The 56,382-nt window shown below is 62.5% G+C and carries 58 protein-coding genes (1 of these 58 only partly in view); 45 read left to right on the forward strand and 13 right to left on the reverse strand.

Annotated features, from left to right (window positions below; all coding sequences use genetic code 11):
* Nucleotides 1-180: 180 nt before the first annotated feature.
* Nucleotides 181-534 carry a phasin gene (locus tag QX135_RS24840; RefSeq protein ID WP_315739142.1) on the forward strand — a complete coding sequence of 118 codons (354 nt, stop codon included), beginning with the start codon at nt 181-183 and terminating at the stop codon, nt 532-534.
* Nucleotides 535-642: 108 nt separating this feature from the next.
* Here the strand turns inward: QX135_RS24840 and QX135_RS24845 are convergent, their stop codons facing one another.
* The 3 genes from QX135_RS24845 to QX135_RS24855 all read right to left on the reverse strand — a co-directional run bounded on the left by QX135_RS24845 (nt 643) and on the right by QX135_RS24855 (nt 1,785).
* A complete protein-coding gene (locus QX135_RS24845) occupies nt 643-957 on the reverse strand; it encodes a c-type cytochrome (protein WP_315739101.1) in 315 nt (104 codons plus the stop codon).
* A gap of 151 nt (nt 958-1,108) precedes the next feature.
* A complete protein-coding gene (locus QX135_RS24850) occupies nt 1,109-1,261 on the reverse strand; it encodes a hypothetical protein (protein WP_315796526.1) in 153 nt (50 codons plus the stop codon).
* Nucleotides 1,262-1,536: 275 nt separating this feature from the next.
* Entirely contained in the window at nt 1,537-1,785 is a 249-nt protein-coding gene (locus tag QX135_RS24855) for a hypothetical protein (RefSeq protein ID WP_315739099.1), read from the reverse strand.
* 426 nt (nt 1,786-2,211) lie between these two features.
* On the opposite strand from QX135_RS24855, the gene QX135_RS24860 reads away from it, so the two are divergent.
* On the forward strand, nt 2,212-3,330 hold the full coding sequence (locus QX135_RS24860) for an OpgC domain-containing protein (protein ID WP_315796527.1): 1,119 nt from the start codon (nt 2,212-2,214) through the stop codon (nt 3,328-3,330).
* 10 nt (nt 3,331-3,340) lie between these two features.
* On the opposite strand, the gene QX135_RS24865 is transcribed toward QX135_RS24860, so the two are convergent.
* Nucleotides 3,341-3,601: a hypothetical protein gene (locus QX135_RS24865; RefSeq protein WP_316180393.1), complete on the reverse strand. Its 261-nt coding sequence runs from the start codon at nt 3,599-3,601 to the stop codon at nt 3,341-3,343.
* Between the two features lie 198 nt (nt 3,602-3,799).
* Between QX135_RS24865 and rocF the strand changes: the two genes are divergently transcribed.
* Complete coding sequence (gene rocF / locus QX135_RS24870) at nt 3,800-4,774, forward strand: arginase (RefSeq protein ID WP_315796528.1); 975 nt, start codon at nt 3,800-3,802, stop codon at nt 4,772-4,774.
* Between the two features lie 55 nt (nt 4,775-4,829).
* Here the strand turns inward: rocF and QX135_RS24875 are convergent, their stop codons facing one another.
* Nucleotides 4,830-6,461: an NAD-dependent malic enzyme gene (locus QX135_RS24875; protein ID WP_316234368.1), complete on the reverse strand. Its 1,632-nt coding sequence runs from the start codon at nt 6,459-6,461 to the stop codon at nt 4,830-4,832.
* A 195-nt stretch (nt 6,462-6,656) separates the two neighbouring features.
* A complete protein-coding gene (locus tag QX135_RS24880) occupies nt 6,657-7,961 on the reverse strand; it encodes a divalent metal cation transporter (protein WP_315739096.1) in 1,305 nt (434 codons plus the stop codon).
* A gap of 165 nt (nt 7,962-8,126) precedes the next feature.
* On the opposite strand from QX135_RS24880, the gene QX135_RS24885 reads away from it, so the two are divergent.
* Both QX135_RS24885 and QX135_RS24890 read left to right on the forward strand, forming a co-directional pair.
* Entirely contained in the window at nt 8,127-11,981 is a 3,855-nt protein-coding gene (locus tag QX135_RS24885) for an ATP-binding protein (protein ID WP_315771502.1), read from the forward strand.
* A 103-nt stretch (nt 11,982-12,084) separates the two neighbouring features.
* Entirely contained in the window at nt 12,085-13,023 is a 939-nt protein-coding gene (locus tag QX135_RS24890) for a hypothetical protein (protein WP_315739093.1), read from the forward strand.
* A gap of 31 nt (nt 13,024-13,054) precedes the next feature.
* Here the strand turns inward: QX135_RS24890 and QX135_RS24895 are convergent, their stop codons facing one another.
* Nucleotides 13,055-13,240: a hypothetical protein gene (locus tag QX135_RS24895; protein ID WP_315739092.1), complete on the reverse strand. Its 186-nt coding sequence runs from the start codon at nt 13,238-13,240 to the stop codon at nt 13,055-13,057.
* A gap of 685 nt (nt 13,241-13,925) precedes the next feature.
* On the opposite strand from QX135_RS24895, the gene QX135_RS24900 reads away from it, so the two are divergent.
* The 8 genes from QX135_RS24900 to QX135_RS24935 all read left to right on the forward strand — a co-directional run bounded on the left by QX135_RS24900 (nt 13,926) and on the right by QX135_RS24935 (nt 20,247).
* Nucleotides 13,926-14,189, forward strand: a complete 264-nt coding sequence (locus QX135_RS24900) for a hypothetical protein (protein WP_315796627.1) — start codon at nt 13,926-13,928, stop codon at nt 14,187-14,189.
* 319 nt (nt 14,190-14,508) lie between these two features.
* Nucleotides 14,509-14,934: a hypothetical protein gene (locus QX135_RS24905; RefSeq protein ID WP_315739090.1), complete on the forward strand. Its 426-nt coding sequence runs from the start codon at nt 14,509-14,511 to the stop codon at nt 14,932-14,934.
* Between the two features lie 31 nt (nt 14,935-14,965).
* Nucleotides 14,966-15,514: a hypothetical protein gene (locus QX135_RS24910; RefSeq protein ID WP_315739088.1), complete on the forward strand. Its 549-nt coding sequence runs from the start codon at nt 14,966-14,968 to the stop codon at nt 15,512-15,514.
* A gap of 763 nt (nt 15,515-16,277) precedes the next feature.
* The gene (locus QX135_RS24915) at nt 16,278-16,619 is read left to right on the forward strand and encodes a hypothetical protein (protein ID WP_315771499.1); all 342 of its coding nucleotides are present in this window, start codon (nt 16,278-16,280) and stop codon (nt 16,617-16,619) included.
* Nucleotides 16,620-16,887: 268 nt separating this feature from the next.
* Nucleotides 16,888-17,691, forward strand: a complete 804-nt coding sequence (locus tag QX135_RS24920) for a hypothetical protein (RefSeq protein WP_315771496.1) — start codon at nt 16,888-16,890, stop codon at nt 17,689-17,691.
* A 59-nt stretch (nt 17,692-17,750) separates the two neighbouring features.
* Complete coding sequence (locus QX135_RS24925; RefSeq protein ID WP_316234347.1) at nt 17,751-19,037, forward strand: PBSX family phage terminase large subunit; 1,287 nt, start codon at nt 17,751-17,753, stop codon at nt 19,035-19,037.
* Between the two features lie 212 nt (nt 19,038-19,249).
* Nucleotides 19,250-19,606: a hypothetical protein gene (locus QX135_RS24930; protein ID WP_316234348.1), complete on the forward strand. Its 357-nt coding sequence runs from the start codon at nt 19,250-19,252 to the stop codon at nt 19,604-19,606.
* A 338-nt stretch (nt 19,607-19,944) separates the two neighbouring features.
* Nucleotides 19,945-20,247, forward strand: coding sequence for a hypothetical protein (locus QX135_RS24935; protein WP_316180215.1), 303 nt, complete (start codon nt 19,945-19,947; stop codon nt 20,245-20,247).
* Nucleotides 20,248-20,833: 586 nt separating this feature from the next.
* Here the strand turns inward: QX135_RS24935 and QX135_RS24940 are convergent.
* A complete protein-coding gene (locus tag QX135_RS24940; RefSeq protein WP_316180217.1) occupies nt 20,834-21,088 on the reverse strand; it encodes a hypothetical protein in 255 nt (84 codons plus the stop codon).
* A 48-nt stretch (nt 21,089-21,136) separates the two neighbouring features.
* On the opposite strand from QX135_RS24940, the gene QX135_RS24945 reads away from it, so the two are divergent.
* Nucleotides 21,137-21,799 carry a hypothetical protein gene (locus QX135_RS24945; protein WP_316180218.1) on the forward strand — a complete coding sequence of 221 codons (663 nt, stop codon included), beginning with the start codon at nt 21,137-21,139 and terminating at the stop codon, nt 21,797-21,799.
* A gap of 64 nt (nt 21,800-21,863) precedes the next feature.
* A complete protein-coding gene (locus QX135_RS24950) occupies nt 21,864-22,427 on the forward strand; it encodes a hypothetical protein (protein WP_315756145.1) in 564 nt (187 codons plus the stop codon).
* Between the two features lie 209 nt (nt 22,428-22,636).
* Here the strand turns inward: QX135_RS24950 and QX135_RS24955 are convergent, their stop codons facing one another.
* The gene (locus QX135_RS24955) at nt 22,637-22,978 is read right to left on the reverse strand and encodes a hypothetical protein (RefSeq protein ID WP_315739077.1); all 342 of its coding nucleotides are present in this window, start codon (nt 22,976-22,978) and stop codon (nt 22,637-22,639) included.
* A gap of 886 nt (nt 22,979-23,864) precedes the next feature.
* On the opposite strand from QX135_RS24955, the gene QX135_RS24960 reads away from it, so the two are divergent.
* From QX135_RS24960 to QX135_RS25055, 21 genes are all read left to right on the forward strand, one after another.
* Complete coding sequence (locus QX135_RS24960; protein WP_316180220.1) at nt 23,865-25,529, forward strand: hypothetical protein; 1,665 nt, start codon at nt 23,865-23,867, stop codon at nt 25,527-25,529.
* A complete protein-coding gene (locus QX135_RS24965) occupies nt 25,522-25,821 on the forward strand; it encodes a hypothetical protein (RefSeq protein WP_316180221.1) in 300 nt (99 codons plus the stop codon). The genes QX135_RS24960 and QX135_RS24965 overlap by 8 nt, the downstream gene beginning before the upstream one ends.
* 299 nt (nt 25,822-26,120) lie before the next feature.
* Nucleotides 26,121-27,170, forward strand: a complete 1,050-nt coding sequence (locus QX135_RS24970) for a hypothetical protein (protein WP_316186514.1) — start codon at nt 26,121-26,123, stop codon at nt 27,168-27,170.
* 9 nt (nt 27,171-27,179) lie between these two features.
* Nucleotides 27,180-28,202: a M23 family metallopeptidase gene (locus tag QX135_RS32465; protein ID WP_410052078.1), complete on the forward strand. Its 1,023-nt coding sequence runs from the start codon at nt 27,180-27,182 to the stop codon at nt 28,200-28,202.
* 258 nt (nt 28,203-28,460) lie between these two features.
* The gene (locus QX135_RS24975; protein WP_316180223.1) at nt 28,461-28,802 is read left to right on the forward strand and encodes a hypothetical protein; all 342 of its coding nucleotides are present in this window, start codon (nt 28,461-28,463) and stop codon (nt 28,800-28,802) included.
* A gap of 1,173 nt (nt 28,803-29,975) precedes the next feature.
* Nucleotides 29,976-30,938 carry a DUF5309 domain-containing protein gene (locus QX135_RS24980; RefSeq protein ID WP_316180225.1) on the forward strand — a complete coding sequence of 321 codons (963 nt, stop codon included), beginning with the start codon at nt 29,976-29,978 and terminating at the stop codon, nt 30,936-30,938.
* 67 nt (nt 30,939-31,005) lie between these two features.
* Complete coding sequence (locus tag QX135_RS24985; protein ID WP_315739069.1) at nt 31,006-31,368, forward strand: hypothetical protein; 363 nt, start codon at nt 31,006-31,008, stop codon at nt 31,366-31,368.
* Between the two features lies 1 nt (nt 31,369).
* Nucleotides 31,370-31,681, forward strand: coding sequence for a hypothetical protein (locus tag QX135_RS24990; protein ID WP_316180227.1), 312 nt, complete (start codon nt 31,370-31,372; stop codon nt 31,679-31,681).
* The gene (locus QX135_RS24995) at nt 31,681-32,013 is read left to right on the forward strand and encodes a hypothetical protein (protein WP_315796544.1); all 333 of its coding nucleotides are present in this window, start codon (nt 31,681-31,683) and stop codon (nt 32,011-32,013) included. Before QX135_RS24990 ends, QX135_RS24995 begins: the two co-directional genes overlap by 1 nt.
* The gene (locus QX135_RS25000; RefSeq protein ID WP_315796545.1) at nt 32,010-32,663 is read left to right on the forward strand and encodes a hypothetical protein; all 654 of its coding nucleotides are present in this window, start codon (nt 32,010-32,012) and stop codon (nt 32,661-32,663) included. The genes QX135_RS24995 and QX135_RS25000 overlap by 4 nt, the downstream gene beginning before the upstream one ends.
* Nucleotides 32,664-32,688: 25 nt before the next feature.
* Entirely contained in the window at nt 32,689-33,120 is a 432-nt protein-coding gene (locus QX135_RS25005) for a hypothetical protein (RefSeq protein ID WP_315777033.1), read from the forward strand.
* Nucleotide 33,121: 1 nt separating this feature from the next.
* On the forward strand, nt 33,122-34,138 hold the full coding sequence (locus QX135_RS25010) for a hypothetical protein (RefSeq protein WP_316180230.1): 1,017 nt from the start codon (nt 33,122-33,124) through the stop codon (nt 34,136-34,138).
* Nucleotides 34,138-34,749 (forward strand): hypothetical protein, encoded by a 612-nt coding sequence (locus QX135_RS25015; protein WP_316180232.1) that lies wholly within the window; start codon nt 34,138-34,140, stop codon nt 34,747-34,749. Before QX135_RS25010 ends, QX135_RS25015 begins: the two co-directional genes overlap by 1 nt.
* 143 nt (nt 34,750-34,892) lie before the next feature.
* Complete coding sequence (locus QX135_RS25020; RefSeq protein ID WP_316180234.1) at nt 34,893-36,365, forward strand: hypothetical protein; 1,473 nt, start codon at nt 34,893-34,895, stop codon at nt 36,363-36,365.
* On the forward strand, nt 36,362-36,673 hold the full coding sequence (locus QX135_RS25025) for a hypothetical protein (RefSeq protein ID WP_316180235.1): 312 nt from the start codon (nt 36,362-36,364) through the stop codon (nt 36,671-36,673). The genes QX135_RS25020 and QX135_RS25025 overlap by 4 nt, the downstream gene beginning before the upstream one ends.
* Complete coding sequence (locus QX135_RS25030; protein ID WP_315739059.1) at nt 36,657-37,082, forward strand: hypothetical protein; 426 nt, start codon at nt 36,657-36,659, stop codon at nt 37,080-37,082. Before QX135_RS25025 ends, QX135_RS25030 begins: the two co-directional genes overlap by 17 nt.
* A gap of 195 nt (nt 37,083-37,277) precedes the next feature.
* Nucleotides 37,278-38,132, forward strand: a complete 855-nt coding sequence (locus QX135_RS25035; RefSeq protein ID WP_315739058.1) for a hypothetical protein — start codon at nt 37,278-37,280, stop codon at nt 38,130-38,132.
* A gap of 881 nt (nt 38,133-39,013) precedes the next feature.
* Nucleotides 39,014-39,811 carry a tail fiber domain-containing protein gene (locus QX135_RS25040; protein ID WP_316180238.1) on the forward strand — a complete coding sequence of 266 codons (798 nt, stop codon included), beginning with the start codon at nt 39,014-39,016 and terminating at the stop codon, nt 39,809-39,811.
* Between the two features lie 101 nt (nt 39,812-39,912).
* The gene (locus QX135_RS25045) at nt 39,913-40,998 is read left to right on the forward strand and encodes a hypothetical protein (RefSeq protein WP_316180240.1); all 1,086 of its coding nucleotides are present in this window, start codon (nt 39,913-39,915) and stop codon (nt 40,996-40,998) included.
* 153 nt (nt 40,999-41,151) lie between these two features.
* Entirely contained in the window at nt 41,152-41,529 is a 378-nt protein-coding gene (locus QX135_RS25050) for a hypothetical protein (protein ID WP_316180242.1), read from the forward strand.
* A 255-nt stretch (nt 41,530-41,784) separates the two neighbouring features.
* Entirely contained in the window at nt 41,785-42,819 is a 1,035-nt protein-coding gene (locus tag QX135_RS25055) for a phage tail protein (RefSeq protein ID WP_315796556.1), read from the forward strand.
* Nucleotides 42,820-42,853: 34 nt separating this feature from the next.
* Here the strand turns inward: QX135_RS25055 and QX135_RS25060 are convergent, their stop codons facing one another.
* The gene (locus QX135_RS25060) at nt 42,854-43,939 is read right to left on the reverse strand and encodes an acyltransferase (RefSeq protein ID WP_315796557.1); all 1,086 of its coding nucleotides are present in this window, start codon (nt 43,937-43,939) and stop codon (nt 42,854-42,856) included.
* Nucleotides 43,940-44,077: 138 nt separating this feature from the next.
* Here QX135_RS25060 and QX135_RS25065 point away from each other — a divergent pair, with 138 nt between their 5' ends.
* From QX135_RS25065 to QX135_RS25090, 6 genes are all read left to right on the forward strand, one after another.
* A complete protein-coding gene (locus QX135_RS25065; RefSeq protein ID WP_316180244.1) occupies nt 44,078-44,767 on the forward strand; it encodes a hypothetical protein in 690 nt (229 codons plus the stop codon).
* Between the two features lie 137 nt (nt 44,768-44,904).
* A complete protein-coding gene (locus QX135_RS25070; RefSeq protein ID WP_315812963.1) occupies nt 44,905-45,147 on the forward strand; it encodes a hypothetical protein in 243 nt (80 codons plus the stop codon).
* Nucleotide 45,148: 1 nt separating this feature from the next.
* Complete coding sequence (locus QX135_RS25075) at nt 45,149-45,532, forward strand: hypothetical protein (RefSeq protein ID WP_315739049.1); 384 nt, start codon at nt 45,149-45,151, stop codon at nt 45,530-45,532.
* A complete protein-coding gene (locus tag QX135_RS25080) occupies nt 45,529-45,828 on the forward strand; it encodes a hypothetical protein (RefSeq protein ID WP_315739047.1) in 300 nt (99 codons plus the stop codon). The genes QX135_RS25075 and QX135_RS25080 overlap by 4 nt, the downstream gene beginning before the upstream one ends.
* A gap of 4 nt (nt 45,829-45,832) precedes the next feature.
* On the forward strand, nt 45,833-46,294 hold the full coding sequence (locus QX135_RS25085; RefSeq protein WP_315756135.1) for a GNAT family N-acetyltransferase: 462 nt from the start codon (nt 45,833-45,835) through the stop codon (nt 46,292-46,294).
* A gap of 194 nt (nt 46,295-46,488) precedes the next feature.
* Entirely contained in the window at nt 46,489-47,751 is a 1,263-nt protein-coding gene (locus QX135_RS25090; RefSeq protein WP_316180248.1) for a CoA transferase, read from the forward strand.
* Between the two features lie 58 nt (nt 47,752-47,809).
* Here QX135_RS25090 and QX135_RS25095 read toward each other — a convergent pair whose 3' ends face one another.
* Nucleotides 47,810-48,538: a CBS domain-containing protein gene (locus tag QX135_RS25095; RefSeq protein ID WP_316180250.1), complete on the reverse strand. Its 729-nt coding sequence runs from the start codon at nt 48,536-48,538 to the stop codon at nt 47,810-47,812.
* Nucleotides 48,539-48,700: 162 nt separating this feature from the next.
* On the opposite strand from QX135_RS25095, the gene QX135_RS25100 reads away from it, so the two are divergent.
* Together QX135_RS25100 and QX135_RS25105 are read left to right on the forward strand one after the other, a co-directional pair.
* Nucleotides 48,701-49,063 (forward strand): hypothetical protein, encoded by a 363-nt coding sequence (locus QX135_RS25100; protein ID WP_315739043.1) that lies wholly within the window; start codon nt 48,701-48,703, stop codon nt 49,061-49,063.
* Nucleotides 49,064-49,272: 209 nt separating this feature from the next.
* Nucleotides 49,273-50,946, forward strand: coding sequence for a PHA/PHB synthase family protein (locus tag QX135_RS25105; RefSeq protein WP_410052079.1), 1,674 nt, complete (start codon nt 49,273-49,275; stop codon nt 50,944-50,946).
* Between the two features lie 38 nt (nt 50,947-50,984).
* Here the strand turns inward: QX135_RS25105 and QX135_RS25110 are convergent, their stop codons facing one another.
* Nucleotides 50,985-52,529, reverse strand: coding sequence for an AAA family ATPase (locus QX135_RS25110; protein WP_316180252.1), 1,545 nt, complete (start codon nt 52,527-52,529; stop codon nt 50,985-50,987).
* A gap of 22 nt (nt 52,530-52,551) precedes the next feature.
* The gene (locus QX135_RS25115; RefSeq protein WP_315756131.1) at nt 52,552-53,541 is read right to left on the reverse strand and encodes a zinc-dependent alcohol dehydrogenase family protein; all 990 of its coding nucleotides are present in this window, start codon (nt 53,539-53,541) and stop codon (nt 52,552-52,554) included.
* Nucleotides 53,542-53,791: 250 nt separating this feature from the next.
* Between QX135_RS25115 and QX135_RS25120 the strand changes: the two genes are divergently transcribed.
* Nucleotides 53,792-56,382: the 5' portion of a bifunctional acetate--CoA ligase family protein/GNAT family N-acetyltransferase gene (locus QX135_RS25120; RefSeq protein ID WP_316180254.1), read on the forward strand. Its footprint extends 103 nt past the window's final position; 2,591 of the gene's 2,694 nt are visible here — the first part of the coding sequence; it begins with the start codon at nt 53,792-53,794; the stop codon falls past the right edge of the window.

Below are 56,382 nucleotides of genomic sequence, written 5' to 3' on the forward strand. Positions count from 1 at the left end.
ACTTCCGTCTCTTCATCGCCCACCTCCGGCTTCATGAAACACCCAATCTCGGTGTCCATCAAACCGGCAGCAGCTCATATGGCCGCACTCTGACAGGCGCGCAGCTTTCTTCCGCATCTATTTGTACGGCGACGCAGGGAGTCGGATGTGGTAGTTGGATCTGTCGTGGAGGACGCAACGATGACCCAAACCAAACTGGAAGTGCCCGCTGAACTGCGGGACCTGGCCGAAAAGACCATCTCGCAGGCGGAAAAGGCGTTCGAGATGTTCTTCGACGCAGCCGGCAAATCGATCGGCACGGTTCCCGGACCTGCCGCCGACATGTCCAAGCAGGCGCTCACTCTCACCGAGCAGAACATCAAGACGGCTTTCGAACACGCTCGAAAGCTCGTTCACGCCACCGAGCTCGAGGAGGCGATGCGGATCCAGTCCGAGTTCCTGCGCAGCCAGTTCACCAACGCCGGTGAGCACATGAAGACGATCACGTCGAGCATCATGTCCGCCGCGAGCAAGGCGACCGAACCCAAGAGCTGAAGCGCGAGCCTCGCCGTCGCAGGAGCGACGGTCTGCATGGACAGAGCTCGGCGGCAGCGCTGCCGCCGAATGGACACGGGCGGACGAGACGGGCGAAAGAGCCCAGCCCTATTTTCGCAGGCTGCCGATATAGGCGGCGATGTCGGCCGCCTCCAGCCGGTTGAGCGGAAAGCTTGGCATCTTCGGATGCGGGTCGAGCAGGAAAAACGCGACCTTCTCTGGCGTGAAATCCGTTTTCTGAGCAATCTGAGCGAAGGTGGGAACGTCCGCGCTGGCCTGCTTCTGCGTCCCTTCGATGAGGTGGCATGAGGCGCACCAGCGACGGGCCAGATCCCCGCCGTGATCCGGATCGGCGGCCCATGCCGGTGTCGACGCCGCAGCCGCGATCGCGATCGCCATAACTCTCATCACCGAGGCGTGCATCAAGGAGCTCCTGATCATTGTCTGTTGAGTGGTGGCATACCTCGCCGGAGTGACGGCGGGTGGCTCACGAAGGAATGTTTCGCCCCTGGAGAGGAGCGATCTTGGCGGCTCCGCCTCGCAGGCACGCGCGGCGCGTCGATGAATCTCGACGTCAATTACAGCATGATTTGGGAAAATGGGACAGGTCGATCCGGCTGACGATTGCCTTCAGGAGCGCGCCGGCGCGGCGCAGCCAGGACATTTCGGCCGAGCGAGACACATCGGTCGAGGCGGTGATCGTCAGCTCTTCCGCAACGTAGGACATGTCGAGCCCTCCCTGTCGCTCAGCATCTTTCCGCTCAGCCTGTTGACGAGGTGCGTACCGCCGCATGCTGGGCATGCGGCGGCCTCATAGGCATCGAACTGGTCGGCAAGAGCCGGTGCGGCCAAGCCGATCTGAACGTTCGATCCCGTCTGGGAGCAGCGAAAAATGAGAGTTTCCATCGCCTGAACATGACAAATGCCGGCATCGATGCCTTGATCTGTCTCAACAGGCGATGAGCGGTCCGGCGCGCGCCGGACCGCCGGAGAGAGAGAAAGTCAGGTCAGGCCATGCGATGCGGCCTTCGCCATCTCGATCCGTTCGGCGACATTCACCGTGGACACGGAACCCGTTTGGGCCGCACGGAGCGCCGCATCGATCTTCGACTTCACGCGCCGGGCCGCGAGCGCGGCGAGTCTGGTCTGGGTGCGTCCGGTCTTGATCTGATCGCCGAACTCGTACCGCCATTCCCACATGTCCGGTTCAGCAGTCGCCACGACCGTATATTGGACACCTCGGTGGATCACGGAACCCCCCCTGTCAACATTTCCACTACAAGTCAACGTCTAAGCAATCTACAATCAATCCGGGCAAATACGGGACTGGAACAATTGCCAGTCCGGCGGTGGTGAGATGCTTAACACCACCATGCCGACAATGTTCCACAGGCACCCGGCTTCCGTGCACACTTTTCGAGTACGGATATTGGCCGTGCACAATCGGCTGAAATGACGGGGGGCAGCCTGAAGACGCAAACGGGGGGCTGCGCTCAATGGCCAACCTCGAAATCTGCCGGAAGGGTGGACGACGCGTGCGGCGGATTCGAGTTCCGATCGATGACCGGCAGGAGATATTAAGGCACAACATGCATGCCGGAGTCGATGTTGGTCGGCCATCCCGAGACGAGGTCCATCTTGTTTGCCGATGATCAAGAGCTGGCGAGGACGGATAGCGTGGCAGCCGGCAACGGCAACGGAGGTCGTGACCTCCGGGTCGACGCGTTCCGGGGGCTCGCCCTCTGGTTCATCTTCATCGATCATGTTCCGGACAATTCGCTGGCGTGGCTGACGCTGCGCAACTACGGCTTCAGCGACACCTCCGAGGTGTTCGTCTTCGTCTCCGGCTACACCTGCATGCTCGCCTATGGCGGAGCGCTGCCGAAGCAGGGCTGGGCGACCACGGTGGTGCGGGCGCTGCGGCGCGCCTGGGAGATCTATGCGGCGTTCCTGGTGCTGCTGCTCGCCTATGCGGCGCTGGTCTGGGTGATCGGCGGCGGCACGCGCTTCGTCGACGAGACCAACACCGGCTTCTTCTTTCGCGAGCCCGGGCCCACGCTGGTGCATGTGGCGCTGCTGCAATTCGCGCCCGTCAACACCGACATCCTGCTGACGTTTGCAATCCTGCACATCTGCTTTCCCGTCATCCTGTGGCTGATGATCACCAGCGCGACGTTGACGCTGGTGCTTTCATTCCTGCTCTACATGATGGTTCAGCTGTTCAGCTGGCAGGCGCCGGCGTGGCCGAGCGGCGAGCTGTATTTCAATCCGTTCGCCTGGCAATTCCTGTTCGTGATCGGTGCCTGGTATGGCTGTGCTGGCGCCACACGCCTGCGTCCGCTCCTCGACTCGCGAGCGCTGTTGATCGTGGCGATCGGCTATCTCGCGTTCAGCCTGTTGATGGCGCTCAGCTGGGAGTTCAAGAGTCTCGAGAATCTGATCCCGTCGGTCATCAGCGGCCTGATCTATCCGATCTACAAGAGCCACCTGGCGCCGGTGCGGTTGTTGCACTTCCTGGCGCTTGCCTTCGTGGTGTCGCGGCTGGCTCCGCGGGACTGGAAGGGGCCAATCCGTCCGCTGATGACGGCCATGATCAGGTGCGGCGAGAACTCGCTCCCGATCTATTGCCAGGGTGTGCTGCTGGCCTTCCTCGGCCAGGTCGTGCTGACCGACGTGGCGAGCGGGTTGGCGATGCAGCTGCTGATCAGTGTCGCCGGGATTGCGATCATGACCATCGCGGCCACGCTGCTGACATGGGAATCGCAGCTCGACCGGCGCGGGCCGCGGCTGTTCTGACCGCCGTTCCTCAACGCCGGCGTGCGACGGTGACCCCGAGCAGGAAGGCGACGAACAGGCTCGCGAGCGGGGCCTCGCGGGTGATCGCGCTGATGGTCGACTGGGCGGTCCCGGGCCGCCGCGCGTCCCTTGCCGCTTCGCTCAGCCGGTCCACGGCCGCACTCAGGGTACCCACCACTTCGCCGAGTGCATGCGACATGTCCGTCGCGGTGTCGAGCGCGCGTTCGGCGACGCCCGGCTGCGGAGGTGTTTCGAACGTTTCGCTGCTCACTGTCGTTGCCTTCTTGCCGCGGCTCGTCGGATTGGCACCCTCGTGCCGACGCGATTCGGCCGAGGGGCGCATGTAACGCTCGTGGGAAATGCCGGCTGATGCGATTGGTTCCCTGGGACCGAGACGCATCGCCGGCGAAGCGCGCGGTGCAAAATCGCGCTACGCTGGGCGCCCGGCCGTCGATGAAAGGATTCCGTCTTGGCTTCTCCAGACCTTAAAGCGCCACATCGTATCGCCGTCCTTGGTGCTCCGATCGATCTCGGCGCGTCGGTCCGCGGCACGCTGATGGGGCCTGCTGCGCTGCGCACCGCAGGTCTTATCACCGTGCTGGAAAGCCTCGGGCTCGATGTCACCGACTACGGCGATGTCGGCATCGCCGACATGACGGAGCCCGGTGACGAGCCGCCGGTGAAGGCCAAGCACTATCGCCAGATCCAGCGCTGGTCGCGGGTGCTGGCGCGTCGCAGTCACGAGCTGGCGCAGACCGGCGCCATCCCGATGTTTCTCGGCGGCGACCATTCGCTGTCGATGGGGTCGGTGAACGGGATCGCGCGCCATTGCCGCGAGATCGGGCGGGAGCTGTTCGTGCTCTGGCTCGACGCACATGCCGACTACAACACGCCCGAAACCACCATCACAGCGAACATGCACGGCATGTCCGCCGCGTTCCTGTGTGGCGAGCCGGGTCTCGACGGCCTGCTCGGCGACGAGGCGCGCACGCCCATCACCCCAGATCAGTTGGAGCTGTTCGGCATCCGCTCGATCGACAGGGCGGAAAAGGAGCTGCTGCGTCTCCGTCGTATCAGCATCGCCGACATGCGCGCCATCGACGAGTTCGGCGTCGGCGTACTGACGCGCCGGATCCTCGACAAGGTTCGTGCGCGGAACGGCGTCCTGCATGTGAGCTTCGATGTCGACTTCCTCGATCCCGAGGTGGCCCCCGGCGTCGGCACGACCGTACCTGGCGGCGCGACCTATCGCGAGGCTCATCTCATCATGGAGATGCTGCACGATTCCGGGCTGGTGCGTTCGGTCGATATCGTCGAGCTCAACCCATTCCTGGACGAGCGCGGCAAGACCGCGCGGGTCGCAGTCGAACTGATCGCCAGCCTGTTCGGCCAGCAGATTACCGATCGGCCAACGCCCACGAACGCGATCGTGCCGGACCAATAGGCGGATGCCTCTTCGCTCGCCGCTGGTGAGCTCGAGGCATCCGAGGGCGTCGAGCTCAGTAGCGGGCGTCGTACATCTTCGACTCGACCAAGCCGAGCAGATCGTTCGGCGCCGGCCCCGTGGCGAGCCCGTTCTGATAGGCAACGCCGGCCACCGCGGCGCCGATCTGGGCAGACACCTCGCGGATGCGCGGCAGCGCCGGGTACAGGCTGCCCTGCTCGAGATCGGCGCCGGTGACGCAGTTCGCCAGGGTGTGCGCGGCAGCCATGAACATCTCGTTCGTCACCAGCCGCGCGCCGCTGGCGATGACGCCAAGGCCGACACCGGGGAAGATGTAGGAGTTGTTGCCCTGGCGCGGCACGAAGGTCTTGCCGTCGAGCTTGACCGGATCGTAGGGGCTGCCGCAGGCGAACAGCGCGCGGCCCTGGGTGTAGCGATAGGCCGACTCCGCCGAGCATTCCGCCTTCGAGGTCGGATTTGAGAGCGCAAAGATGATGGGGCGCTCGTTCAGCTCGGCCATGGCCTGCAGCACTTCCGGCGTGAAGGCGCCGCCGACGGCCGCAACGCCGACGATCGCGGTCGGCTTCAGCGTCCTGATCGCGGTCAGGAAGTCTGCGATCGGGGCCTGATCGTGCGCATAGCGTAGCTTATGGCCGTGCAGGTTCTCTCGCCCCTTGATGACGAGGCCGCGCGAGTCCATCAGCCAGTTGCGCCGCAGCGCCTCGGCTTCGGACAGGCCCTCGGCCATCATGGCGGAGACGACGAGATCCGCGATGCCGGTGGCCGCCTCGCCGGCGCCGAGGAACAGCACGGTCTGGTCGCGCAGCTTGCCGCCAGTGATACGCTGCGCCGAGAACAGGCCGGCGAGCGCCACGGCTGCGGTGCCCTGGATGTCGTCGTTGAAGACGCAGGTGTCGTCGCGATATTTGTGCAGCAGCTTGAACGCGGCGTGGTTGGCGAAATCCTCGAACTGGATCAGCACGCCCGGGAAGGCGGCGCGCGCGGCCGTCATGAACTCGTCGACGAACGTGTCATAAGCTTCGCCCGTAAGGCGCTTCTGGCGCAGCCCAATGTAGTAGGGGTCGGCCAGAAGCTCTTCGTTGTTGGTGCCGACATCGAGCATGACCGGCAGGCACTCCTCCGGATGAATGCCGGCGCAGGCCGAGTACAGCGACAGCTTGCCGACCGGAATGCCCATGCCGTTGGCGCCGAGATCGCCGAGCCCGAGAATGCGCTCACCGTCGGTGACGACGATCAGCTTGGCGCGATATGGCCAGTTGGCGAGGATCTCCGCGATCCGGCCGCGGTCATTGGCCGAGATGAACAGGCCGCGCGGACGCTGGAAGATCAGGCCGAATTTCTGGCAGGCGAGGCCGACGGTCGGCGTGTAGATCAGCGGCTGGATCTCGTCGATGTTGTCGCAGACCACCCGGAAGAACAGCGCTTCGTTGCGGTCGTGCAGTGCATTCAGTGCCACGTACTTCTCGAGGTCGCTGGACAGGCTGCGAAGATTGACCAGGATCCGCTCTGCCTGGGCCTGCATCGACATCACGCCGGCGGGCAGGAAGCCGCGCAGGCCGAGCGCATCGCGCTCCTGCTCGGTGAAGCCGGTGCCCTTGTTGAGCAGCGGATCGCGCAGCAGCGCGAGTCCGCGCGGGGAATAGGGGGATAGCGTCGGTGCGCTCATGCGTTGCGGTTGGGTCAAGGCAGTCTCCGAGGTCCTTTGTTCGAGCACCGCCATACCGGAGCGCGCCCAGCGTTGATCGGCATCAATCGCGGCGGGATGGCGGGAACGGACTGTTAACACAGTTTACGTCCCGCGTTGCACCAATGACATTGTGCAACTGCGTTGCAGCTGACGCAGAGGGAAACGCGATGGTCGCTAGGCGCGGCCCGTGACGAATGACCACAGCAGGGCCAGCACGGCGATGGCCATGATACCTGTCCCGATCCATCCCAGGGCGATCAGCCAGGACCGTCCGCGGAAGCGGCCCATCAGCCCGGCATTGGACACGATCACCATCATCATCGCCATGATCGGCACGGCGGCGATGCCGTTGAGCACGGCGCTCCACACCAGCATGTGGATCGGGTCGATGCCGGTGAAGCCGAGCCCGAAGCCGATGATCGTGGCGGCAGCAATGATGCTGTAGAAGCCGACCGCCTCGTCCGGCTTGGCCTCCAGGGTCGCGTGCCAGCCGAAGGTCTCGGCGACGGCGTATGCCGCCGAGCCCGCCAGCACCGGGATCGCCAGCATGCCGGTCCCGATGATGCCGAGCGCGAACAACAGGAAGGTGAGGTCGCCCGCGAGCGGGCGCAGGGCTTCGGCCGCCTGCGTCGCCGAGTCGATCCTGGTGATGCCATGCGCGTGCAGCACCGTGGCGGTCGTCACGATGATGAAGAACGCGATTGCGTTCGAGAAGATCATGCCGATCGTGGTGTCGATCCTGATCCGTCGGAGGTCGGGGTGGTCCTTCTTCGACAGCTCGCGCAAGGGACGGTCGACCTTGCCCTGGTTCATCTCCTCGACCTCCTGCGAGGCCTGCCAGAAGAACAGGTAAGGGCTGATGGTGGTGCCGAGGACGGCCACCACCGTCAGCAGATAGTCGGCCTCCGTCGAGGGGCTGGGCCATACCGCCGCGAGCAGCGCCGTGCTCCAGGGCACTTCGACCATCAAGGCGGTCGCGACGTAGGCGAACAGGCTGAGGGTCAGCACCTTGATGAAAGGTGCGTAGCGGCGATAGGGCAGGAATACCTGGAGCAGCGTCGACCCGGCGGCGAAGATCAGCGCGTGCTCATGGTTGAGACCGCCGATCACCAGCGACAGCGCCTCCGCCATCGCCGCGATGTCGGCTGCGATGTTGAAGGTGTTGGCGCCGACCAGGAGGGCGACGAGGCCGAAGACGATCCCGCGTGGCGCAAGCGCGGTGATGTTGGCCGCCAGCCCTTTGCCGGTGACACGGCCGATGCGCGCGCTCACCAGCTGGATCGCGATCATGAAAGGCGCGGTCAGAAAGACCGTCCACAACAGCCCGTAACCGAACTGCGCGCCAGCCTGGGAGTACGTCGCTATTCCCGACGGATCGTCGTCGGCGGCACCGGTCACGAGACCTGGACCCAAAACCCGGAATACGCTCCAGGGCGACCGTTTCGGTTTGTTCGGTTCGGATGCAACGGTCATGGCCATGGCAGTGCTCCCCCGGCGGTGTATGTCTCTCGAAGTCGCACGCCCTCTTTTCGTTCCCGGCTCCGGAACCGGAGGGGAGTACCAGCGTTCCAGATCACGTCGGATTTCGACCAAGGGGGACGCGTGCCGGACCAGCGGCAAACAGGGCATGATCAGGAGCTCGGCATGGCCGAGCGCGAGAGGCTTTTCGCCGGAGGCAGTGAGCTGGCCGGACTGATGTTGCGGTTCGATTGGGAGAGCACCTCGATCGGAACGCCGGAGCATTGGCCGCAGAGCCTGAAGACGGCCGTCAGGCTCATGCTGACATCCCAACAGCCGATCTGGATCGGTTGGGGAAGGGAGCTGATCTATCTCTACAATGATGCTTACAAGACCATCATCGGCGGCAAGCATCCCTGGGCTCTCGGTCGCCCGACGTCCGCGGTCTGGCACGAGATCTGGGAGGACATCGGTCCGCTGCTGGCAAAGGCCGGCGGCGGTGACCAGGGCACCTATGTCGAGGCGCAGCTCCTGATCATGGAGCGCAACGGCTTTCCCGAGGAGACCTACTACACGTTCTCCTACAGTCCCATACCGGACGACGATGGATCGCCCGGAGGAATCTTCTGCGCCAACACCGATGACACCCAGCGCGTGATCAGCGAGCGCCAGCTCTCGCTGCTGCGCGAGTTCGCAAATGCCGGGGCTGGGGCCCGCAGCATCGACCAGGCCTGCGCAAGCTGCGCGGACGCCTTGGCGCGGGAGTCGCGCGACCTTCCTTTCGCGATGATCTACATGACCGACCCGGACGGCGAGGCGGCGCGGCTGGAGGCCTTGACCGGCATCGACCGCGATCATCCCGCCGTTCAGCCGAGGCTGGGAATTCAGCCGGAAGGAACGTGGCCTCTGGCTGAAGCGCTGAGGCTGCAGGATGCGGTGCTGGTTCGCGATCTTCCGCGGCGGTTCGGCCTCAGCTTTCCGACCGGCGGATGGCGTCAGCCGCCACAGCACGCCGTTGTGCTTCCGCTGCCCGCGTCGGGGGAAGCCGGATGGGGCGGCTTCGTCATCGCAGGTCTCAATCCGTTCCGCCTCTACGACGAGAGCTATGCCCGCTTCCTGAACCTCGTCGCGGGGCAGATTGCAGCGGCCGTCAGCAATGGCGGGGCCTATCAGGCAGAGCGGCGCCGCGCGGAAGCGCTGGCCGAAATCGACCGCGCCAAGACGACGTTCTTTTCCAACATCAGCCACGAGTTTCGTACGCCGCTGACGCTGATGTTGAGCCCGCTGGAAGACCTGCTCGGCCGCGACGAGGCCCAACTCACCTCCGAAGCGCGATCCGTCCTCAGCCTGATCCACCGCAACGGCATTCGCCTGCTGAAGCTCGTGAACACGCTGCTCGACTTTTCGCGCATCGAGGCCGGCCGCATGACCGCGCACTTCGAGCCGATCGATCTTGCGGTCTTCACTGCCGAGCTCGTGTCCAACTTCCGCTCGGCGACGGATCCTGCCGGCCTGCGTCTCATCATCGACCCCAAGCCCCTGTCCGAGCCGGTGTATGTCGACCGCGACATGTGGGAGAAGATCGTTCTCAATCTGGTGTCGAACGCGTTCAAGTTCACCTTCGAAGGTGAAATCGCGGTGTCGATCGGCTTGTCCACCGACCGCAATCATGCCGAGCTCAAGGTTCGCGACACCGGCACCGGCATCCCGCCCAGTGAGCTGCCGCACCTGTTCGAACGGTTTCGTCGCATCGAAGGCGCGCGCGGCCGATCCTTCGAGGGCAGCGGCATCGGTCTCGCTCTCGTTCAGGAACTGGTGAGGCTTCACGGCGGGGAGATCGCTGTAGACAGCGCGCTCGGCCGCGGCTCGGTCTTCACCGTGCGAATTCCGCTTGGCTCGGCGCATCTGCCAGCGGGCCAGATCGGACCTTCCCATGTCCTGACCGTTACCAACGTGCGGGCCGAGGCCTACATCGAGGAGGCGCTCGGGTGGCTGAACGGCGGTGTGCCGTTCGAGCTTCCTCACCCGTCATCATCCGACGACCTCGGAGTCCGCTCCGCGACGGCATCGGCCCGTGATCGCGTGGTGCTCGCGGACGACAATCCCGACATGCGCGACTACGTCCGCCGTCTGCTCGGCGAGGATTATGACGTGGAGGCGGTCAGCGACGGCATGGCGGCCCTCGAGGCGGTCCGACGGCGCCGCCCCGATCTGGTGCTGACCGACGTCATGATGCCGGGGCTCGACGGCTTCGGCCTGCTGAAAGCGCTGCGTAGCGATGCGCAGCTTCGCGACATTCCTGTGGTCATGCTGTCGGCGCGCGCCGGCGAGGAGGCCAAGGTCGAGGGGCTTGATGCCGGGGCGAGCGACTATCTCACCAAGCCGTTCAGCGCGCGCGAGCTGCTGGCGCGGGTGCGCGCCAATATCGATCTGTCGCGGGTGCGGCACGAGGCCGAGACCACGCTGCGTGAGCTGAACGAGCGCCTGGAGACGCAGGTCTCCGAGCGTACCGCGGAGCTGCAGACCAAGGAGGCGCGGTTGCGGACGATCTTCGAGGCGAGCTACACGTTCCAAGCGCTGCTCTCGTCCGATGGGACGCTTCTGGATGCCAATGCGACCTCGCTCGAAGCGATCGCTGCGCCCCTGCACGAGGTCGCAGGGCTGCCATTCTGGGAGACGCCGTGGTTTGCGGGGACGCCCGGCACGCCCGAGCTGATCAGATCCCTGGTCGACGCCGTCGCTCGCGGCGACGGGGCCCGCCAGGAGTTGCAGCTCGAGCTGCCGGTCGGCGGCTCACGGTGGTTCGACTTCCAGATGCGGCCGGTGCGGGACGAGACCGGACAGGTGGTCGCCATCGTGCCCGAGGCGGTCGAGTTGACCGAACGGCGCAAGGCGGAGGAGGCGTTCCGCCAGGCCCAGAAGATGGAGGCGATCGGCCAGCTCACCGGCGGCGTCGCGCACGACTTCAACAATCTCCTGACCGTGATCCGGTCCTCGGCCGACCTGTTGCGCCGGCGCCAGCTGTCCCCGGAGCGCATGCGGCGCTACGTGGATGCGATCTCGAACACGGCGGATCGCGCCGCCAAGCTCACCGGACAGTTGCTCGCCTTCGCGCGGCGGACGCCGATGGAGCGCCGCGTCTTCGATGCCGCGGGGCATATCGAGCAGATCGAAGAGATGCTGCAGACCGTGCTCGGTGCGCCGGCCGCGATCGAGCTCGACCTGCAAGCGCGGCCGCTTCCGGTCGATGTCGACATCAACCAGTTCGACACGGCCCTCGTCAATCTCGTTGCCAATGCGCGGGACGCGATGGAAGGCCGGGGCGTCCTGACCATTCGCGGTCAGCTGCTGCCGCAGGACGGCCAGCCCGGGCGGCCGCAATTCGTCTCGATCGCCGTCAGCGACACTGGATGCGGCATTGCGCCCGATCAGATCGACCGCATCTTCGAGCCGTTCTTCACGACCAAGGGAGTCGGGCGCGGCACGGGTCTCGGCCTGTCCCAGGTCTACGGCTTCGTGCACCAGTCCGGCGGACGGGTGTTGGCGGAGAGCGAGGTCGGCAAGGGGACGACGCTGACCCTGCTGCTGCCGCGCACGCACAAGCCGTTGGAGCTGCGCGAGCGGACCGAGCACACTCCGGACATGGTCGTCGCGCGCTGGAACGTGCTGGTCGTCGAGGACAACCCGGAGATCGGCGAATTCTCGACCCAGCTGCTCGAGGATCTCGGCTATCGAACCGTGCTGGCGCGCAGCGCAAACGATGCGCTGCGCTTGATCGACGCGAATCCCGGTGGCTTCGATCTCGTGCTCAGCGACGTCGTGATGCCCGGAATGGACGGAGTCACGCTCGGCCGGGAAATCCGTCGCCGGCTCCCGATGATTCCGATCGTGCTCAACAGCGGCTACAGCCACGCCCTCGCCGACGGCGACCGCCACGGTTTCAGTCTCATCCAGAAGCCCTACTCGGTCGATGAGCTCTCGCGCGTGCTGCGTCAGGTCATGGCCGCACGCGAGGAAGGCGCCAAGTCGGCGTCGTCCTGACGACGCGCGCCGCGGCTTTCCCCTGACGTCGGCATCGCGCTCGTGATCCGCACTTGAAGGATGGTGCCCGGGCGGCGTATTTTTGGGCGCTGGGGGAGGTCTCATGGCAGACGTGGAATCGTTGCCGCGCGGGCGTTGCGTGCCGCGGCGCTCATTTGCTCTGGCCGCGTGTGCGGCGCTGGTCGTCTGCAGCAGCGCGTTTGCCAAGGACGATGATGCGGACGAGCCCGCATCGGGTCTCGCCAATGTCTACATCGACTTCCGGACGAACTATGCCTACGTGCCAGGGGGCACGTTGTCGACCGGCCTGGGCGACACGTCCCTGTTCGGAACCCTCTCGCAGCTCGCGACCTTGCGCAAGCTGCTTGACCGGCCGGCTTTGCCCGGACGGCCGCAACTTTCGGCTCCGACCAACCAGGGCCTTGGCGTCGACGTTCCGCTCACCGTCGATCTCGGCGACGCCTTGTCGCTTTGGGCCGGGTTCACCGGAAGCACCTCCTACAACGGCCTGTCCGGCTGGGCCGACGTGGCCATCACCAGCTGGTTCCTCGGCTTCCAGGCCGACGTCTATCAGCAGAACGGCGGCACGCTTCCGACGCTGACCTTGCAGTCGACGCTGACACGGTCGGTGCCGGACTCGCCATTGGCGACCACCTCGTTCAACACCGTCATCGAAGCCAAATACGCGCTCGATCCGGATGAGACGCGCGGCTGGCTCGCGGGCGTTCAATACACCCATGTCGAGGTCGATTCCGCGCTCGCGCATGTCGGGAGCACGACCGCCGGCTATATCGGCGGCTTCTACCAGTGGGAGAACAACTGGAAGGTCTCCGCGCGCGTCGGCATCCAGTCGTTCGGTGGCGCGCAGCTGCTCGCCATCACGCCGATCGCGTCCTACACGCAGCCGCTGGTCAGGCTCGATCTCGATCGCATGGATGACGATGACAACCGGCTGTTCGGCATCACCGCGCAAATCGCCTGGGCGCCGAAGCCGGTCTATCAGCTGACGGTGAGAACGCCACTCTACGCGATCAAGAACTGACGGGGTGATCGAAGCTGCGCGCCGGCCCGTCTCAGCGCATGCTCACGAACTTGGCCCAGAGGCCGGCGAGCAACGCGCCGGTCATCATGTAGTGCGGCTTGTCGCAGAACAGGCTGCCATATTGACAGACATCGGCGCCGACCGATCCCAGCTGGTGCTGACCCGCCGCGTAGAACAGGGCGGACAAGCCGGCCAGTACGACCGCAACGACATACATCGGAAGACCTCCTCCACCGGCCGCGCCCGACGGGCTGAAGTAGCATTGCCGATCGGCGCAACTATCTGCGCTTGACACGTCGGGCAAATCAGGCGCATTTTGACATCGTCGAAGAAACCATAAAGCCCGCGCCGCGAACTCGGCAGCGGGCTTTTTATTGGCTCGGCCCGGATTTGGAGCGGCGGTTATCGAAATCGCAAAGCCTGACCGCCGCATTTCGATCAAATTTGACATGTCGGGCAAATCACCGGCATAGTGTCATTATCGAATTTTCCGAACAAGATGATGCCGCGTTGTCCGCGGGCATTTTGACTTGAGCAGCGCAGCCCGGCATCGGCTGTCGACCACGATCGTCGGCTATTCATCGCGCGTCGTGCAGCGCGCAGACAACTTCGAACATCCGGATACTCGCCGGCCCGCGCGAACGGGCCGGTGCGTGGGCGTGGCGACCGTCGCTTCACCCGCAGCGGTCCCTTGCTTGAGCCGAGGGATAGGGTTCGCGCCTGAAACGATCGCGCTTTCGGCTGCGATCTGCCGCGCTTTTCCTTCGCCCAGGAGAGAGGAAGATGACCGCCTACCTCATTGCGCTCGCCCTGATCGGCCTGGTGATGGTCGCAGCCGCCGATGCGATCTCGTGACGATCACCACCCTCGCATTCATCACCCATGATATCAGGGACGTGACCATGTCGAAGACGATCACCGAAATTCGCTCGATGGCCCGCAGCCACACCAAGACGGCGATCAACACGCTGGTTGGCGTGATGCGCTCACCGAAGGCGACACATGCCGCGCGCGTATCCGCCGCCAACGCCATCCTCGACCGCGGTTGGGGGAAGGCGCCTCAGGCGCTGCAGAACAGCGAGGACGGCGCCCTCGAGCTGATCCACCGCATCGAACGTGTCATCGTGCATCCGGATGAGCACGATGGGGAGCAGGTGGATGAGTGATCCCGGTGGTGGGTGAGGCGTGAGCGCCTCGCAGGATCGGGAGATCGGCTTTCAATTGGCGTGGCAGCTTGGTGTTCTCTCCCCGGCTCCTGGGACGGTGGCGAAATCAGATCGAGACATGCCGGCCGGAGACAATGAGCCGAGACGGACTCAGCGCCCAAACAGCCGCAAAAATCAGAGCCGGCGGACTTGACGTCGACGCTCGTTTGTTCGATCTTTGTTCTCGGTCTGAACGTCGTTCCTTGGGCAATCGCAATCTGGATATCTTCGGGTCATCAACATGATTGCATCAGCACGGTCGGCGCGAGTCGTGAGTGTCTTGAAGCGGCTGCTTGCTCTCTGGCTGTTGCTCTTCGGATTATCGTGCCGCGCGGCTGTCGCAAGCGATGTCCTCATCAGCTATGCGGTTGAAGCCAAGGGAGAGACGGATAGCGGCAATCTCAACGATTGCGACGAGGTTGGCGTATGCCGCTTCCACGCTGCCGGTCTAGACGTTGAAGTCGTCCTCTATACAGAAGCAGGCGTTGCCATGCTGGAGATGATTGTCAAAGGACCGCCTGGCTGCTGTTATACCTTCGAGGCCAAAGAGCAATTTCGAGCGACCATTAAACCCGGCCTGACGCGGTTGGAGATCTACCAGCGCATGTGGTCACCGCACGATGATTTCGTCAGGACCCCGTTCTCCTGGAATCGACGGATTGGAACCATCTATCTCGCGTTCTCACAAAAGCGCTCCGCGAAGTAATCGGGCGCGTCATGATTAGGAAGGATTGGACATGGCCAGCGGACGAGATTTCGTAGAGCGGGCGCCACTGCCTCCGCCAGGGGCTCCGAAAATCGAGGAGGGTGACCGATCTCGTGTGTTCGGAGCAATTGGAAAACAGATCGACGACATCGTGAACGGACCCGGGTCCTATTATCCTGAGGGGCACAAGAAGAGCCCAGATGCGCTGCTGGAAGACCTGACCAATTTTTATGGTTCTGTTGAACGTCTGAGCAAACAGCTGGATGACCCCTCCAACATCATGGGTGACGTGCTGGACCAGATCAAGAAGTTCAATGACGCGTTTGCCCCGTCAGCAAGGTGGAGTACGCCGAGCTCCCAGAAAGACAAGGCCATCGAGCTGCCATTTAAGCTCGTTCCGGAGACGAGAGATCGTAACGTTATCGATGTGCCGGATGACGGACCATATACGCCGCCCATGCCATGGAGAGCGCCGAGAAAGGATCGCAACGTGTTGTTGAGAGGACCGCAGCGCGTTGCCGGTGGCGTAGATCCGTGGGTCTCTCGGCGTCTCGCAACGCGGCTGGTCTTTCCCTCCTGACCATCCGTCGCATCCAGCCAAACGCAATTGCAGGCCGGGCTGCAAGTGCGCAGGCATCCGCATTCGGTCGTGTCTCCAAATAAGACGCTGGGCGAGGGGCATCATGAGGTTGAACAGGGGTGGGTTGATAGTCTGCGCAATCTATCTGATCTGGTTTGCGATATTGACTTGGCTCTCATGGGAAGCGAAGGATCCAAAGGGAGCTTATTTCCTAGGTCAATTGTCAATCCTGCCGGCGCAGGTTTTTTTGTGGACCTCCGGGGTCGGTCAGGTCTTGGAAGCTCACGTTGCCTCGGAGTCCCAAATCAACGGACCTCTGTTGACTGTGCCCCTGAGTTTCGCCGTGCTGTATTTGTTTGGCTGGGGAATGAGCGCATTTGGGAAAGTCTGGTCGCAGGCCACGCGCGACGCTGAGCGGGCCGACCGGGAGTAGGTCCGTCGCTTCTGTGTGTGCCTGATTGGATAATCGTGCGCTTACGCTGCTGAAGCGGCTCCAACCGAATGCAAGGCTCCGGCTGCATTTCGCGGCGTGTTGGGTCCGTCCTCCTTCGCCGCCGATCAAGTCGACGGAACACCTTTGGTCCGATCACTCACCTTGCCCCGCTTTGCTGGAGAAATCCGATGGCATCACGCTATTCTCAGCTGGCCGAGCCGTCGACTGGTACCCAAGATGGGTCAAGTCTCTGGGAACGCCTTAGATGGCCGGAGCATGGCCAAGGATTGCGCCTGCAGTAATAGTTCGAAAGCTCATCCGGAGGTAGACATGCGGCTGAATAGAGGTGGTCTTATCGCGTGCGCCGTCTACACGCTGTGCGCAGCCGGCCTTGTCGGCTCGGCATCCGTCACCGATGTTAAGACGAGCGTGATGCTGTCCTCTCTTGCGGTGTTTCCTGCCGGGATTTTCTGGTCCGTCTGGGCCGCGGTGTCCGGCTCGGAGCGTTTTCCTTTTTCCGTCGATTCCTGGTTGAATAGTTTACTCGCCTATTACCTCGAGTCGCTCTTGCTCATCTACCTGATCGGTTGGGCTGCGAGTGCGCGGACAGCGGCAGGAGCGCGCCTCCGCAACAAGGAAGTCCGGTTGCCTGATCGTCCTGACGTCGATTGATCGATTTCGTCTGGACGGCCGCAGCCATTGATCTGCCTCCAAGCGGAAAGCTGTAGTTCATTCGCACCATCTGGGCACGGGCGACACTCGTTGCGCGGGGGTAAGCCCGCGCGAAGGAGAAGCTCATACAAGGTCAACGCATATGGCATCTCGATACTCGCTGACCGTTCAAATCAATCCTGGTTTTCCGGGACATGCTGCAGTCGTCGTCAACGAGCCTGGGCGACAGACGTTTGCCGGGTTCGGACCCAGCACCCATGGGGTTCCGTTGAGCCACGGGAAATTTGACGTTCATACGCTCCGTCCGGGCGAAACTCCTCCGCCTGATTTCTCCAGCGTCGTCGACGATGGTCAGTACCGCTCGTTTACCGTTCCCATCACGCCAGAACAGGCGGCAAGCGCGCTGAACGAAATCGGTCGGATCCGAAACGCGGGCGAAACTTACAACGGTCTCAAAAGTTACAGCCCGAACGTTTGCACAACGATCGTGAATCGGATTATGGGGGCTGCCGGTCTGGGCGGGAACAGTCTCCCACGCGTGCTGCCGTCGCAAAGCGGCGAGTACCTCGCGAATATCGAGAGAGAGCTGTCCTCCAACAGGAAAGCGAATGTGACCTTCGATGGCGGCGGTTTCGCCAATCGGATTCCCGACGCTCTTCGTGACATCCAGAGCGATTATGCATTTGTCGGTGGTGGCTACGATACACCGTCGGAGCGAACCGGCCGCCTCCCTAGGCAAGCGTCGAACCTGTACGAGACAGTGCCGCCACCCGACGATGCGGTGGGAATGGACCGCGGGTCCGGCCGAAATCTGCGGAGTCGTCGGGCGGACTCGGCGACTGCAACGATGTTCGACAGCGGCACGAATCCCATACCGTACATCCCGCGAGTCCTGCTGGGACCACAGGCGACGCGGTCAGGACGTATCTCTGGATCGCCGGACGAATCCGGGCCGGCCGAGCTGGGCTCTTCATATCGGCAGCTGTGGCCGCAGCCCGACGACGGGGACACCACGCCGAGTGATTTCAACGATTGGTACACGCGCTGGGTCAAGCCGCTCCGGGAGCCATAGCTGGCAACCGAGACGGGGCCGCGGACGCGAGGTGAACGGCCGGTAAGAGCAGGTGATCATTGTCCACCCTCAAGATCCCCACCGCGAAAGTGTTTGAGCCGCTGCTCGCGCCGGCCCGCTACAAAGGCGCGTTCGGCGGGCGCGGCTCGGGCAAGTCGCACTTCTTTGGCGAGCTTCTGGTCGAGACCTGCCAAGCCGAGCGCGGCACGCTCGCCGTCTGCATTCGCGAGGCACAGCGCACGCTGGCGCAATCATCCAAGCGGCTGATCGAGGACAAGATCGCGGCGCTCGGCCTCGGCCAGGGCTTCCGGTCGTTCAGCGACCGCATCGCGGCTCCCGGCGACGGGCTCATCATCTTTCGGGGCATGCAGGATCACACCGCAGAGTCGATCAAGTCGCTGGAGGGATTTCGCATCGCCTGGATCGACGAGGCACAGACCTTGAGCGCGCGTTCGCTGTCGCTGCTGCGGCCCACCATCCGAGCGCCTCGCTCGGAGCTGTGGGCGAGTTGGAATCCGCGCCGCAAGTCGGATGCCGTGGACGATTTTCTGCGCAGTCGAAAACCGGAAGGCGCCGCCGTGGTCAAGGCGAGCTGGCGCGACAATCCGTGGTTTCCGGCGGTGCTGGAGGAAGAGCGGCAGCTCGACCTCGCGCTCTATCCGGACCGCTACGAGCATATCTGGGAGGGGGACTACGTGCGCGCGTTCGAAGGAGCCTATTTCGCCGACCTGCTGGCGCAGGCGAAACGCGAGGGACGGATCGGCAAGGTGTCCGCGGACCCGCTGTTGCCGTTGCGGGCGTTCGTCGACATCGGCGGCGCCGGCGCCACGGCGGACGCCTTCACGATCTGGATCGCGCAATGGGTCGGCAACGAGATTCGCGTGCTCGACTATTACGAGTCGGTCGGCCAGGTGCTGGCGTTTCACGTCAACTGGCTGCGCGCGCGGGGCTATCAGAACGCGATCCTGTACCTTCCGCACGATGGGCTCGCGACCAATGCAGTGACCGGCAAGCGCTACGCCGATCATCTGCGCGAGGCCGGCTTTGCGGTCGAGCCGCCGATCACGAACCAGGGCCGGGGCGCGGCGATGATGCGGATCGAGGCGCTGCGCCGGCTCGGTCCGGAGCTCTGGTTCAACGAGACGACAACCGAAGCCGGGCGCGAGGCGCTCGGCTTCTATCACGAGCGCAAGGACGAGACCCGCAACGTCGGGCTCGGCCCCGAGCATGACTGGTCGTCGCACGCGGCTGACGCGCTGGGCCTGATGGCGATCTGCCACGAGGCGCCGGGGCGGGTGGCGAGCTTCCATCGTCCGATCCGATATCAAGATGCCGGGTGGAGCTAGCGCTCTTGACAACGACAGGGCATTCTGATGTTCTTTTTTTGTTCCGACGTGTTTACAATGGAAGCTGCAGCGCAAGTGGCTCTGTCCGTTACGGGTGTTGTCGCCCGCGACATCAGAAAGTTGGCGATCGCGAGATCGGCCTTGGGTGTCGGCGATCGGCCGGCTCGCCGTCGTGCGACAGGTCTGAACGGACGGCGCAAGGGAGCGTGTCAGTGAGACTGAACAAGGGAGGGCTGATCGTCTCGGCCATCTACATCGTCCACTTCCTGGTGTTCAGCTGCTTTTCCTACTTCGCCGGCTTGAAAGCCAGCGTCTTGCTCGCCGAATTCGCGGTGCTTCCGGCGGGATTGATCCTGGGCTCGATTTGGCCGCTGCTCGGTCTTCATGATCCGCCATTCGACGCGGACTTATGGATGAACAGCTATGTGTTCTATTTTCCCGTGAGCCTGTTCATCTCCTACATGGTGGGCTGGGCGCTGCATGCCTTCTGGCGGCTTCTTGCCAGATACGTCGCTCCTCGGCTGGACCGGCTGGACGAGCGCCTGGTCAGGCGCTTCCATCGCGACTAGCGCTGCGCGTTGATGTTCGGACAGCGTTCGTCAGAGCGAACATCAGAAGCCCGTACGAGCAACATCTGACGCAAAGTCCGCGTCGCATCCAACATCGTCAAACGAGACGCGAGGTGCCGAGACCAAATGAGCTGTCCGTGGAGGACGGCGGTGACGTCGCCACGCTGTCTGAAACAAATGATCGAGGCCGAGAGCATCACACGTTTGGCGTGATCGACATTGACAACCACGAGGTGTTGTAGTTCGTTGTTTGTTCCCGGCGCTGCCGCTGGATTGGAGCCGCCGCTCGACGTCCCGAGCAGACTCCGGGCGCCGTCATTCTCGGAAAGTAGCGACTGATGCCGACGAGATGGGACCAGCACCGCATCGCCTCCTTCTCACTCATCGTTGGCTGTGTATCCCAGATCATCTGGGTGACGCTGACCGATATTCTTGTCTACATTGCCAGCCCTCACGGACTCCCCTTGGATTATCCGGAGTTCGTGGTGCACGTCATCTGGCTCGCCCCGATCCCGGCCTTGTGGATTCTCCGTCGCTCCCCCTCCGCGACCATCCTGTACGCGCTGTCATTGTCCGCGATACTGGCGTCGCGACTTTACGAATACCTGCAGGTGGCGATGTATGGCCCTTCAGTTTTGTGAAAAATGACCGAGGCCGATCTCGCAGCCACCGTGATCGGTGGCCTTTCTCTTGCTGTCATATTCTTCTGGTCAGCACATTTGCTGACGAACCTCGTTTTCATTGCCGTACAGCGGATTGTCGGAGTACTCAAAAATGGCTAAGGGCTATTCTATCACGTTGGTCGTCGGTCCCGGGTTTCCCGGCCATGCGGCGATTGCCGTCAGATCTCCAATCCAGATTCTACGCTCTCGCCCCGCAGATCAGATGTCGTCCGCGACAGGCATGCCTGCACCGATCGGGACCGTGCCGAATTAGCGGCCTCAGATGAATCGATTGCCGTCCTTCGATGATCTGTTTGGAAGCCGGACATCGATGGGGAATGCGACCGCGCCGCTCTCGCCCTATCAGCAATTCTCGCCGATCACGGAGTTCGCAGGTTTGCTCGGTGCTCGCGAGGGCGAGGCAATGCCGGACTATCCATTCGAGCTTCCCGCGGAAGGAGGACTGACGCCCGGTTTGGAAGAGCGAGCTTCGCTTCGACGCCAGCCGTGGAATTCGGCGCGCTGATCGCTGGGACTTTGAACGGCGTAGCAGCCCAATGGATGGTCAGGCCGATTTGTCTCCGTCTGTCTCGCGGAGAGACGGCACCTGAGGCGGGTTGCCGAACACTGCTGAAAAAAATCTGGCGAGGTGAATCGCCAGGAATGATGCGATGCCGGCCAGGATTCCCTTGTCTCCAAACAGGAAATACCAGGCGCCGCACATGAATGCGAGAATGAGGACATTGACCATCATGGATGTCAAACAGCCTCGCACGGCGCTCTTTTGAGTGTCTGCCAGCTGATTGTCTGTCGGCGTCATGGGACTCGTCAGGTGCTCGCGTGAACGACGAATTCAAGGGAGTATATGATGGCTGCCGAAAAACTCATTGCGAAGCTCATCAACATGATTGCGCAGAGTCAAGCGAAGAAGGAGACGCTATCGCGATATGCCGCGCCGCGTCGAGATGATGTTCTCCACGATGGGATGGTCGGATCGGGAGAAACCTGGGGCGGAATCCTGGGCGCAACATTGGGAGGAATAGGGGGAGAGATGGTCGGTGGTCTGCCCGGAGCCGTCGCGGGGTCCGTGGCGCTCGGAACGGGTGGATCGCTGGCCGGCGGGTGGGCAGCCCATGGCGCTTACCGTGAGGGGCAGCTCATCCGAGAGATCCTGTCGAACCCCCAGGACTGGACCGTCGATGCGGCAGGCGCAATCGTGCCGGTGATGCCGCCCGCGGATCGCGATGCCGCACCTCGGCAAGGCGCGGCCCGGCCATCACGGATGGTCGACAATTCAAGTTCACTGCCCTGGTGGGCGCAGCCGGATTTGGAGACTCGATCCGCCAGCGGTGCGGCCGCTGGTCGTCCCGGCAGCTTTCCCGGTCTGATCGCGGGCACCAGCAACACCAGCGCGATGGATCCGGCAAGCCTGCAATCGCCGGCAGGCGGCCTGCTTGGGATGATCCAGGACTACATGCGCACGCACCCGGTCGACGACGGCACCGCGGCTTCCGCGTGGGCTCTCCGATGAGCCTCGGTCTCGCACAAGGGTCCCGAAACCTGACAATTGCGTTCTCAACGACGTGGATCTGACCATGCCAAAAATGTCGAACTCCGATCTCAAGACGATGCTCGCTGCCGAAAAGGCCGATGCGCTGGCCGCCATCTCGGCGGCACGGCTGGCGGAGGAGCGGGCCGATGCGATGGACTACTATCTCGGCAACATGAAGAAGGACATGCCGGCGCAGGAGGGACGCTCGCGGGCCGTCTCGACCGATGTCGCCGATACGGTCGAAGGCCTGATGCCGCACCTGATGGACATCTTCGCCGGCTCCGACGAGGTCGTGCGGTTCGAGCCCGTCGGGCCGGAGGACGAGGCCGCCGCAGCGCAGGAGACGGATTACGTCAATCACGTCTTCATGCAGCAGAACCCCGGCTTCATGATCCTGTATTCCTTCATCAAGGATGCTCTTCTCTCGAAGGTCGGCATCGTCAAGGTGTGGTGGGAAGAGCGCGAGGAGGAGAGCCGCGAAACCTATTACGACCTCACTGAGGATCAATTCGCGCTGCTGGCGCAGTCGGTGATGGACTCGGACGGCGCGATGCGGATCGTCGCGCATTCGCGGCGATCAGGACTCAGTCCGAAGCCTCTTCCGTGACTCCGACCTGGAGCGGCTCCTGACTTCGTCCGGAAGAGAGGGGCAAGGCGTCGCGCGCGCGACAAAAATACGAACGCTCAAGGTTAGCAGCGCGTTCGGTCCGACGACACGCAAATCGGTCGAAGTGGTGTCCGCGATACTGAACACCGAGAAGCCAATCACACCTTCCGTGTTCGTTCAAAGGAGCGTCGACCTCTTCGTTTGGATGCTCAGCTCAGCGCGCCCAAGATCATCACGATGAGAAAGCCCACGGTCAGCCATACCCATATTACTCGCTCGTGCCGGATCGCGAGCTTCAGGCGTTCTCGACCTGGCTCTGTTAGTTTCGCAGGATCCATTGCCGAGAAGCGAAACCCGAAAAACAGCCATGTTTTATAATAGCCCGGCTTCATGTAGCGCATGTCTGAGGCGCTTGGCGCGATGTGATTGTGAATGACGCGAAGATCATTCAGCCATAGTGCCCACAGCGGCAGGCCCGCGACCGTCCAAACGAGAAGAATGCCGATTGTCGGGTAGGACATGTTTGCAGCGCCGGCAAGGGTATCGATCACGGCCGATCGATTCATTCCAGTTGATGAAGGTAATCTAATGTCGGTGAATGAGAAAGGCAATCTGCGCCCGGACGGGATCTCTCTCGAGCTGCCGTGGTTCGGGCTCGGAGGGACGTACTATTGGAATCCGGGGGCGCCGACCGCGCCGAGTTTCACTTTGACAGGAGGTTTGGGTAAGGGAGGGGGCGGGTTGCACCTCATCCACCTCAGAAAAGGTATGTCATCCGAAGATACTCTTAGGTTCGGTGCGTCAGTTAACGTGCCGTCGTTCAGTGTCAACGCGAGCATTCCGGACGAAGCCGGCATTCCTCTGCCTTGGAAAGCAAAAGTGTCTTCGATCGGAGTAGGAGCCGCAATTCCCGGCATTGGCATGAACTATACGGCCACGCCGGCGCAGATCGCCGCTTTCATCAGGAAATACGTTCTGAACCCAGTCATGGGTTCGGAAGATCAGCCTTCGACGCCTGGCCGCATTGCCCAGAGCGCGCCGGTCCGATTGGAGCCCGGCGCTGAACGACCGATACCTTATGCTGGACCGTGGTCCGGCAGGGAGCCATTTGGTCCAGGGATCTCTCCGTGGTGGTCCGACTACATCGGCGGACGTCACGAGCCGTCAGCTCGCATCTTTTCGGGCAGCCACGCCGATCGTGCATTTTCCGACGGTGCCACGCCCGTTCCTTACATCGGAGACGGGTGGGCAACTCCCGGAGGTCCTTCGGACATGACTGCTTCCGTTATGGGGGGTGGCTCGGGAGCCGGCGGACAGGTGGGGTCTTCCGGCGGCCTTCTCGGCATGATCCAGGATTATCTCCTGACCGACGCGGCTCGAAGCGGCAGCCGTTAGACGCTCCGATTTGTCTCTCCATAACCGAACGAGCCTATCGCCATGAACATACCTCTTCAGTGCGCGCCGCTGCAACCGGTGCCGCAACCGATCACGCACGACGTCACCATCGTTGCCACGCGAAAACTCGCCCATGCGCGGGTGATGGGCGTGCCGCCGGAGGAGTTCGGGATCGAGCGCGGCGCGCGCTCGATCCGTGACTGCAACTACTGTTTCCACGAGATCGTCACCAAGACCGAGGCTCAGCTGATTGCCGAAGGGTTCGACCCGGCGCAGATCAAGTCGCTCGGCGACTACACCGGGACGACGCAGGTCGAAACGCTTGCGCGCGATACGGTCGACGAGCATTCGTGGGCATCGTCGAGCGCGGCCAATTCAGGCACCAGGCTCGTGCGCATCACCGAGCACTACGTTCGGATCGACTATGAAGGCGACGGCCGACCGTGCCTGTACCAGATCATCACCGGCGGGGACCAGAGTGAGATCCTGAGCAAGGACGGCCAGGACTGCATCACGCCGTTCGATGCGATCCCGTTCGCCGCGACCACGCCGGTGCCGATGACGCACCGCTTCTTTGGCCGTTCGATCGCAGACCTGGTGATGCCGCTGCAGCGCGAGAAGACCGCGCTGAAGCGCGGTGCGCTGGACAATCTCTATCTGCACAACAATCCTCGCGTCGAGGTGGCCGAGCAGAACGCGGGGCCGAACACGCTGGACGATCTCCTGGTCTCGCGTCCCGGCGGCGTCGTTCGAACAAAGACCGCGGGGGGCCTGAACTGGCAGGTGGTGCCGGACATCACCAGCTCGATCTATCCGATGCTGCAATACATCGATGCCGAGCTCGAGAGCCGTTCGGGGCTATCGAAGCAGGCGCAGGGCATCGATGCCAATGCGCTGCAAAATCAATCGGCGACGGCGGTGGCTCAGGTGTTCTCCGCCTCGCAGATGCGCATCAAGCTGATCGCGCGGATCATGGCTGAAGGGGTCCGCGACATGTTCGGCCTGCTGCATGCCACCATCCGTAAGCACGGTCAGCAGCGCCAGACCGTGCGGCTGCGCAACGCCTGGGTCCAGGTCGATCCGCGCGAGTGGAAGACGCGCGACGACATGACCATCGAAGTCGGGCTCGGCTCCGGTGGCAAGGCGCAGCAATTCGCGCAGACCATGGCGATCGCCAACGTGCAGAAGGAGCTGGCGATGGCCGGCAAGATCAACCTGGTCGGCGATCGCGAACTCTACAACACGGCGGCCGAGCTGATACGGATCATGGGGCACAAGAATCCCGGACGCTTCTTCAACGATCCGGCCGCGGTGGATCCGCAGACCGGACGGCTGCTGCACCCGCCGCCGGCGCCGCAGCCGCCGCCGCCGGACCCGAAGCTGCTTGCGGCGCAGGCGCGGGTGCAGACCGAGCAGGCGATCGCCGCGCACAAGGCGCAACTGGCGCAGCAGCAGGCTCACAACGACCTCATCCATCAGCAGGTCAAGGTGCAGGCCGAAATCGAGCTGGCCAAGATCAGGGCCGGGCTGGACGCGAAGATTGCGTTGCTCGACGCGCACCTCAAGACGGTGGAAGAGGTGCAGAAGCGCGAGCAGGCGCAGGTTGCTCACGAGATGAAGATCGCCGAAATGGCGATCGGCATGGCCGCAGCGTCGGGCCGGGCCGAAAGGGAGACGCATGGCAAGATGGAGCGGCGCGATGATTGATGAGAGCCTCCTGCAACAGACCGCCGCGCGCGGCACCCGCGCCAAAGCGCTGATCGACGACGAACTGCTTGCCGGCGCGTTCGATGCGCTCGAGGCGAGCTACAGCTCCGCCTGGCGGCAGACGCTGATCGACGACGTTGCCGGCCGCGAGAAGCTGTTTCTCGCCATCAACATCGTCGGCAAGGTGCGCGACCATCTCGGCGCGATGGTCGCCCATGGCAAGCTGGCGCAAGCGGAGCTGAAGGAGCTGGCGCAGACGGCGGAGCGCAGGAAGCGGTTCGGCGTGCTTTGAGCCGTCTCGACATCCTGCGAGAACAATCAAAAGGCGTATTGACTTGTTCATTGTTTGTTCTAAGATCGACAGAGGAGATTTTCGGCCCAGTTTCGCAGGAATCGTCGGCTTGCGCTCGTTGAAGCGGAGGGCAGATTTCGCACGTCTCGAAGCTGATTGGCTTGAGGACGACGCTCTTGTCGACACCAGCGACTAACAGCGGGGAAAAAGAGGGAATGTGGATCCGAGCTGCGAGATGCATTATGTCGCGTGACTTATTACATCCATTTTCGATAGGTGCGCTCGTTGTTGGGTTGTCCATGGCGACGGGAGCGGTGGTTGGCATCCTTTCTGTCTTGGACTCCCTATCAAGTGACGCTGTTGCACAGCAGGTTGCTTCCACCAAGTTGAGCCTCGTATGGAGTTCGTCTCTCCCCGGCATCCCCCAGTTCTGTTCCGGGGCGGAGCCGGCCGTTGTTTATATGGAGTATGATCCTGCGCGAAAGACGACCTCGATCTTCAAGAGCACCTTGAGAGGCGAGGAGAAGCTTCTCGCCGAGGTTCCCGGCAATGCCGACGTGAGATCGTTGTCCTGCTCGCAGGACGGTCGGACGATTGTCGCCTACGACTCCGACCCGCCGATGCTCTTCCTATTGCGAGACTCGCAACTGGCGACGTATCGGCTGTCGGGCTATCGACCATTCGCGAGGGCGGGCCTGTACTCTTTCTTGTCGCCGGACGGACAAAGCATCAAGCTTCCGGAAAAGCCGGTCCTGGTCAGTGGTCCGGATCTCATGGCCGACATTTCCGTGTTTCCCGACGAGCGACATACCGTGTTCTTCATGGAAGGGCACGTCTATGTCGACGATGCGATCGGCATCCAGAAATACGTTCCGGCAGATGGCGGTTGGACCAAAGCGGGTCATGAGATCAAGCTGCCCAAGGACTTCAGCTCGACGGAGATCGTCCGGTGCGGCGACCATGAAGTTGCGTCTCTAGTCGGGGTCGAGACATCCCGCTACATGGTGCTCGGTGACCGCTCCAGCCCACAGGACTGGCTGGCCGATATCGGTGTTCGAAGGCTGTTTCGAAGATACAACGAGCCGTTCCTGATCAGTGGTGACTACGGAACCTGCGCGTTTCCTCTCCTCGATCGTAAGCACTGGCACACGACACTCGGAATTGCGCGCATCGAGCGTGCCGGCGTGCGAACATTCTCGCTACCGTATCCAGAATTCCGGATTGCCAACGACAACCTCTCCTTCAGCAAGGACGGCTGTTACCTGCTGCTTCAGGGAACATGGTCGGGAGGGGTGGTTTCGGGAAACACACATCTTCTGGCCGTCCAGAGTCCAGAATGCAAACGATGAGAAGCAACAATGCCAAGATATGAGTACCCAGGTTATGGCCCATCTGGCGACGGCTGGTTGACCAAGCGCCCCGGCACCAAGGGGGGATATCACGGGGGTACGGACAATCCGGCCAAACCAAATACTCCTGTGTATGCCGAATACAGCGGCAAGATCTTCAGAAGTGGCGTGATCGCCGGCTATGGCCGAGCGGTTGTTGTCGAGTCGGTCGCGCCGGACGGAACGAAGTTTCGCGCTCTCTATGGCCATTTGGGGCCGGGAGACTTGCCGGAGCCTGGCACCCCGATTGCAGCAGGACAGCCAATCCCCGGTGCCGTGATCGGAACCAAGGATTATGTACAGTCAATGGGTGGCTTGTCCACTGGCCCTCATCTGCATCGAGAGATCATTTCCGGAAACGCACATCTCAAGGCCGACGGTTCGTTTGGGATATACTCAAGCGAGGTCGACCACAAAGCCGATCCTGATACGTTCGACATCAGCCATCCATTTTTTCCTTATGAGCAGCAAGGCCAGCAATTGGCGCCTCGGTCAAAGTCGGGGAACGATGTATCGAAGCGAGCGCCTGGAAGTGACAGAATTGTTATCTCGCCTCCTATCGCCCCGTCGGACTCTCTGCTCATGCCAGGCATGCCGATCCCCGGCGCAGAGGGGCCAACTTCAATCGGTGGTCCGGGTGGACCGCAGCCGGTTGTCCCGCCACGTTCGTCGTTGCCATCGACGCATTCGCGGGGATCGCGGAGAAATGGTGGCGTCCTAGGGCCACTCGATCTCGGTCTAGAGCCGCTGGCGGCAGCCAGCCTTCCTCTGCCTTGGGGGGCGCCGCCGGCAGACCTTTCGCCTGTGCAACAGCAAGCCGCACGTTACTTCACCGCTCCGTTTTCGCCCGCCGGAGCAGAAGACGGCGGGCAGCCCATAGACGGGCGCGCGACCCTCTCGCCGGTAGGCAGTTCCGGAGAGATGTTGTCTGGAGCCCAGCCGGAGCAAACCTACCCGGTAAGGCGGCTGATAAGCCGTATTGCCCGACAGTGAGTGAATTTCATTTCTTGGATGTATCGGCCACTTCCGAACAAGCTCAACATGAAAGTCGGCAACGCTGGTGGCCAACGCATGTACCAGAGGCCGGTTGATCGGTTCAATCCAGGAGAACCGGTCGGAAGGACGGCATAGTCGGGGGCGCCGGTTGAAACGTCGATCCGCGTCGACAGCGGGGATGGATCACTGATGATGCAGTGACTTGTTGACAACTATGCTACGTTCAATAGGAGGCTCGTCGCCGGTCATTTTAGCATGCGGATGCTGAATCTGTCTCGATTGGTCGTCCCCGTCCTTCTCCTTTTGTACCCTCACGATCTCGCGGCCCAGAACGTAACGCCGGATCCAGAAGCTTATCATCGCGCCGTCGATTATTGTCGTGGCGACGTGCCGCAGCCGACGGCGATAAGCCCTGACCGGACGATCGTCTGCTTCAGCGAGCAGGCCGACCTCGATGTCGACGTGTCCACGGTCAATCCAAGATACCACGTCTTCTTCAAGACGAAGATCATCTATGGATCCTATCCCGAAAGCCAAGACGAGGTCGACGCGCTCGTCGCGCGGCGTCGTCTCGGGCGGGTGATCCATGATCCGTGATCGGATTAGGCGGCTATCAACTGATCAACAAGAATACGGAAGCGCGGCCTCAAGCCTATCATTGCTTACTTGTGGATTCACGAAATGAAAGACCTGTTTGAGATTCTAAAGATGATGCCGTCGGTTCGTGGTTGGACTTCCATCGAAAATGGCCCGGCCATCAATGGGCTCGGAGAGATTTCAGCGATCAATCAATTTACGGACGGTGACAAGTCAGGGCTTCCATCGTGGTTTCCGTCCGCTCCCCTTGGCCCGCTGTCAGCCGGGCGCGATCCGTTTGGACCGATACCGCATGCGCCAAACAACCAGGGGCCGCCGACTAACATTGAGCCGCTGATGGTTCCCGATCAGCCGGGGCTTCCGCAATGGATTCCGTCCGGCCCAATGGCCGCTTCCAGCCGGACCCAAACCCTTCGGGCCGGTCCCCGACAGACCACGCATCGAGCGGCGGCCGATCGATGTAGATCCTCCGTCTCGTCCTCCCGAATGGATGTTCGGTCCACCTGAGCTTGCCGAAGCGCTGACACAGTCAGCTTTGCGTCATGCGGCAAGACATGGTGATGTGTTCAATTATCCTGATCCACGCTCGAAGGCCGTCGAGGCGCTCTCATCAGAACTCGCGGCACGTCGACAAGTCGTCCCTACGAGGCGACTTGTCAGTCGTCTGGCAAAGTAGCGCTGCTCGCGGGCAAGAAACGTGACGCCCAGGGACATCGTGAACGTATCGACGCGGGCGGCGCCGGAGTCCGATTTCGATTGAGCTCGCAACAATCGTCATTGACACGTCGGGCAAATCAACTCCATAAAGGCAACGTCGCAAGACTTGCACGAGCCCGCGCCGGACACACCGTCGCGGGCTTTTTCGTGAGCCGTGACTTGGTCCGGCTCACGGCCAATGTGCCGTGCTGTTGGACGTCACCGCGCCAAACAAGGTGCGGTCGTGACAGGCGGTTCTGCCGACCCCGTTCATCACGGGCGCCACGGCATCGATGTCTCGCAGAAGCCGAACCGGGAGTGATCTCTCGCGCCATCGCGCCAGCGGGACCTGAAAGTGTCAGACCATCTCCAGATCTGCGCAGCGTCGATCGGCGCAACGCGCGGTCGTGACCTCCAAGCGGCGGCACGATCGCGGCGAACGCCGCGTGCCGTGCAAGCCAACATCAAGGATCATCGATGACCACACCCACGTCCACTTTCGTCACCTACCAGGCGGTCGGCAACCGCGAAGATCTCAGCGACATGATCTATCGCATCGATCCGGTCGACACGCCGTTCATGAGCGGCGTCGACAAGGAGAAGGCGACCGCCGTCAATCACGAATGGCAGACCCAGGCGCTGGCGCCCGCCGACGGCACCAATGCCCAGCTCGAAGGCGACGACCCCAACACCAACGTGACCACGCCGACCGTTCGTCTCGGCAACCAGTGCCAGATCTCCTACAAGGTCGCCCGCGTCTCCGGCACCCAGCAGGCGGTCGACCATGCCGGCCGCGACAATGAGCTCGCCTATCAGGAGATGCTGAAGGGCCTCGAGCTGAAGCGCGATCTCGAAACCATCCTGTGCGGCACCAACCAGGCCAAGATCGTCGGCAACACCACGACGCCGCGCAAGACCGCTTCCATCCTGTCCTGGATCGTTTCCAACACGTCGAAGGGCAGCGCCGGCGGCGCCGCAGATCCCGCCGCGGCCGATGGCTCTGGCACGCGGACGGACGGCACCCAGATCGCCTTCACCGAGGTGCGGCTGAAGACGGTGCTGTCGTCAATCTGGATCAACGGCGGCAAGCCGGGCACGATCCTGACCGGCGCGTTCAACAAGCAGGTGTTCTCGACCTTCACTGGCCGCTCGACGGCGATCGAGGAGGCGAAGTCGAAGAAGATCGTGGCCTCCGTCGATGCCTATGAGTCCGATTTCGGCAAGCTCAAGGTGGTCGCCAGCCGCTTCCAGCGTGCGCGTGACGTGCTCGTGCTCGAGATGGACAAGTGGGCCGTGGCCTATCTCAACGGCCGCAACATGATCTCGATCCCGCTCGCCAAGACCGGCGATTCCGATCGACGCCAGATCCTCGCCGAATACGCGCTGGTCGCGCGCAACGAGAAGGCCAGCGGCGGCATCTTCGACAACACCACCGCATAGCCCGATCTTTCATCACCCTGATCTGCAGGCGGCTCTCGGGCCGCCTGTTTCTTTTGGAGGTTCATTCATGCCGCTTCCCGACAATCGTCCCCTGAACACGGCCGATCTGACGGCCTACACGCCTTCCTGCGGCGCGAATCCTGTCGCCGCCTATGTCCGCGCGCCGTTCCGCGGTCGGCTGCTCAAGGTGGCCGGTATCCTCGGCGGCGCCATCACCACGGCCGACGGCACCGTCACCGTCACCGTAAACGCCGCGCCGGTCGCAAGCTTCACTGTGCCGCAATCCGGCTCCGCGGCGGGGCAGCTGTTCTCAGTCGTTCCGGCCTCGCCGGTCTACCTCAACGAGGACGATGTCGTCGCACTGACACCCTCCGGCGCGTCGGGAACCTCCGTGCCGATGCATTTTTCGCTTGCAGTCAGGGGAGCCTGAGATGTCGTTCTTTCCCAAACAGCCATCATCCCGGATCGGCAGCACGCAGACCATCGCCTATGACGGCAGCGTCGGGGCCACCAACAAGTTCGGTCCGGGCACGTTCCAGCTTCGGCTCGCCGCGAGTTCGGCCTGCTGCTACCGGATCGGCGACGGCGCTCAGGCCGCGACCACGGCCGACGTCTTTCTCCCCGCCAACACGGTCGAATACGTCACCGTGACACCCGGACAGAACATCGCGGCCATCAAGGCCGCCAGCAACGGCCTGGTCGCGGCGACGGCCGGCACGCTGTGGATCACGGAGCTGTCGTGATGGATGGGCTGACCATTCGCCCGCATCTCGATCGCGATGGCTCCGGTCTCGTGATCGAGCATCTCCAGGATGTCGCGCCCATCCTGGACTGGAACAGCGAAGCGCGCCGCGACGAGCAGCACAGCGACTGGGGCCGCCACGTCGCGCGCATTCCGAACGTCATCTACGTCAAATGGCTGAACGAGGAATATGCCAGGGGCAACACCCGGCTTCGCCTGTTCACGCCCGAGTTCGACGCGATCGTGCAAGAGAAGCTCAATGATCCGGATTGGGCCTATCTGCGCACCGACAAGCCGGCTCTGCAGAGCGGATGGAAGGCGGGACCATCATGACCCTGATCTCGAACTATTCATCGCTGCAGGCTGCCGTGTCCGAGTATCTAGCGCGCGACCAGGACACCACGCTGGTGGCTCGGATACCGAGCTTCATCCAGCTCGCGGAAGCCAAGTTCAACCGGCAGCTGTTCGTGCGGCAGATGGAGCAGCGGGCGATCGCCGTCGTCGACCTCGGCGCCAGCGAGCCGGAGTTCATCGCGCTGCCGTCCGACTTTCAGTCGATGCGGCGGATCCGACTGACGAGCGTGCGCGGCCAGCCTGCGCTGGAGTTCAGGTCCGGCGTACAACTTGATGAGTATCGCTTCCGTGTTTCCGACATCGCGGGACAGCCGCGCTACTTCTCCGTCTTCGGCGACCAGATCGAGCTCGCGCCGCGGCCGGACGCCGCCTACACGATCGAGATGGTCTACCGACGGACCGTTCCGCCGCTGGCATCGAACGATTCAAACTGGCTGCTCACGCTGGCACCCGATCTCTATCTCTACGGCGCTCTGCTCGAGTCGGCTCCGTATCTCAAAGAGGACGGGCGGATTCAGACCTGGGGTCTCGGCTTCACCAGCGCTCTCGCCGATCTCAATGCTCTTGGCCTGACGTCGACCTTCAACGCCGGTCCGATGACGATGCGGCTCTCCGGTCAGGTCGTCTGAGACGCTGTCCAACACAGAGGATCACATGGCTGCCTTCAACAAATTCAATTGTTTCGTTCAGGATGTCGCACATGCCCTGCACGACATGCTCACCGGGACATCGCATGTCTACAAGATCTATCTCACCAGCACGGCGCCGGTCGCAACCAATACGGTCTACAACACGCCGGCCGACCTGGCGACGGGGAATGGCTACACGGCAGGTGGCGTCTCGATCGGCGCGATCACCGGCGGGCAGACCTCCGGCACCTTCCGCTTCATCGGCGGCAGCGATCCGTCGTGGACCGCGGCCGGTGGCTCGATCGGGCCTTTTCAGTACGCCGTGCTCTACAACGCGACATCGGCGACCAAGCCACTGATCGGCTGGTGGGATTACGGCACCTCCGTCACCCTGACCAACGGCAACACGTTCACGGTCGACCTCGACCAGGTGAACGGCATCCTGACGATCACCTGACATGGCAGCTTTTCTCGACATCTGCAGGTTCCTGCCCACAGCCGGCGGCACGACGGACTGGACCTATGCCGCGGCCGTCCAGGGCTATCAGAGCCCGGCCGCGGCCGGCGCGGTCAATGGCCGGCTGTACAAATACAGAGCCGAGAGTGCCGACCTGACGCAATGGGAAGTTGGCGAGGGCGCCTACGCCTCTTCGACCGGCACATTGGCTCGGACGACGATCCTGTTCACCTCGGCCGGCACGACGGCGAAGGTCAATTTTTCCGCTGCGCCGCAAGTCGCGATCGTCGCGCTGAAGGAGGATCTCATTTCGATCGAGGAGGCCAACGCCTTCACCAGCACGCAGCAGGCGCAGGCGCGGAGCAATATCGCCGCGGCTGCAGGCCCCGGCAATTGGACGCGCTCCGTCCTGACTTCAGGATCTGGCACCTACACCCTCAAAGCCGGATGCAAGGCGCTGCTGGTCCGCATGGTCGGCGGCGGAGGCGGTGGGGGTGGCGGCGGCACGACGGGAGCGACATTTGGTGGTGTCGGCGGTGACACGACGTTCGGCTCGTCGTTCCTGACCGCCTCGGGAGGAGCAAACGGCGGCCCGTACGGCAACGCTTACGCGAGTGGTGGAGGTGCGACGGGCGGTGACCTCAATATTAGAGGTGGTCACAGCACGCCAACCGATGGTGCGGGCGGTTCGACAGGCGCGGTGCTTCAAGGAAGGAATGGCGCTAACTCTGCATTCGGCGGCTGTGGAGCAGGCGGATGGATTGGCTCTGCAGGAAGTGCCGCGGCGCCAAATAGCGGCAGCGGCGGCGGAGGAGGCGGAGGCACTGACGGCGGTTCGGGCGGGCGCGGTGCTGCCGGCGGCGGCGCCGGAGGATACGTGGAGAAGTACATTTCTGCTCCGGCCGCGACATACGCGTATTCGGTCGGCGCAGCGGGCAGCGGCGGTTCTGCGGGGGCGAACGGCACGACTGGCGGCGCCGGTGGCTCCGGCATCATCATCATCGACGAGTACTACTGATGTCACTGCTCGGATTCGACGCCGTCGGTAGTCTGGCGATCGCGCAACTCCCGCGCGGCTCCGCAACGAATACGATCTTCCTTGCGAGTCCGGCCGCCGTCACGCTTGCAGGTCGTGCAACCAGCTTCCAGTCTGCGCTCACTCAGATCACCGCGTCGCTCGTCTATGCCGGCGGCTCGGCGGCTGCGCGCATCGGTCTTCTCAGTGCGCAGAACGGCTGGCTGACGGCGGGCACCACGGTCCTGTATTCGTTCGGTGCTTTCGCCGCCGGCGGCGATTTCGTCGCGGCGGGGAGCTCCATCGCGACGGTCGGCATGATGCAGGCCGCGGGGCGGGCTCATATCGTCAGCGGCCAATCATCGGCCTTCCTCGGCGCAATGACCGGCGAGAAGACCTCATATCAGCTCGTCGGATACGACGTCGGCTACGGGCGCGGCTTCGAGGCCTGGTATCCTCTCGGCGTGGGGACGATCGGTTGGGGCCGCCGCGCCGATCCTGAGCAGGCCTGGTTGCCGGCGCCAGCTGTGGCCGACCATTGGCTGGGTGTTTCGGCATCGTCGATCTCGTGGAATTCGGTGTCTCCTTCGACGCCGCCCTGGACGCGCGATTGATGTCCTCGTCTTGGTCGTCATCTGTTCGAGCCTGATGCGTGCAGCCGTTTGAAGGCCCGGGCACCATCGGCGTCACTGATCTTTTCTGCTTCCTCTTGACCGCGGCGGAGGTCCGCCGGCGGCAATCGATGATCGGAGGTGACATGCCTCTTCTTGCCTTTGGCGAATATCGGCCCGACGTGAGCGATTACGAAGGTCAGGCCACCAGGAACATCCAGAACGTCGTGCCTCGTGGCGACGGCTATGGCCCCTTTCCGTCCTTCTCGGCCTACACGTCCGCTCTGCCTGAGCCGTGTCGCGGTGCCTTCTACGCCTTGAAATCGGACGGCACCGTCGTGACCTTCGCCGCGACCGCGACGAAGCTCTACCGCCTCAACAACACGGACTTCACCTGGCTGGATGTCTCGAGGGGCGGCGCCAGCTATTCGCAGCTCTCCGCGGCAGCGCAGTGGCAGTTCGCACAGACCGGTAATCTCGTGTTCGCCACGCAGGCGAATGCGCTGCTGCAGGTGTTCGATCTGACGTCGTCGACCGCGTTCGACAATGCCCTGGGCTCGCCGCCGCAGGCCGCCTATATCAGCGTGGTCGGACGCTTCCTGGTGCTCTCCGGCCTGCTTTCGACGCCCTATCGCATCCAATGGTCGGGTCTCAACAACTTCAATTCGGCGACGTCTTGGGATGGCCTCACGGCAGGGTCCGATCATCAGGACTTTCCGGACGGCGGCATCGTCCGCGGCGTGGCCGGCGGGGAAGCCGGGATCATCTTCCAGGACCAGGCGATCCGGCGCATGTCCTACGTCCCGGGATCGCCGATCATCTTCCAGATCGATCGCATCACCCAGGAGAAGGGTCTCTATGCGCCGTACTCGATCATCCGTGCCGGCGAGCGGATCTTCTTCTATGCCGGCCAGGGCTTTCACAAGATCGAGCCCGGCGGCCTGCCGCAGCCGATCGGCCGCGAGAAGGTCGACCGCACATTCCTTGCCGATCTCGACAAGGGCAATTTGCAATTGCTGATCGGGGCGGCAGATCCGCGCTCGACGCGGGTGTTCTGGTCCTACAGGTCGATTTCCGGCGCGATCGGCACCTATGACAAGCTGTTGGGCTACGATTTCCTGCTCGACCGCTTCTTTTCGATCGCGGCAACCGGCGAATACCTGCTCGGCATGTCGCAGACGGGCCTCACGCTCGAGAATCTCGACAGCATCTCGTCGTCGATCGACGCGATGACCTTGAGCCTCGACGCCTACGCGACGGCCGTCCAGCCGGAGATCGCGCAGTTCTCCGCAAATCATGTGCTGGGCTTCTTCCGTGGCAACAATCTCGAGGCGACGATGGAGAGCGCAGAGCAGGGCACCGACGACAGCCGGATCATGATCCGTGGCTTTCGGCCGGTCACCGACGCGACGACGCTGTTCGGATCGGTCTCCTCGCGCGACAGGCCATCGGCGGCCGCCGCCGCAGGGGTAGAGGTGTCGGTCAACACGCGGACGGGTCGCTGCGACCTTCGCAAGGACACGCGCTATGCCCGCTTCAAGGTCCGGATTCCGGCCGACGCGTCATGGAGCTTCTGTGCAGGCGTTGTGCCTGACCTCACCCCGAGCGGCACGCTATGACAGCCTATGTTCCTGGTATCACCGAGACCGATCTCAAGAAGATCATCCTGGCGCTGCAGCAGCTCGCCGCCGGGCGATCCAACGCTGTCGGCAGCGTCACCCTATTGCCGGGGGGCGCGACCACCGTGGTTGCCGACATGAACTGCTCTGCCGCGTCGACCCCGATTCTGACGGCGGCGAGCCCCGGCGCCGCGGTGGAGCTCGGCAACGGCACCATCCATGTCAGCGCCGTGACCAACGGATCGTTCACGCTCACGCACGCCAACAGCGCGGCGGCGCGGACGTTTCTCTATGCATTGCTCGGCTGAACTCGCCTGCGTCGATCCCGGTCAGGTTGGACTTATCTGGCCCAAGGTCGCGCCGCGGCTGCGGCGGGCGATCCTGCGGACCGGTCTGTCTGCCTTCGCCGATGTGGAGCGCGACGTTCTCGACGGCCGCGCGCTGTTGTGGCTGGCGCTGAGCCAGGAGGGCGACATAATCGCGATCGATGCGGTGGCCACGACACGGCTCGAACTGACGGACGCCGGCAAAGTGTGCGTCATCGTCGCCTGTGAGGGCAGGGGGCGATACCGTTGGCTCCCGCTGATCGGCGGCATCGAAACTTACGCGAAGACAGAAAGCTGTCGCGGCATGCGCATCTACGGCCGTAAAGGCTGGCTGCGCGCGCTCGCCGACTATCGGCACACGCATGTGATTATCCAGAAGGAGTTGAGGTGATAATCAGCGTTGATGGTCTCGATAGCGCTTTTCATACGCTGATCAGACAAGATGATCCTATCACGGATAAAATCAGCTCTGCCCCCGGCACGCGCAAAGGCGACCTTTGCACTTGACAGGATGTTCTTGATATGTTCCTTTTTAATTCAGAGGGCATGTTGCGTCCCCAAATTGCGCAGTTGCCGGACAAAACGCATGTTTTATCAGACAAGTGCAGATCGCACCAAAACAGCAAGAGTCTTAGCAGGCTTTGTGCAGTCGGGAGCAAAAGCCGCTCTCGTGGCGCTGGCACTCACGATGAGAATGGACTCGACTCGTGCCGAGCAGATTGACTTCAGCCCTTATCGCGCTGCTGCAGAATACTGCGCTCGCGAAGTCGCGGGTCCGCTGGCACTTTCGCCGGATCAGCGGATTCTTTGCTTTGACGGCCATCTCTATGCCCATCAGGATCTGTCGCTCGTCGACGAATTGCAAGTCGGCGGACTAGTCGTTATCCGCAGTTTTGGTGGTGACGACGTTGCAATGATGGAGCTTGCGGAGCGCCTACGTGGTCGGAATGCGACCGTCGTAGTTCGTAGCTACTGCTTGCTTGGGTGCGCCAGTTATATCGTGGTTGCCTCCGGGATGACGATTATACTGAAAGATGCGTTGGTTGCATGGGGACCTTTGGTGGTGGACGGATTCTGCTTAGGTCTTCGGAATGCACTCGACGAAGGTTTGCCACGCCTTGACATCGGCCCCTGTGGGAAACCGCTTCTGCGGACGCCAGGTCCAATCTATGAACTGAGGCTGGGATTCATGAGCGTACGGCGCGTCAATGATAATTTCGAGGAACCGCCGGAGAGTACATTTATCAGGAGAGCTCTAAGGAATATCGATTGGAAAAGGGCGACCGAGACAACTGGTCTGATGTGGACATGGCATCCTCGCTATCAACAAAGTTCAGTCAAGACCAAGATCGTTTACGAACGCTATCCCGATAGCCAGGAGGAAGTTGCGGCTCTTGCCGAGCGATTGCGGCTCCGTGCTCGAGTTGTTTACGATCCATGAGGGCTCTTTCCGAAATGTCAGCCGAGCTGTTCTGACACCCGAAAAAGCCTTGATAGTTGACGGCGCGCTGACGTGGCGCGCTTTTTTTTACCTCGGGGAATGAAGATATGGTGGGAAATCCAAGAGAGAAATCAAGTGATTGGCCAAATATAGTGCGTGAGGGGATCGAGCCAGAAGTATTGCGTGTGCCTGATTGGAGACGTTATCTTGATGGCAGAGATTATACCCGTCCTTTCCAGGGTATTCCGCTGCCAGGGTCGAGGACGCCAAGCTCGCCACCAAGATTGCCCTCCTGGTTCGAAGATCCATCACAGCCGGGCCTGCCGCCATCGTTGAAATATCCGGCACCCGGCAATCCTAGCCCGGGTTTTCCTCCTATTCCGGCACCAGTTCCCGCACCGTCACCCATCCCTGGAAGGCCGATCCGCGACTGGCTGTTTGATTATCTGCTCGGAAACAATCTTCTGGACCAACGGCCATTTCAGCAGACCTCACAGTCGGCATTGAGAAAAGATGCCAGTCGCACCGGACTTGATCCGGACATGAGACTTGCTGCCGCACAGCAGGCCGATCAGGGTCATCCGACCCGGGCATCGCAAACGGGTTCAAGCGAAGAACCATCGAAGCCGCAGAAGCGCTTCTTGAGATCGCGCGTTGAGTAACGTTGATCTGCACGAGGACGACTGAACTCTCCGTGTGCCGCTGCCTCCTCCGGACGGATCGCAGACTTGCTCACGGCGACGCCTTGTTCGAGGACTGCGATCTTGCAGTTGCGCCAACTCTTAGCATTGTCAAATCAAGGAACGTGCCCAATGGGCGGACAATCATCCAGCACCCAGACTCAACAATCCCAGACGCAGCCGTGGCAGCCGGCGCAGCCGATGTTGCAGAACATCCTGTCTCAGGTCGGCAACGGCCTGAACAATACCGTGCTGACCAGCGCCGAGACCGGCGCGCTCGATACGCTCAAGCAGAATGCGGCGTTGGGCAATCCCTATGCCGGCGGTATCGGGGCCTATGCGCAGTCGCTGCTCAATGGCGGCAACGCACAGGCGCAGGCGCCGGCTGCCCAGGCCAATCTGCAGACGTTGCAGGGCCAGCTGACGCCCTACGCCAATGGCAGCATGATCGGCAACAATCCTGCGCTGGCGGCGCAACTGGCGCAGCTCCAGAACGACGTCGGCACCTCCATCAACGGCCAGTTCGCGGCCGCCGGACGCGATTTCAGCGGCGCCAACCAGATGGCGTATGGCCGCGGCGTGGCGGCGGCGGAAGCGCCTGTGATCGCGGCCCAGTACAACCAGGACGTCCAGAACCAGCTGAGCGCGGCCAATGCGCTGTACGGCGCCGGCAACACGACAGCCAACATGCTGGGCGGCATGCAGCAGCAGTACCTCACCAACCAGGGGCAGGGGCTGACGGCGTCACAGGCCGCGCTCGATGCGCAGAATTATGGCGCCAATGCCACATTGGCGGAGGAGGCGCAGCGTCGCGGCATCCCGGTGCAGGCGCTCGGACTGCTGGCGCAGATCGGAACGCCGATCGCACAGCTCGGTCAGCAGACCAACGGCACCATGACGGGAACACAGGAGATGTCCGGTGCCGACCAGTTTGCGAAGATCGCCGGCGGCATCGGCAGTCTTCTCCAGCCGTTCAGCGGCGCGTTCGGCAAGAAGTAGTTCGGTGCAGCGTCTTGAGGGAGCGGTCGTGAATGTCAGATGAATCAGAGCATCTCGTAACGGGTGCAGCATTCGAGCTGGAGAATGCCGGCTATCGGCCGATGCCGGATCCGGAGGAGCGGCCGGAGCGCGAGGCGCTCGGCGGCGACGTTGCGTCGCTGCGCGACGCTGCCGAGCAGCGCACCGATCCCCGTTCGCCGGTGATGGTCCGGGAGTATGTCGACGAAGCCGGCAACCTGGTCGATCGCGGCGAGTCGGTCACGCTCGAACGCGCGGCGCGTGATCACGCGCGCGTCCGGGCCGCTGAGGTGGGTGAGGCATCTCGCGGGACGCCGGATTCCGATTCGAGCGACCACTTGGGTTCGCCGGCAAATGGTGAGCCCGACGGTTTCGAGCCGGCTTCGGGCGAAGCCGAGTCCACTGCCGAGACCGGCTCGACGCAGCACGATGCTTCGTCGCGGCTTGCGCCGGAGTTGGAGAGAGCCCTGCAGCATCCGCAGGTGCTGCAGGCGATCGAGGAGAAGATCGGCGAAGCAGAGCAGGCCCGCCAATCCTACCGAGAAGGCCTGGCATCGGCCGTTCAGATTGCCCAGGCGAGCTTCCTCAGCCAGTTTCCTGAATTTGCCGGCATGCCCGCGGAGCAGGTCCCCGCCGCGCTCGAACGGATGTCGCGCGAGGATCCCGGAAGGTTCGGGCGCATCCAGGCGGCTGTCGCGATGTCGGATCAGTTGTTGGCACAGCAGGCCGAGGCGCAGCGCCAACACGCCGAAGTAGCTCAGCGGAGCTTCCAGTCCTTCGCGCAGGAGCAGGACGACCGGCTCGAGGGCATGCTGAAGAGCGAGCCGCGCGCCATGCGCCAGGCCGTTGCCGCAGAGATCGTGGCGTCGGCAAAGGAGAGCGGGATCCCGGCGTCCGAACTCAACCGGCTGTTCCAGACCGAGCCGTTGATGCGCCACGCCACGTTCCAGCGGATGATGTACGATGCGGCGCGATATCGCCTGATGATGCGGGCAAAGGACGCTGCGGTGACGAAGGCTGTCCCGCCCGTGGTGCGGCCGGGGGTCTCAGTCTCGTCGGGGGAGCGGGGACGGACGGATCTGCGGGCGCTCAACGCCCGCCTGACATCGTCGGGTGATCTGAAGGACGCGGTCGCCCTCTATCAGGCCCGCATGTCCAGGCGGCCGTGAGGCCGGTCGATGACAAACCCCGTTCTGGCTGCGCTTGCCGAGGCGCGCAGGCAGCGCGCTCCGCTGTTCGCACGCTGGTGTGAGCGGGAGCACGAGACGTTCTGCCCGGCCTCGCCGGCGGCGGTCGCCCGCTTCGCCCGCGAGCACGCCGGCATGGGTGCGGAGCAACTCTGGGAGGCGATTCTCGACATCTCCAGAACTCATGTCGCGTTGGGGCTGGCTGATCCCACAGCGGGAGCGTCGGTCGCGATCGTCGTCGACGACATCGCCAACCTATCGCCCCCGCAATCCTGGCCGGGTCCCTGGAAGGAGCGCTTCAGGCTTTTGCCGCACGATCTGAAGCGCTTCATCGCGGATCACGAGACGAGGCGCGAGAAGAGCTTGAGACGCACGCAGCACGCCCTCGCGCATGCAAACAAGATACTCGCACGGCTCCGATCCGCGGAGCGTACGATGAAGGAGGATCAGACCGATGAAGCAGAATCGCAGCAATCCGACCATCGAAGACAGGATTCAGGAGCTTCGGGGTGAGATCGAGCGCGTCGTGCAGACTCGTGTCGACGCGATCGCAAGAGAGAGCCCCGGAGTGCCCAAGGGGGTGATCCGCAATCTGCTGATCGCCAGGACGCCGTCCTGTGCCTGCGAGCAATATTTGACGCTTCGGCGAGAAACTTAGCCATGCACGCGTGATCGATCATCGGCAGGAGCCGCGATGTGCCCGCATCGAGGAGCGAGAAACAAGTCCCCGGCAGCCCGCGTGGCTGCCTTTTTCATGTGAGGAGCAGAATGACACTTTATCGATGGTCGCAGACCGCATCGGCTGATGCCACGGCCGATCCGACGATCAACTGGTCCGAAGGACAGGTCCCGTCGAGCATCAACGATTCCGCTCGGGCCATGATGGCTGCGACCGCAAAATATCGCGACGACATTGCGGGGGCGATCGCGACGAGCGGTACGAGCACAGCCTATGCCGTAACGAGCAATCAGCAATTCGATTCGTTGCCGCATCTCAACGGCCAGATCATCGCGTTCACGCCGCACGTCACCAATGGCGCACCGGTGACGCTCAACGTCGATTCGCTTGGTGCCAAGCCGCTGCGCAGCGCGCCCAATGCCGATCTTCTGGCCGGAACGATCATCCAGGGGACGCCCTACGTCGCCGTGTACAATCACACGGATAGCAGCTTCTACCTGCATGGATTTTACGGTAATCCGCATAACATTCCGCTCGGGGCAACACTCGAATACTGGGCGGGGAGCAGCCCGAACAGCTCGTTTGCGTTCCCCTACGGCCAGGCGATCAGCCGCACGACCTACGCCACCCTGTTTACACTGATTGGCATCAACTATGGTTCGGGTGATGGGTCAACCACCTTCAACCTGCCAGACCTCCGCGGCCGTGCGACGGCCTGCCCAGACAACATGGGCGGATCTTCGGCTAACCGGTTGGCATCAGGAGCACTAGCCGGTGTTCGCCATAGCCTAGGTGGAGCTGGAGGAGAAGATGCGCATACTCTGACGCTTTCGGAGTTGCCGACGGGCATTGCGTCCGGCGCATCGAATAACATCACGGTTCAATCACAAAACGGGCTTACCGGAATTCCCGTTACGACAGCCGCGGTAAATGTCCAGGGCGGCGTCGCGGCGTTCGGCTCTGGCGGGCCCTATTCTGCAAATTCTAGCAGCGCAAGCTGGGCAGGCGTCAACTCGCTCTCAGGCGCCAACCAAATCAACGTAACCTCGAACAATACAGGCGGATTGTCTCACAATCTCGTTCAACCTACTATTCTCTGCAATCGCATCATGCGGGTCATCTGATATATGGTGGGCGCGGCCACGCGCGGTGACTATGCTAGTCTATGATGGCGGTGTAGCGCTGTCTAAATCTAGCTCGTGTCGACTTGACAATGGCGTCGATAGTGGTTCCCGCAGCTCGGGAAATCATGGTTGGCCATTGATCAACCAGTCGGCTCAGCAGGAGGGATGCGCCGAAAACGCAGACGATGGTAAGGGCAACGGAAGCCGGGGTAGCAACGGAGGGCGGGAGCGTGATGACGAGCCAGCTCGTCATGCTGCAGATGATCGGAAGATGGATTAGGTAGAGCGTGAATGAGATGCGGCCCAACGTCCGACCTAGCGCGCCGCCGATCAAGCGCTGCACAAGCGGCCAAGTCAGGACCACGGCTACGATCAAGACTGCTGAAAGCATCTGCCACTTCATCATATCTACGTGAGGAAAATTCAGACGATTCAGTATTCGTTCGGTTGCAATGAAGAAGAACAGCCCAGCTACAAGTGATACCACGCGTAGTACAGTCGATCTCATCAGTCGGCAAAGCTCGGGGTTGAAATCGAAAAACAGCGCGCCCACCGAGAACAGCATCAAGTAATCAGACCAGAACCAGATGGCCAGGGCGATGTAAAAGATGGCCCTCCATATTCTCGTCATCGAGAAGGAGCCGATAACGAATACGAAGACGCTGCCAATCAACTCCGGACGCATCGTCCAAAGGTTCGAGTTGTAAGCGGACGTGCCGGTAATGAAGGCACCGTAAACAGCCTCCCATACCATCGTCGTGAACGACGGCTCGAATTGGTACCAGAGTGCGAGCCATTGCGATCCCGTGACCGCAGCGGCTTCAGCATTTCGATAGGCGCCAACTGCGAGAAGTCCCCAGGCGAACGCTGATGTGAGGAGCATGGGGCCAGCCAAGCGAAGATAGCGTCGCAAAACCTGCGCTGGCAGGCTCATTCTTGAGCGAGCAATCATATCGGCCAACACGTATCCACTCAGGACGAAAAAAACGCATACGGCCGCGCGACCGTTGAAGATCCAGAAGGCGCCGAAAAGAGAGAGAAGCAGGTGGCCAATGAAGACGACCACGGCCGCGACCCCGCGTAGACCGTCCAGGTACGGTTTGCGATCTGGAATGACCAAGGTGGCTCTCACGCGTTTCTAAGGTGGCGACTGGCCCGCCGCCGAGGCATGCGAGCGACGACACAATCACGCAACCCGGTGTGTAGCAAGACGGAAGCCGCTAGCCTTAGCGGCTTTTTTGTGAAGGAACGCCCCCCGATGGACCTGAATTCTATAGTCGATGCCAACGCCCGCCGGTGGGAGAGAGCCAACCTAACCCGCTCATTGGATGCCACAGCCCGCCGCCTTGTTGCCGCCCGGAGACGCTACCAAGTGGTCGAGGCCGCGACCGGCGTCCCCTGGCCGATCATCGCCGTCATCCACGAGCGCGAATCGTCGCAGAGCTGGGCCCGGTCGCTGGCGCAGGGGGATCCCTGGGACCGAGTGTCCGTCCACGTGCCTGCGGGACGAGGACCGTTCGCCTCGTGGGAGGACGCCGCAGTCGACGCGCTCGTCAATTGCGCGCCGCATGCGGCGCGGTGGCGGGACTGGTCGATTGGCGGCGCGTTGACGCTTCTCGAGCAGTATAATGGGCTGGGCTACGCGCGCCGGGGCGTGCCGTCTCCCTATGTCTGGGCCGGGACCGATCAATATCGTGCCGGCAAGTATGTCCGTGACGGAGTCTACGATCCCCAGGCGGTCGACCGGCAGCCGGGTTGCGCCGGGCTGCTCAAGACCATGATGCAGATCGATGCGACCATCAGCTTCCCGACCGGCCTTGTGGAGACGGAGCGGCCGCCCGACACCTGGCCTCCGGCGCCGACTCCCGCATCGATCAGGCATCCGGCAAAGGGCTCCATTGGGGCCCTTTTTGCTGCCCTGGTGAAACGCCTTCTGGGCAATCGCTGACCGGCGCAGCCTCGTGCTCCTGGCCGGCGTACCGACGGACGGTCGATCTCGGCCAAGACACAACGATCTGCGGGGCACCGAGCGCGGCTCGCGAGAGCCGGCGGCGCGTCTGCGCAATTTTTTGGAAAGGATTCATCATGTGGACGAAAGTCAAGGCTGCGTGTCGTCATTCGCTGACGATCGCCTGGGGTTACGTGCTGGCGGTCGTCGGGTTTCTGATGTCGATCGTCGACAACGTCAGCGACGCTCTCGGGGACCCGAGCCTGAAGGATCAGATCAGCGCCGCCGTCGGCGATACCCGTGCCGTCGGCCGGATTTTTCTCGCGATCTCGCTGATCACGATTCTCGCACGGCTGCGTTCGCTCAAGAGGGCATCGTGACATGTGGATGAGCATTCTGGGCTTTCTGGGCGGGCCCGTGATCAAGGGGCTGATCGACGCCTACCAGGCGAAGCTGAGGGCGGGCAACGCGGATGCAAAGATCGCGGCAGACCTCGCGGCGACGGAGATCGCCGCGCAGGTCTCGGAAAGCGACGCGCAGCTTCGGCTGCGTGCGGCGGAAATCGGCTGCTGGTACGAGCCGGACAAGCTCATCGGCTACTGCGTCTCGATCTACTTTGCCAAGCTGCTGGTGTGGGACAAAGTGCTCGGACTCGGCTCGACGGATCCGCTCGCGGGCTTCGCGTCGACGACCGCGAATCTCGTCATCTCCTTCTATTTTGCCAAGCGCGGCTTCGAAAATGTAGCGAGGATCATCAGGCGATGAACATCAGCCATGACGAAATCACGGCCGTCGTCGCCGAGACCCTGGCCAAGCAGAGCCAGCTTCAGCGCGACGAGATCGATGCCGTCGTGATGAGAGCGATCGCGACCATTCTCACCTCGTTCGGCATCGAGGAGGAGGATCGGAAGGAGCTGAGAGCCGATTTCCAGCACCTGCGGCGCTGGCGCAAGAGCGTGGAGCAGGCCCAGAGCTATACGTTCAAGGCCGTCATCACGGTCATCGCGACCGGTCTGATCGGTGCGATCTGGCTCGGCATCAAAGTCGTGCTCGGAAGGTGATGCCGTGCCAGCCTGGATCTCGCGGCGAGGCCGCCGCTTCCGCATCAGAGAGGTCGACGCTTGCGAGCCTGACGTCCTCGACACCTTGAAGGAGCTCCATGCGCGCACATTCCTCGATTGCGCACCTCTGCCCGATTTCGAGAGCGGACAATGGTGGATATCGACCGAGCTCGGACGGCCCGTCGCCTTTGCCGGAATGATGCCGTCATCCCTCGGCAAGGGCATAGCCTATCTTTCGAGGGTTGGCGTTCTCCAAGAGCGGTGTGGTTACGGCCTGCAGCGACGGCTGATGCGTGTGATCGAGCAGCGCGCGCGTCGCTCGGGCCTGGATTGCATCGTTTCGGATACGACTTGCAACATCGTATCCGCGAACAATTTCATTCGGTGTGGATATGTGCTGTTCCAACCGGTCCGGCCCTGGGCCTGGGTGAACTCGCTCTATTGGCGCAAGATGATCGGGCGGTGAGCTGTCGATCGATGCCTCATGCAGATTTGCATTGCGCTGCAGCAGAATTGGGCCGGCTCGACAGCTCCGACCCGGGCTTTTTTTGCGGCTGCCGTTGAGCTAACCATGCATTGTCGGACGTTGGAGACAATGCCACGCCGGGCAGTGAATGGAAGATCGCTTCAGACGATCAAAGCAGCGGGAAGGACTCTGGGATGCCGGCCGAGGTCACCCTGCCAGAGCGTGCGCCACGGCCGCCTGACGCGCCAACCGCGCTGGCTGGTCTGCTGGTGATCGATTTCACGCGTGTCGTCGCAGGGCCGGCGTGCACACAGACGCTGGCCGATTTCGGCGCCGAGGTGATCAAGATCGAGCAGCCGCTCACGGGAGACGATACCCGCGCATACGAGCACGCTGAGCTCGGCGGAGAGAGCGCAGCGTTCCTCAGTCTCAATCGGAACAAGCGCGGCATGGTGTTGGATCTCACGATACCGCAGGCCAGAGACGTCGCGCGTGCGCTGATCGCCAAGGCCGACATCGTCGTGGAGAATTTCTCGTCGTCCGTCATGGAGAGGTTCGGGCTGGACTATCAGACACTGTCCGGCACCAATCCCGGGCTGATCTATTGCTCGATCTCGGCCTACGGACGCTCCGGTCCATTCGCGTGGCGATCAGGGTTCGATCCAATCACCCAGGCGGAAAGCGGGTTCATGTCCCTCAACGGTTTCGCCGATGGTCCGCCGGTGCGGACCGGTCCTCCGATCGTTGATCTGGCCACCGGCATGTCCGCCTGCAATGCCATCCTATTGGCACTCGCCGCCCGGCAGCGGCTCGGTCGCGGGCAGCACGTCGAGGTGGCGCTGTTTGACATCGCCTTGGCGATGACCGGCTTCTCCGGAATGGCGTATTTGATGAACGGCGTGAACCCCACGCGGACGGGCAATTCGCCGAACGACTCTCCGACGGTCGGCGTCTTTGAAGCGTCAGATGGTCCGCTCTACATCGCATGTGCCAACGATCGGATCTACCGCCGGCTGGCGACGGAGGTGCTTGGTCGTCCGGATCTCCTGAGCGATCCCCGCTTCGCCACGCGAAGGGCGAGATGGGTCAACCGTGCGCAGCTGCGCGGCCTCATCGCCGACATCCTCGCCACGGAACGGATGGATGTCTGGACCTCTCGGATGAACCAGGCTGGAGTTCCGGTTGGACACGTTCGTACGGTCGAGCAGGCGTTCAACGCGGCCGAGGTCCGGATGCGCGACCGCACCTGTCGTATTCCGCACCCGACGGCAGGCTCGATACCCAACATCGAGCCGGCAATCGCCATGAAGCTCACGCCGACCGTCGAGCCGACGGCGGCGCCGCGGCTCGGTGAGCACACGACCGCGATCCTGCGCCACAGGCTTGGGTACACTGAGCAGGAGATCGAAGCCCTGCGTTGGGCGGGGGCGTTCGGACGCAACAATCCGGGAACCTAAGGCATCGTCACTGGTGCCGGACACGAGGCAGGAAGAGCGGCAGCGTCCTCAGCAGCCATCAGCCGGCTTTGGCCATCTCGTCGTCTTCCGGTGAGTTCAGGTACATGCCCGACATGGTGTCAACCCAGCACAGATGATCATGCACCTTCTTGACACCAGAGATGTTCTCGGTGGCAACGATTGCCGCCTGCCGCGAGCGCTCTTCGGTAATGACGCCGCTCAGATGAACGATGCCGTCCTTGACGATGACGGACAATCCGAACGGGCACCAGTCGTTCTTCTCGAGAGCGTCGATCACACGGTTGCGGATGTGATCGTCATCCGCCGTCGGATCCGGGACCTGCCGCCCGAGCGCGGCGACCGCTTGCAGCAGGTTCGCCCGTGACACGATGCCGATGACCAGGTCTCCCTTGACCACGGGCAACCGCTTCACGTGGTTCTTTTCCATCAGTTCCACGATCTCCGCCAGCGCGGCGTCTTCGGTGATCGTCAGGGGAGACTTGGTCATTACCTCTGACACTTTGCGACCATGCTCGTGGACGAAGTCGGCGGCCGACTTCCCGGGCCCGAGAATGAAGCGCAGCCAACGGCCGCGCTTACGCCCTGTGCCGATCTCGGATCGGCGGATGAAATCGCCTTCCGAGACGACGCCCACGAGTTTTCCGCCGGAATCAACCACGGGAAGGCCGCTGACGTGCCGTTGAAGCATGATATTTGCCGCATCCACGATGGAAGTGTCAGGGGTGACGGTGATGACGGGACGGGTCATGATCTGGTGGGCGCGCATGGCGAACTCCAATGTCAAAGGCTGAGAAAACGTAATCCGCCGCCACGGTCTTGAATTGACGCAGGTCAAAGGAGGTGCGGCCGCGTCATTGACGCAGCTCAAGGTCCTGGCATTGAAATGCAGCTATAAGGCATTTTGATCTAGCGAGAGGAGAAGGTGCCCATGTCCGAGTTCTCCGGGACCAAGGTCCTGGCCGACGAAACGGCCGAACTGTCCGAACGTGTCGCTCTCTCCAACAAGCACGCACTCGAGCTGCTCGTTGGTTCCCAGCAGATCGTCATGGAGGAGGTTCTGTTTGCCAGCAACGAAGTGCTGGATCGCGCGCGTACGGAGACGCATCTGCTGGCCGAGTTCGTGTCGAAGCTGGCTGGCGTGCATTCCGTGAAGGGAATCCAGGCGATGGTCCAGGAATGTGGACGGCATCAGATTGATTTCGTCAGGCGGGATTGCGATCGACTCTTCAAGCACGGGCAGCGCCTGATTGATGCTAGCGTGAATCTCATGGGGCAACGGTGGCGAAACTGAAGAGTGCGGGGGCGTCGCGTCCCGATCGACGGGAACGCGAGGAAACGACCGTTAACGACCGGAGCAGTGCCGTTGTCTCTGCAGATACCTCTTTGAAGCCGGAGGGTGCGCTCGCCGCACCCGGCGCAAAGTTGCTCTCCCGAGAAGCCGACGCGACCTCCGGGGAGCTTCGACGCGAGGATCACGAGCTGGACAAGGCCTTCAGCGCGATGCTGGCCCGGCTCACCGGTGGAATTTCCCCGGCCGCTCTATCAATGGCGTATCTGGATTGGGTGTGCCATCTGGCGGCTGCGCCTCAGCGTCAGATCGAAATCGTCCGAGATGCTTGGCACGGCGCTAAGCAGGTCGCTGAACGGTCATTGCAGTTTGCAGACCCGAATCGCAGTCCTTGGGACCTGATCAAACCGCAGGCCAACGATCATCGCTTTTCCAAGCCGCAATGGGCGACGCACCCGTTCAACTTGTTCGCCCAGGCGTTTTTGCTCGGGGAAGATTGGTGGCACAAGGCGACGACCGGCATTCGTGGTGTCGACCCCGCCAACGAAGCCGTCGTCGACTTTTCAATTCGTCAACTGCTCGACATCTTCGCGCCATCGAACTTTGCAGCGACCAACCCGGAAGTGTTGGAGAAGACGTTTCAAAGCGGTGGCGAGAACCTGATCTTCGGCTGGCAGAACTGGCTCGCCGATCTCATGCAGGTGATGCAGCCGGGGAAGATACCGATCAATGGCGAGTTCGTCGTCGGCAAGACTGTCGCGGCCGCGCCGGGCAAGGTTGTGCTTCGCAATCAGTTGATTGAGCTGATTCAATACGCGCCGACGACCGAGAAGGTGCGACCAGAGCCGGTCCTGATCGTACCGGCTTGGATCATGAAATATTACATCCTGGATCTGTCGCCGCACAATTCGCTGGTCCGATACCTGACCGACCAGGGCTTTACGGTTTTCATGATCTCCTGGCGAAACCCCGGAGCGGAAGACCGGGATCTTGCGTTCGACGACTACCGCTCGCTGGGCGTCATGGCTGCCCTGGACATGATCGGAACGATCATTCCGAATACGCTGGTCCATGCCGCAGGCTATTGTCTCGGGGGAACGCTTCTTTCGATCACGGCGGCGGCCATGGCACGCGATGGCGACCAGCGCCTGAAGACAATCACGCTGTTTGCGGCCCAGACCGATTTCACGGAAGCGGGAGAGCTGACGCTCTTCATCAATGAAAGCCAGGTCGCCTTTCTCGAAGACATGATGTGGGAGCGTGGATATCTCGACACCACCCAGATGGCGGGCGCATTTCAATTGCTGCGCTCCAACGATCTGATCTGGTCTCGTGTCTCGCGCGACTATCTTCTCGGCGAGCGCGCAAACCCGAGCGACTTGATGGCATGGAACGCAGATGCGACGCGGCTACCGTATCGGATGCACTCCGAATATCTGCGCAAGCTGTTCCTGAACAACGATCTCGCCGAGGGGCGGTATCGGGTCGAAGGGAAGCCTGTTTCGCTCTCGGATATCCACACGCCGATGTTCGTCGTCGGGACGCTGCGTGATCACGTTGCGCCTTGGAAGTCGACGTACAAGGTCCACTACGAGGTTGATGCTGACGTCACTTTCGTGCTCGCCAGCGGCGGCCATAATGCCGGCATCGTGGCGCCGCCGGGCGAGCAGGGGCACTCCCATCAGTTGCGAACCAAGGCTGCCGACGCTCCATATCTCGGACCCGACGAGTGGCAGGGCACATCGCCAAAGCTGGAGGGATCGTGGTGGCCGGCCTGGACAGAGTGGCTCGGACAGCAATCGGGAGCGCCGGGCGCACCGCCGCAACTCGGGACAGATCGTTCGAATGATCTCGGAGACGCGCCGGGCGACTACGTGCACACGTGATCGCCGCGCGTTGCGGCCAGGGGGCCATCCCACCGGACTCAGGCGCTGGTCCGGAGCAATGAAAGGCTTCGGTCCAATGTCGTCTCAGCCGTGCCTGACGCATCGACCTGGAGCCAATCGAGACCGCCGATATCGTAGTGTTCCTGATCCTCGGCAACCCCGACCGTTGCATCGGACGCATCGGCGACTCGATGGCGAATCCGCTCCTGCCGGCTGCGCAAATCTGCGACGAGGAAGAGGCCGGCAAAGGGCACCTTCAGCCGCTTCGCGAGATCATGGATCTCCTGTCGTTCATCCGGACGTGCAAACACGGCGTCGACGATCACCGTGAAGCCTTGTGAGAGCACGCGGCCGGCCAGCGTCGTCAACTCTCGATAGACCCGAGCACTCGATTCCGGCGTATAGGCTGCAGCCGGGAGGCGTTCGGTTTCCTTCACGCCAGACAGTTGCTTGCGTAGCACGTCGCTGCGCAACACGATTGCTCCCGGTGGAGGCACCAAGAGAGGAGCGAGAGCCTGGGCGAGCGCAGATTTTCCCGTTCCCGACAGGCCTCCGACCGCGATCATCCTCGGCTCTGCCGGCCGGATCAGGCTGCGTGCAAGTTGAAAGTAGCTCTCTGCGGTCTCGATCGTTGCGGAGCGATCAGCGTCCGAGTGTTCGGCATCACCGCGGTCGCGCCTTGCGACAAAGACTTGCGCACGGATGGCGGCCCGGATCGTCGTGAACAGAGGCAGAGCAGCCAATCCTCCGGTCTGGTCAGGCGCTGCGGTCGAGAGGTAGCGGTTCAAGAGACGGTTGGCGGCGACCGGCTGCTCGAAGTGCAAGAGGTCCATCAGTGGAAAGGCGAGATCGTAGAGGACGTCGATCGTGGCTATCCGGTCGTCGAACTCGATGGCGTCGAACAGCACCGGCTTGTCGTCAATGAGGACGATGTTGGCCAGATGGAGGTCGCCATGGCAGCGTTTCACGTGCCCCTCATTTGCACGTTGCTCGAGCAGGGGTCGGAGACGTGCGAAGGCCGAGTGGCAAAGGACGCGGAGTTCTTCGACCTCCGTTTCGCCAAATCGCGAGACTGTCCGAAAGCTGGCGACGAATGCGTCGATCCAAATCGGAATGGACTCCGTCCACCCATTGGAGGAGCTCCGAACGGCGACTGCATGCGACGCTGCGATCGTCTCTGCCAGACGCTCGCCCATTCCGGCGTCCAGCTGCTGGCGGCGAGAAAGATGATCAAGCGTCTGGCTGTCATCGAAGCGACGCATCTCGACGGCATATTCGACCGGAGTGCCCGATCCATCGACAACGAATGATCCGTCAGGCGCCTTGGTGATGGCGACGACACGCAGATAGATGTCCGGAGCAAACGGGTGATTGATCTCGATTTCCTTTGCGCACGCGGCCTTGCGCTGATCGAGCGTCGAATAGTCCAAAAATGGCAGCCGAACGGCGCGCTTAATCTTCAGGGCGCGGTCACCGATCAGAAACACGGAAGCCGCGTGCGTGTCGATCCGGCGGACACCTGGATGTCGGGTGGTATTGCCCAAGAAGGAGAAGACCAGTTCCTGATCGGATGGTGATGCCATGGGCGGTGTTGCCACGTTCACTTCAAAAGTCCGGGATAAGCACCGCCGCGCCGACGACGTCACCCCGCCTCAGGCGGGCCAGAACGTCATTTGCGTCGGACAGCGGATAGGGCGTCGTATGGGTCCGTATTTGAGCCTGCTGCGCGACCCGCAGGAAATCGAGACCGTCTTGTCGCGTCAGGTTGGCGACAGACACGACCTGGCGTTCTCCCCAGAGGAGGGAATACGGGAACGTCGGAATGTCGCTCATATGAATACCTGCGCAGACCACCCGGCCACCCTTCCGAACAGCCCGCAGAGCGGCCGGAACAAGCTCGCCAGCCGGCGCGTAGATGATGGCCGCGTCCAGAGCAACATCGGGACGCTGGCCTGCCGCTCCGGCCCATGTGGCGCCAAGTTGGCGCGCGAAATCCTGCGCAGCTTGGTCGTGCTCGCGGGTGAACGCGTAGATCTGGCGCCCCTGCCAGCGGGCCACCTGGGCAACGATGTGACCGGCCGCGCCGAATCCGTAGATGCCAAGCTTCTCGGCTTTCCCTGCCATGACCAGAGACCGCCAGCCGATCAGGCCGGCGCACAGCAACGGCGCGATGGCAATGTCATCCTCCAAACCGTCGAGCGGGAATGCGAAATTTGCGTCCACGACGGCGTGGGTTGCATAGCCGCCGTTGCGTGTGTAGCCGGTAAACGTGGGCTGGTCGCAGAGATTTTCCATACCTCGTGCGCAGAACATGCAATGGCCGCACGTATGCCCCAGCCATGGAATTCCGACGCGCGCGCCGAGCTTGTGCGTCGTCACACCAGGACCAATCTGGTCGACATGACCGACGATCTCGTGTCCGGGGACGATCGGATACCGAATGTCGGGAAGCTCACCGTCGTACACATGCAGGTCAGTGCGACACACGCCGCATGCCCTGACCTTGACGCGGATCTCACCGGGACCAGGATCGGGGTCCGCGAGCGTCTCGGGCTGCAGAGGCGCTCCAGGCTTTCGCAGAACCATCGCTCGCATCGGAGAGCCTCCCGGACGAAGTTGCAGGGTAATAAGATAATCAGCCCGGCAATCGTTTGATGCTCATCAAGGACTTGGTACGAATACTGCGGCCTACCGAGCAGAGCCGGCAGGTGCAGTCAGGGAACGGAGCGGTATCGCCTCCGTGACTATGCTGGGATGATAAGTCGCGCTAGACCCGCTGCGGATTGAAACTAAGATCAATCCTCGGGATTCACCCGCCTTTCACCAACTGATGTTGGACGTGCAAATGTCGACCTACCGATTGCGGAACCTGCTTTTGCCACGCTCCATCGCTCTGATCGGAGGGAGTCCGCGACCGAACTCGGTAGGGAAGGCCATTCTCGACAATATCGTCAAGGCGCGGTTCGAGGGCAAGCTTGGCCTGGTCAATTCTCGCTATCGGGAGATATCCGATATCGCAGCCGTTGGCAGTCTCGCCGAACTGGCGTTCGTGCCGGAACTGGTGGTGATCACGACGCCCCCCCCTTCGATCCCGGCTCTCATCGATCGCGCAGGCGCGTTGGGGACGGCAGGAGCTCTGATCATTACCTCGGGTCTGGGACACGGAGAGGGGTCGCTTGCCGACCAGACCGAGAAGGCAGCGCAGAAATACGGCATGCGTCTCATTGGACCGAACTGTCTCGGCATCATGATGCCGACCATCAAGCTCAATGCGAGCTTTTCGGCGCACATGCCGGTTGTAGGCAGCCTGGCGCTCATTTCACAGTCCGGCGCTATCGCGGCGGGGATGGTAGATTGGGCTGCTCAGCGCGGTGTTGGGTTTTCCGGAATCGTCTCGATCGGCGACCAGTTGGACGTCGATCTCGCAGATCTTCTGGACCATTTCGCGTTGGACGGTGGGACCCGCGCGATCCTGCTCTACATCGAAGCCGTCAAGGACGCTCGAAAGTTCATGTCCGCGGCGCGAGCGGCGGCAAGGGTCAAGCCGGTTGTGGTGGTGAAATCGGGCCGCGGTGCCGTCGGTGCGCGAGCTGCGGCGACACATACGGGCGCGCTGGCGGGAGCGGATGCCGTCTACGACGCGGCTTTTCGCCGGGCCGGCGTTCTGCGGGTCTCCGATCTGCGCGAGCTGTTCGACTGCGCCGAAACGCTGGGGCGGGTGGAGTCGCCCATGGGCAAGAGGCTCGCCATTCTCACGAATGGCGGCGGGATCGGCGTGCTCGCCGTGGATCGACTGGTCGAGCTCGGAGGCGTGCCTGCCGCACTTTCGCCGGTCGTCCACGACAAACTCGATGCCATCCTGCCGCCGACCTGGTCCGGATCCAACCCGGTCGACATCGTCGGCGATGCCGATGCCACACGCTACACGCTCGCGCTCGAGGCGCTGCTCGCCGATCAAGCCAACGATGCAGTTCTCGTCATGAACGTTCAGACCGCGATTGCATCCGCGAGCGCCATTGCCACGGCTGTCACCGAGTTCGTCAGGACCTATCGAAAGCAGCACCAGCGCTGGGCAAAGCCGGTTCTGGCGGCATGGGTCGGTGCGGAGCAGCCGGTCATCGAAACCTTGAGCGGGGCAGGAATTCCGAACTACCCAACCGAGGATGATGCCGTTCGTGGCTTCATGCATCTCGTTCGTCATCGGGAGGTGGTCGAATCGCTTGCCGCTGTCCCGCCGGCCATGCCGAGCTCTTTTGCGCCCGACGTCGAGGCAGCCCGCAAAATTGTAGCGACGGCCCTCGCCGACGGGAGAACTTGGCTCGATCCGGTCGAGATCAGTCGCCTGCTGGAGGCCTACGATATTGCGATGGTGCCGACGTTCGCGGCGTCTTCGGTCGACGAGGCGGTCGGCTATGCGGAGCAGTTGTTCGCTCAGGGCACAACTGTCGTGCTCAAGATTTTGTCGAGAGACATCATTCACAAGTCCGACGTCGGCGGTGTCGTGCTCAATCTGACCACGGCCGAGGCCGTGCGTAACGCGGCGAACGAGATCATGGCCCGCGCGAGGGCCGTTCGGCCCGACGCACGGATTTCCGGCGTGATCGTGCAAGCCATGATCGTCCGCGCCAAGGCGCGGGAGCTAATCATGGGCATTGCCGACGATCCAACCTTCGGAACCGTGATCGTGTTCGGCAGGGGCGGTACCGCCGTCGAGATCATCAACGACAAAGCGCTCGGTCTGCCTCCGCTCGATCTCCATCTGGCGCGCAACCTCATCGAGCGGACGCGCGTCTCACGATTGCTGCACGCCTATCGTGATGTCCCGGCAGTCAAGCCCGATGCAGTCGCACTGGTGCTGGTCAAGCTTGCGCAGCTTGCAGCAGACGTTCCCGAGATTCGCGAGCTCGATATCAATCCGCTGCTCGCGGACGAGAGCGGCGTCATGGCCGTCGATGCGCGCGTCGCCGTCGGCAGGGTTCCGCCGAAATTCAAAGGCTCTGGTCCGTCGAATTTCGCCGTTCGGCCGTATCCGAGCCAATGGGAACGGCATCTCCAGGTCAAGGACGGCTGGCGAATCCTTGCGCGACCGATCCGACCCGAGGATGAGCCAACCATTCATGAGTTCCTCAAGCATGTCACCGCGGAAGACCTGCGTCTTCGATTCTTTGCCCCCATGAAGGAGTTCACGCACGAGTTCATCGCGCGCCTGACACAGCTCGACTATGCGCGCGCGATGGCTTTTGTGGCTCTCGATGAAGCGACCAACGAGCTGGTCGGCGTCGTGAGGATTCACTCCGACTCGGTTTACGAGAGCGGGGAGTACGCGATCCTGTTGCGGTCGGATCTCAAGGGACGCGGACTCGGCTGGGCGTTGATGCAGCTGATCATCGAATACGCCAAGGCCGAAGGCCTGAAGATGATTTCCGGCGACGTGCT

Source organism: Bradyrhizobium sp. SZCCHNR1098 (assembly GCF_032489375.1).
GTDB lineage: Bacteria > Pseudomonadota > Alphaproteobacteria > Rhizobiales > Xanthobacteraceae > Bradyrhizobium.

What these genes read in the sequence shown, in the direction of transcription:
- QX135_RS25030 (WP_315739059.1), top strand. Translation starts at nt 36,657, where the DNA reads ATGCATTGCTCGGCTGAACTCGCCTGCGTCGATCCCGGTCAGGTTGGA.
- QX135_RS25015 (WP_316180232.1), top strand. Translation starts at nt 34,138, where the DNA reads ATGTCACTGCTCGGATTCGACGCCGTCGGTAGTCTGGCGATCGCGCAA.
- QX135_RS25065 (WP_316180244.1), top strand. Translation starts at nt 44,078, where the DNA reads ATGGACCTGAATTCTATAGTCGATGCCAACGCCCGCCGGTGGGAGAGA.
- QX135_RS24990 (WP_316180227.1), top strand. Translation starts at nt 31,370, where the DNA reads ATGTCGTTCTTTCCCAAACAGCCATCATCCCGGATCGGCAGCACGCAG.
- QX135_RS25080 (WP_315739047.1), top strand. Translation starts at nt 45,529, where the DNA reads ATGAACATCAGCCATGACGAAATCACGGCCGTCGTCGCCGAGACCCTG.
- QX135_RS25000 (WP_315796545.1), top strand. Translation starts at nt 32,010, where the DNA reads ATGACCCTGATCTCGAACTATTCATCGCTGCAGGCTGCCGTGTCCGAG.
- QX135_RS25045 (WP_316180240.1), top strand. Translation starts at nt 39,913, where the DNA reads ATGCCGGATCCGGAGGAGCGGCCGGAGCGCGAGGCGCTCGGCGGCGAC.
- QX135_RS24965 (WP_316180221.1), top strand. Translation starts at nt 25,522, where the DNA reads ATGATTGATGAGAGCCTCCTGCAACAGACCGCCGCGCGCGGCACCCGC.
- QX135_RS24940 (WP_316180217.1), bottom strand. Translation starts at nt 21,088, where the DNA reads ATGACGCCGACAGACAATCAGCTGGCAGACACTCAAAAGAGCGCCGTG.
- QX135_RS24950 (WP_315756145.1), top strand. Translation starts at nt 21,864, where the DNA reads ATGCCAAAAATGTCGAACTCCGATCTCAAGACGATGCTCGCTGCCGAA.
- QX135_RS25070 (WP_315812963.1), top strand. Translation starts at nt 44,905, where the DNA reads ATGTGGACGAAAGTCAAGGCTGCGTGTCGTCATTCGCTGACGATCGCC.
- QX135_RS24880 (WP_315739096.1), bottom strand. Translation starts at nt 7,961, where the DNA reads ATGGCCATGACCGTTGCATCCGAACCGAACAAACCGAAACGGTCGCCC.
- QX135_RS24850 (WP_315796526.1), bottom strand. Translation starts at nt 1,261, where the DNA reads ATGTCCTACGTTGCGGAAGAGCTGACGATCACCGCCTCGACCGATGTG.
- QX135_RS25090 (WP_316180248.1), top strand. Translation starts at nt 46,489, where the DNA reads ATGCCGGCCGAGGTCACCCTGCCAGAGCGTGCGCCACGGCCGCCTGAC.
- QX135_RS25055 (WP_315796556.1), top strand. Translation starts at nt 41,785, where the DNA reads ATGACACTTTATCGATGGTCGCAGACCGCATCGGCTGATGCCACGGCC.
- QX135_RS25020 (WP_316180234.1), top strand. Translation starts at nt 34,893, where the DNA reads ATGCCTCTTCTTGCCTTTGGCGAATATCGGCCCGACGTGAGCGATTAC.
- QX135_RS24960 (WP_316180220.1), top strand. Translation starts at nt 23,865, where the DNA reads ATGAACATACCTCTTCAGTGCGCGCCGCTGCAACCGGTGCCGCAACCG.
- QX135_RS25035 (WP_315739058.1), top strand. Translation starts at nt 37,278, where the DNA reads ATGTTTTATCAGACAAGTGCAGATCGCACCAAAACAGCAAGAGTCTTA.
- QX135_RS25105 (WP_410052079.1), top strand. Translation starts at nt 49,273, where the DNA reads ATGCTGGCCCGGCTCACCGGTGGAATTTCCCCGGCCGCTCTATCAATG.
- QX135_RS25025 (WP_316180235.1), top strand. Translation starts at nt 36,362, where the DNA reads ATGACAGCCTATGTTCCTGGTATCACCGAGACCGATCTCAAGAAGATC.
- QX135_RS24895 (WP_315739092.1), bottom strand. Translation starts at nt 13,240, where the DNA reads ATGTATGTCGTTGCGGTCGTACTGGCCGGCTTGTCCGCCCTGTTCTAC.
- QX135_RS25005 (WP_315777033.1), top strand. Translation starts at nt 32,689, where the DNA reads ATGGCTGCCTTCAACAAATTCAATTGTTTCGTTCAGGATGTCGCACAT.
- QX135_RS24975 (WP_316180223.1), top strand. Translation starts at nt 28,461, where the DNA reads ATGCGGATGCTGAATCTGTCTCGATTGGTCGTCCCCGTCCTTCTCCTT.
- QX135_RS25075 (WP_315739049.1), top strand. Translation starts at nt 45,149, where the DNA reads ATGTGGATGAGCATTCTGGGCTTTCTGGGCGGGCCCGTGATCAAGGGG.
- QX135_RS24890 (WP_315739093.1), top strand. Translation starts at nt 12,085, where the DNA reads ATGGCAGACGTGGAATCGTTGCCGCGCGGGCGTTGCGTGCCGCGGCGC.
- QX135_RS24910 (WP_315739088.1), top strand. Translation starts at nt 14,966, where the DNA reads ATGGCCAGCGGACGAGATTTCGTAGAGCGGGCGCCACTGCCTCCGCCA.
- QX135_RS25050 (WP_316180242.1), top strand. Translation starts at nt 41,152, where the DNA reads ATGGGTGCGGAGCAACTCTGGGAGGCGATTCTCGACATCTCCAGAACT.
- QX135_RS25100 (WP_315739043.1), top strand. Translation starts at nt 48,701, where the DNA reads ATGTCCGAGTTCTCCGGGACCAAGGTCCTGGCCGACGAAACGGCCGAA.
- QX135_RS25095 (WP_316180250.1), bottom strand. Translation starts at nt 48,538, where the DNA reads ATGCGCGCCCACCAGATCATGACCCGTCCCGTCATCACCGTCACCCCT.
- QX135_RS25115 (WP_315756131.1), bottom strand. Translation starts at nt 53,541, where the DNA reads ATGCGAGCGATGGTTCTGCGAAAGCCTGGAGCGCCTCTGCAGCCCGAG.
- QX135_RS24985 (WP_315739069.1), top strand. Translation starts at nt 31,006, where the DNA reads ATGCCGCTTCCCGACAATCGTCCCCTGAACACGGCCGATCTGACGGCC.
- QX135_RS24980 (WP_316180225.1), top strand. Translation starts at nt 29,976, where the DNA reads ATGACCACACCCACGTCCACTTTCGTCACCTACCAGGCGGTCGGCAAC.
- QX135_RS24845 (WP_315739101.1), bottom strand. Translation starts at nt 957, where the DNA reads ATGCACGCCTCGGTGATGAGAGTTATGGCGATCGCGATCGCGGCTGCG.
- QX135_RS24935 (WP_316180215.1), top strand. Translation starts at nt 19,945, where the DNA reads ATGCCGACGAGATGGGACCAGCACCGCATCGCCTCCTTCTCACTCATC.
- QX135_RS24840 (WP_315739142.1), top strand. Translation starts at nt 181, where the DNA reads ATGACCCAAACCAAACTGGAAGTGCCCGCTGAACTGCGGGACCTGGCC.
- QX135_RS24875 (WP_316234368.1), bottom strand. Translation starts at nt 6,461, where the DNA reads ATGAGCGCACCGACGCTATCCCCCTATTCCCCGCGCGGACTCGCGCTG.
- QX135_RS24945 (WP_316180218.1), top strand. Translation starts at nt 21,137, where the DNA reads ATGGCTGCCGAAAAACTCATTGCGAAGCTCATCAACATGATTGCGCAG.
- QX135_RS32465 (WP_410052078.1), top strand. Translation starts at nt 27,180, where the DNA reads ATGCCAAGATATGAGTACCCAGGTTATGGCCCATCTGGCGACGGCTGG.
- QX135_RS24885 (WP_315771502.1), top strand. Translation starts at nt 8,127, where the DNA reads ATGGCCGAGCGCGAGAGGCTTTTCGCCGGAGGCAGTGAGCTGGCCGGA.
- QX135_RS25010 (WP_316180230.1), top strand. Translation starts at nt 33,122, where the DNA reads ATGGCAGCTTTTCTCGACATCTGCAGGTTCCTGCCCACAGCCGGCGGC.
- QX135_RS25040 (WP_316180238.1), top strand. Translation starts at nt 39,014, where the DNA reads ATGTTGCAGAACATCCTGTCTCAGGTCGGCAACGGCCTGAACAATACC.
- QX135_RS24915 (WP_315771499.1), top strand. Translation starts at nt 16,278, where the DNA reads ATGCGGCTGAATAGAGGTGGTCTTATCGCGTGCGCCGTCTACACGCTG.
- QX135_RS24900 (WP_315796627.1), top strand. Translation starts at nt 13,926, where the DNA reads ATGTCGAAGACGATCACCGAAATTCGCTCGATGGCCCGCAGCCACACC.
- QX135_RS25110 (WP_316180252.1), bottom strand. Translation starts at nt 52,529, where the DNA reads ATGGCATCACCATCCGATCAGGAACTGGTCTTCTCCTTCTTGGGCAAT.
- QX135_RS24995 (WP_315796544.1), top strand. Translation starts at nt 31,681, where the DNA reads ATGGATGGGCTGACCATTCGCCCGCATCTCGATCGCGATGGCTCCGGT.
- QX135_RS24970 (WP_316186514.1), top strand. Translation starts at nt 26,121, where the DNA reads ATGGCGACGGGAGCGGTGGTTGGCATCCTTTCTGTCTTGGACTCCCTA.